The sequence below is a fragment of the Delftia sp. JD2 genome (genome assembly GCF_001682645.1).
Lineage (GTDB): Bacteria > Pseudomonadota > Gammaproteobacteria > Burkholderiales > Burkholderiaceae_C > Comamonas > Comamonas acidovorans.
The window spans coordinates 1-57671 of sequence record NZ_LFJT01000036.1 but is presented as its reverse complement, the minus strand read 5'-3'; the positions used below and the strand labels follow the sequence as shown (position 1 = coordinate 57671).

Annotated in this window: 48 protein-coding genes; 33 read left to right on the top strand and 15 right to left on the bottom strand. The window is 66.9% G+C overall.

The window, feature by feature from the left end; genetic code table 11:
• The first annotated feature begins 392 nt into the window (after positions 1-392).
• From ACM14_RS19155 to ACM14_RS19130, 7 genes are all read left to right on the top strand, one after another.
• A complete protein-coding gene (locus ACM14_RS19155; protein WP_016452844.1) occupies positions 393-1004 on the top strand; it encodes a VWA domain-containing protein in 612 nt (203 codons plus the stop codon).
• A gap of 853 nt (positions 1005-1857) precedes the next feature.
• Complete coding sequence (locus ACM14_RS19150; RefSeq protein WP_065347020.1) at positions 1858-2199, top strand: hypothetical protein; 342 nt, start codon at positions 1858-1860, stop codon at positions 2197-2199.
• A gap of 13 nt (positions 2200-2212) precedes the next feature.
• The gene (locus ACM14_RS19145; protein ID WP_065347019.1) at positions 2213-2422 is read left to right on the top strand and encodes a hypothetical protein; all 210 of its coding nucleotides are present in this window, start codon (positions 2213-2215) and stop codon (positions 2420-2422) included.
• Complete coding sequence (locus tag ACM14_RS32085) at positions 2419-2577, top strand: hypothetical protein (RefSeq protein ID WP_175403285.1); 159 nt, start codon at positions 2419-2421, stop codon at positions 2575-2577. Before ACM14_RS19145 ends, ACM14_RS32085 begins: the two co-directional genes overlap by 4 nt.
• Positions 2578-2662: 85 nt before the next feature.
• Entirely contained in the window at positions 2663-3424 is a 762-nt protein-coding gene (locus ACM14_RS19140; protein WP_065347018.1) for an ERF family protein, read from the top strand.
• Positions 3421-4542 carry a hypothetical protein gene (locus ACM14_RS19135; RefSeq protein ID WP_065347017.1) on the top strand — a complete coding sequence of 374 codons (1122 nt, stop codon included), beginning with the start codon at positions 3421-3423 and terminating at the stop codon, positions 4540-4542. Before ACM14_RS19140 ends, ACM14_RS19135 begins: the two co-directional genes overlap by 4 nt.
• Before the next feature lie 172 nt (positions 4543-4714).
• A complete protein-coding gene (locus tag ACM14_RS19130; RefSeq protein ID WP_065347016.1) occupies positions 4715-5014 on the top strand; it encodes an H-NS family nucleoid-associated regulatory protein in 300 nt (99 codons plus the stop codon).
• On the opposite strand, the gene ACM14_RS31670 is transcribed toward ACM14_RS19130, so the two are convergent.
• The 3 genes from ACM14_RS31670 to ACM14_RS19120 form a co-directional block, all read right to left on the bottom strand.
• The gene (locus ACM14_RS31670; RefSeq protein ID WP_139093455.1) at positions 5011-5259 is read right to left on the bottom strand and encodes a hypothetical protein; all 249 of its coding nucleotides are present in this window, start codon (positions 5257-5259) and stop codon (positions 5011-5013) included. The genes ACM14_RS19130 and ACM14_RS31670 overlap by 4 nt on opposite strands.
• A gap of 73 nt (positions 5260-5332) precedes the next feature.
• The gene (locus ACM14_RS19125; RefSeq protein WP_065347015.1) at positions 5333-6085 is read right to left on the bottom strand and encodes a hypothetical protein; all 753 of its coding nucleotides are present in this window, start codon (positions 6083-6085) and stop codon (positions 5333-5335) included.
• Between the two features lie 206 nt (positions 6086-6291).
• On the bottom strand, positions 6292-6576 hold the full coding sequence (locus ACM14_RS19120; protein WP_139093454.1) for a hypothetical protein: 285 nt from the start codon (positions 6574-6576) through the stop codon (positions 6292-6294).
• Positions 6577-7138: 562 nt separating this feature from the next.
• On the opposite strand from ACM14_RS19120, the gene ACM14_RS19110 reads away from it, so the two are divergent.
• Together ACM14_RS19110 and ACM14_RS32740 are read left to right on the top strand one after the other, a co-directional pair.
• Positions 7139-7363, top strand: coding sequence for a hypothetical protein (locus ACM14_RS19110; protein ID WP_065347012.1), 225 nt, complete (start codon positions 7139-7141; stop codon positions 7361-7363).
• On the top strand, positions 7360-7605 hold the full coding sequence (locus ACM14_RS32740) for a pyocin activator PrtN family protein (RefSeq protein ID WP_065347011.1): 246 nt from the start codon (positions 7360-7362) through the stop codon (positions 7603-7605). The genes ACM14_RS19110 and ACM14_RS32740 overlap by 4 nt, the downstream gene beginning before the upstream one ends.
• Before the next feature lie 19 nt (positions 7606-7624).
• Here the strand turns inward: ACM14_RS32740 and ACM14_RS19100 are convergent, their stop codons facing one another.
• On the bottom strand, positions 7625-8680 hold the full coding sequence (locus ACM14_RS19100) for a site-specific integrase (protein ID WP_065347010.1): 1056 nt from the start codon (positions 8678-8680) through the stop codon (positions 7625-7627).
• 123 nt (positions 8681-8803) lie between these two features.
• Here ACM14_RS19100 and dusA point away from each other — a divergent pair, with 123 nt between their 5' ends.
• The 3 genes from dusA (at position 8804) to rsxB (ending at position 12096) form a co-directional block, all read left to right on the top strand.
• Positions 8804-9814, top strand: coding sequence for a tRNA dihydrouridine(20/20a) synthase DusA (gene dusA, locus ACM14_RS19095; protein ID WP_084027406.1), 1011 nt, complete (start codon positions 8804-8806; stop codon positions 9812-9814).
• Between the two features lie 168 nt (positions 9815-9982).
• Complete coding sequence (locus ACM14_RS19090) at positions 9983-11356, top strand: polyhydroxyalkanoate depolymerase (protein ID WP_034393218.1); 1374 nt, start codon at positions 9983-9985, stop codon at positions 11354-11356.
• Between the two features lie 23 nt (positions 11357-11379).
• Positions 11380-12096, top strand: a complete 717-nt coding sequence (rsxB, locus tag ACM14_RS19085; RefSeq protein ID WP_065347008.1) for an electron transport complex subunit RsxB — start codon at positions 11380-11382, stop codon at positions 12094-12096.
• 108 nt (positions 12097-12204) lie between these two features.
• Here rsxB and ACM14_RS19080 read toward each other — a convergent pair whose 3' ends face one another.
• Positions 12205-13743, bottom strand: coding sequence for a methyl-accepting chemotaxis protein (locus tag ACM14_RS19080; RefSeq protein WP_065347007.1), 1539 nt, complete (start codon positions 13741-13743; stop codon positions 12205-12207).
• Positions 13744-13931: 188 nt separating this feature from the next.
• Here ACM14_RS19080 and dapC point away from each other — a divergent pair, with 188 nt between their 5' ends.
• The 15 genes from dapC to ACM14_RS19005 all read left to right on the top strand — a co-directional run bounded on the left by dapC (position 13932) and on the right by ACM14_RS19005 (position 32190).
• Entirely contained in the window at positions 13932-15137 is a 1206-nt protein-coding gene (gene dapC, locus ACM14_RS19075; protein WP_013802542.1) for a succinyldiaminopimelate transaminase, read from the top strand.
• Positions 15138-15188: 51 nt separating this feature from the next.
• Positions 15189-16013, top strand: coding sequence for a 2,3,4,5-tetrahydropyridine-2,6-dicarboxylate N-succinyltransferase (dapD, locus tag ACM14_RS19070; RefSeq protein WP_012205450.1), 825 nt, complete (start codon positions 15189-15191; stop codon positions 16011-16013).
• 180 nt (positions 16014-16193) lie between these two features.
• Positions 16194-17363 carry a PilT/PilU family type 4a pilus ATPase gene (locus ACM14_RS19065; RefSeq protein ID WP_012205449.1) on the top strand — a complete coding sequence of 390 codons (1170 nt, stop codon included), beginning with the start codon at positions 16194-16196 and terminating at the stop codon, positions 17361-17363.
• Positions 17364-17449: 86 nt separating this feature from the next.
• Positions 17450-18610: a succinyl-diaminopimelate desuccinylase gene (gene dapE, locus ACM14_RS19060; RefSeq protein ID WP_065347006.1), complete on the top strand. Its 1161-nt coding sequence runs from the start codon at positions 17450-17452 to the stop codon at positions 18608-18610.
• A 20-nt stretch (positions 18611-18630) separates the two neighbouring features.
• Positions 18631-19608, top strand: coding sequence for a 50S ribosomal protein L3 N(5)-glutamine methyltransferase (gene prmB / locus ACM14_RS19055; RefSeq protein ID WP_013802545.1), 978 nt, complete (start codon positions 18631-18633; stop codon positions 19606-19608).
• Between the two features lies 1 nt (position 19609).
• A complete protein-coding gene (locus ACM14_RS19050; protein WP_065347005.1) occupies positions 19610-20608 on the top strand; it encodes a LysR family transcriptional regulator in 999 nt (332 codons plus the stop codon).
• 176 nt (positions 20609-20784) lie between these two features.
• The gene (locus ACM14_RS19045) at positions 20785-22383 is read left to right on the top strand and encodes an AMP-binding protein (protein WP_065347004.1); all 1599 of its coding nucleotides are present in this window, start codon (positions 20785-20787) and stop codon (positions 22381-22383) included.
• 1 nt (position 22384) lies between these two features.
• Entirely contained in the window at positions 22385-23608 is a 1224-nt protein-coding gene (locus tag ACM14_RS19040) for an acyl-CoA dehydrogenase family protein (protein ID WP_065347003.1), read from the top strand.
• Between the two features lie 41 nt (positions 23609-23649).
• The gene (locus tag ACM14_RS19035; RefSeq protein ID WP_013802547.1) at positions 23650-24669 is read left to right on the top strand and encodes a tripartite tricarboxylate transporter substrate binding protein; all 1020 of its coding nucleotides are present in this window, start codon (positions 23650-23652) and stop codon (positions 24667-24669) included.
• A 94-nt stretch (positions 24670-24763) separates the two neighbouring features.
• A complete protein-coding gene (locus tag ACM14_RS19030; protein ID WP_043821772.1) occupies positions 24764-26827 on the top strand; it encodes an ABC-F family ATP-binding cassette domain-containing protein in 2064 nt (687 codons plus the stop codon).
• 258 nt (positions 26828-27085) lie between these two features.
• Complete coding sequence (locus ACM14_RS19025; protein WP_254662091.1) at positions 27086-28024, top strand: MurR/RpiR family transcriptional regulator; 939 nt, start codon at positions 27086-27088, stop codon at positions 28022-28024.
• Positions 28021-29058, top strand: a complete 1038-nt coding sequence (locus ACM14_RS19020) for an amino acid ABC transporter substrate-binding protein (RefSeq protein WP_065347001.1) — start codon at positions 28021-28023, stop codon at positions 29056-29058. The genes ACM14_RS19025 and ACM14_RS19020 overlap by 4 nt, the downstream gene beginning before the upstream one ends.
• A 20-nt stretch (positions 29059-29078) precedes the next feature.
• Positions 29079-30119 carry an amino acid ABC transporter permease gene (locus tag ACM14_RS19015; RefSeq protein WP_043821132.1) on the top strand — a complete coding sequence of 347 codons (1041 nt, stop codon included), beginning with the start codon at positions 29079-29081 and terminating at the stop codon, positions 30117-30119.
• 17 nt (positions 30120-30136) lie between these two features.
• A complete protein-coding gene (locus ACM14_RS19010; RefSeq protein WP_043821130.1) occupies positions 30137-31219 on the top strand; it encodes an amino acid ABC transporter permease in 1083 nt (360 codons plus the stop codon).
• The gene (locus tag ACM14_RS19005) at positions 31216-32190 is read left to right on the top strand and encodes an isoaspartyl peptidase/L-asparaginase family protein (protein WP_065347000.1); all 975 of its coding nucleotides are present in this window, start codon (positions 31216-31218) and stop codon (positions 32188-32190) included. Before ACM14_RS19010 ends, ACM14_RS19005 begins: the two co-directional genes overlap by 4 nt.
• A gap of 717 nt (positions 32191-32907) precedes the next feature.
• Here the strand turns inward: ACM14_RS19005 and phbB are convergent.
• From phbB to ACM14_RS18990, 3 genes are all read right to left on the bottom strand, one after another.
• Positions 32908-33645: an acetoacetyl-CoA reductase gene (gene phbB, locus ACM14_RS19000; RefSeq protein WP_012205436.1), complete on the bottom strand. Its 738-nt coding sequence runs from the start codon at positions 33643-33645 to the stop codon at positions 32908-32910.
• A 212-nt stretch (positions 33646-33857) separates the two neighbouring features.
• Positions 33858-35039 (bottom strand): acetyl-CoA C-acetyltransferase, encoded by a 1182-nt coding sequence (locus ACM14_RS18995; RefSeq protein ID WP_012205435.1) that lies wholly within the window; start codon positions 35037-35039, stop codon positions 33858-33860.
• A gap of 123 nt (positions 35040-35162) precedes the next feature.
• Positions 35163-37055, bottom strand: a complete 1893-nt coding sequence (locus ACM14_RS18990; RefSeq protein ID WP_034393177.1) for an alpha/beta hydrolase — start codon at positions 37053-37055, stop codon at positions 35163-35165.
• Positions 37056-37196: 141 nt separating this feature from the next.
• On the opposite strand from ACM14_RS18990, the gene ACM14_RS18985 reads away from it, so the two are divergent.
• A complete protein-coding gene (locus tag ACM14_RS18985; protein ID WP_065346999.1) occupies positions 37197-37532 on the top strand; it encodes a hypothetical protein in 336 nt (111 codons plus the stop codon).
• Here the strand turns inward: ACM14_RS18985 and pgeF are convergent.
• Both pgeF and maiA read right to left on the bottom strand, forming a co-directional pair.
• On the bottom strand, positions 37452-38297 hold the full coding sequence (gene pgeF / locus ACM14_RS18980) for a peptidoglycan editing factor PgeF (protein WP_065346998.1): 846 nt from the start codon (positions 38295-38297) through the stop codon (positions 37452-37454). The genes ACM14_RS18985 and pgeF overlap by 81 nt on opposite strands.
• Positions 38294-38959 (bottom strand): maleylacetoacetate isomerase, encoded by a 666-nt coding sequence (maiA, locus tag ACM14_RS18975; RefSeq protein WP_065346997.1) that lies wholly within the window; start codon positions 38957-38959, stop codon positions 38294-38296. Before maiA ends, pgeF begins: the two co-directional genes overlap by 4 nt.
• A 133-nt stretch (positions 38960-39092) precedes the next feature.
• On the opposite strand from maiA, the gene ACM14_RS18970 reads away from it, so the two are divergent.
• From ACM14_RS18970 to ACM14_RS18960, 3 genes are all read left to right on the top strand, one after another.
• Positions 39093-39788: a fumarylacetoacetate hydrolase family protein gene (locus tag ACM14_RS18970; protein WP_016445923.1), complete on the top strand. Its 696-nt coding sequence runs from the start codon at positions 39093-39095 to the stop codon at positions 39786-39788.
• A 147-nt stretch (positions 39789-39935) separates the two neighbouring features.
• Positions 39936-40499 (top strand): NUDIX hydrolase, encoded by a 564-nt coding sequence (locus ACM14_RS18965; RefSeq protein WP_065346996.1) that lies wholly within the window; start codon positions 39936-39938, stop codon positions 40497-40499.
• 263 nt (positions 40500-40762) lie between these two features.
• On the top strand, positions 40763-43609 hold the full coding sequence (locus ACM14_RS18960) for a chemotaxis protein CheW (protein ID WP_065346995.1): 2847 nt from the start codon (positions 40763-40765) through the stop codon (positions 43607-43609).
• Between the two features lie 52 nt (positions 43610-43661).
• Here ACM14_RS18960 and ACM14_RS18955 read toward each other — a convergent pair whose 3' ends face one another.
• The 5 genes from ACM14_RS18955 to ACM14_RS18935 form a co-directional block, all read right to left on the bottom strand.
• Positions 43662-44669, bottom strand: coding sequence for a patatin-like phospholipase family protein (locus tag ACM14_RS18955; RefSeq protein ID WP_065346994.1), 1008 nt, complete (start codon positions 44667-44669; stop codon positions 43662-43664).
• Positions 44669-46780 (bottom strand): NAD-dependent DNA ligase LigA, encoded by a 2112-nt coding sequence (gene ligA, locus ACM14_RS18950; protein WP_063326247.1) that lies wholly within the window; start codon positions 46778-46780, stop codon positions 44669-44671. Before ligA ends, ACM14_RS18955 begins: the two co-directional genes overlap by 1 nt.
• A 47-nt stretch (positions 46781-46827) precedes the next feature.
• A complete protein-coding gene (locus ACM14_RS18945; RefSeq protein WP_065346993.1) occupies positions 46828-48174 on the bottom strand; it encodes a cell division protein ZipA C-terminal FtsZ-binding domain-containing protein in 1347 nt (448 codons plus the stop codon).
• A gap of 57 nt (positions 48175-48231) precedes the next feature.
• A complete protein-coding gene (smc, locus tag ACM14_RS18940) occupies positions 48232-51759 on the bottom strand; it encodes a chromosome segregation protein SMC (protein WP_013802566.1) in 3528 nt (1175 codons plus the stop codon).
• Positions 51760-51892: 133 nt separating this feature from the next.
• Positions 51893-55171, bottom strand: a complete 3279-nt coding sequence (locus ACM14_RS18935; protein WP_065346992.1) for an EAL domain-containing protein — start codon at positions 55169-55171, stop codon at positions 51893-51895.
• Positions 55172-55711: 540 nt separating this feature from the next.
• Between ACM14_RS18935 and ACM14_RS18930 the strand changes: the two genes are divergently transcribed.
• Together ACM14_RS18930 and ACM14_RS18925 are read left to right on the top strand one after the other, a co-directional pair.
• Positions 55712-56692 carry a tripartite tricarboxylate transporter substrate binding protein gene (locus ACM14_RS18930; RefSeq protein ID WP_065346991.1) on the top strand — a complete coding sequence of 327 codons (981 nt, stop codon included), beginning with the start codon at positions 55712-55714 and terminating at the stop codon, positions 56690-56692.
• 49 nt (positions 56693-56741) lie between these two features.
• The coding region (locus ACM14_RS18925) for an aconitase family protein (protein WP_254662090.1) at positions 56742-57671 on the top strand (930 nt) is incomplete at its 3' end.

The window sequence follows — 57671 nt, the reverse complement described above, 5'->3', positions numbered from 1 at the left end:
TACTATTTGAACGTCAGCAGCAATCTCGCTGCCGATGGGCGCCACCAACATGCCGCCCTCGTTCATGCAGCAGGCACGGCTGGGTAAAGGCAGCGCACCGCGGGCGGCAGCGGGATAGAAAAGGTCGTCGTTCGCTCTACTGCTGCTGCGCCTGCCCGGATGGGGTTACGGGCGCGATCCGGGAAAGGCCGCGCGAAGTCCATACCCTGGGGCTGAATACGGGGTTGAGGCATGCACTGGGATGCCAAGAAAAGAAAAGCCCAGAACGATCTTTGGAGGAACAACCTCCACACCCGGCCCAGCCGGGGAAAAAACGCAGCGTCTTGCAATCAGGGCGCTGCGTTTTTTTATGGCGACTCGGGGCGCCCTCTCCCCGCTCTCAAGGAAAACATATGTCCGCACTTCTCGCTGCCCAACTGGCAAAGCTGTCCGAGTTCGATTTCATCGTCGTCGTGGATGCCAGTGGCTCCATGACCACCGACGACGTGAAGGGCCGCACTCGCTGGCAGGCTGTGCAGGAAACCGCCGAGCAGTTCACCCGCGACCTGGCCAAGCTGGACAGCGATGGCATCGGCCTCGTCGTGTTCAACGGCCAAGCCGTCGATTCGTTCGATGGCGTGGACGCCAGCAAGCTGGCCGAAGTGTTCGCTGCCCGTTCCCCCCGTAGCTCCACCCCGCTGGCCGAGGCCCTGACAGCCGCGCTCAAGCTGGCCGGCAAGTCGGACAAGAAGGACTTCGTGATCGTCTTCACCGATGGCGTGCCCGATGACCGTGCGGCTGCGGCCAAAGTGATCGTGGATGCCTCCAACAAGCTGCAGAGCGACGATGAACTGACCTTCCTGTTCGTCCAGGTGGGCCACGACCGAGCCGCGACCGACTACCTGCGCGAACTGGACGACAACCTCAAGGGCGCCAAGTTCGACATCGTGGATGCCAAGACCGTGGCCGAGGCCGAGTCCTTTGCCAGCACCGCCGATCTGGTGCTGGCTGCAATCGACGGCTGATCTATGGTAGATCTCATCTTGCTGACGTTTTGCGCTGGCATGTTCGCCGCCGGTTTCTGGACCGGCTCCAAGTACAAGCGGCCCTCTGAATTGCTCAAGGCCATGAAGACCTGGTTCAACTGACCCCCGTGCCCTGGCCAACGCCAGGGCCATCACGCTGGTGCCCTGCCTTAGAACGCCGCCGCGATGGCAAACGCTGACTCGGGCACACCGATTGCTCACGGTAATTGCGGCCAGCAGAAGTTGGCGCCCAAGGCTTGGGAAGCCGGAGCGGGTGTAAGCCCCGCGCGATTTCAGCCGGTTCAGGAGTTTTTTCGAGGTCTTTTCAACTCGCTGATGCCCGACAGGCCCGGCTTTTTATACGTGATGGTGGATTGTTCCTGCAAGCGAGACGCAAAACTGAAAACTCACGGAGGTGTGCGATGCAGCGTGTGACCCCGACAGAAAGCTACAACCCCGAGCCTGAGGCTCGCTATTACCGGAGCATGGCCGAAGCCTTTCCCTGCGGCCCTGAGGAAGCAGTCTCCCTATTCGCGCCGGAGAGGCGCGTTGTCCCTCTTTTCGCGTGCTCGGCGCTTCTCCTGCTGCTGTGTTGGGTCCTCCTAACCTGAAGCTGGTCTATGTACCAGCTGCTGCGCGTTTTTACTGTTACCTGCAACTTCTGCAGTTTTAATTACAACGCCTCCCCTAAGGCGATGGCCCTTTTCTGACCGCTTTTTCAAGCCGGGTCTGAGTTTTTCACCACTTCAATCCTCGGTTTCAGACATGCCCTGCCCCGGGGCACCGGCTCTCTTCCATTAAGGCCCGCAGCTACTGCTTGCGGGCCTTTCTTTTTTCTGGTCTGGGAAATCTTATGAATGCACGCCTCCCCTCTATCTGTTGGGCCTCAGTGGCCGATGCCGAGCGCGCGGCCCAGGAAGACAGCGCCGAGGCAGAAGACGCCGAGCTGGATGCATATGTCCGTGACTACTACGGCCCGCCATTCGTGGCCGAGTTTGTGCAGGAGGCCCTGCAGGCCGCGCAGTACGAGCTGGCCCAGCAAATCGCCGCCGCCAGTGAGCGCATGGGCCAGAGCCTGAACCCCGAACACCCGCAGCTGACCGTCATGGGCAACTCCATGGACGAGTGGCTGCGGGCCTATGCCCGCCAACGTGCCCGCGATGACATCGCGGACCTTCAACGAAACCGCCACTGATCGAGGAGCCATCATGTACCGACGTGACGAAATCCCGGACCCGCCGCCGCTGGCATGGCTGATTGCCGTGCTACTGGGCATCAGCCTGCTGTGCCTGCAGGCAACGCTGGACGATGAGCCTGGCAAGGCGCCGCCCGCCACCGTCAGCGCGCTGGCGTGCCCTGGCATGCACGCCGAATGGGTGAGCGAGAGCGTCGTGGAATGCCAGCGAGAAAAGCCATGAATCTGGCTGATCTGACCAACGCCGAGAAGGTGCCCCTGCTGCTCGAATTGCTTGAAGAGGCAGGGGAACAACTGGACCGTGCATGGCCCGCCGGCGGGCGCCGCTACCTGTCCGCCGTCCGCGAGATGCGCGGCGATCCGGAAGACCCGGAATGACCGCCCAATCCACCAAGCGCCACGCCGGCGCCGACCATCGCCCGCTGCTGCGGGCGTTTCATTTTCCACAACCCGCGAGGTTCCCATGAACGCTGTTTCCCAGAAAGAGGCCGCAGCCCTTGAACTGGTTCCGGCGGCAAACGCCGCGCCCGCCCCCGCTCCCGCCGCCCTTCCCACGTCCCTTGCGGCCAACTTCATGCTGACGCTGCAGGAGCGCGGCGCAGGCCTGGAGCAGATCGAGAAGATGATGGATCTGCTGGAGCGCAACGAGCGCCACGAAGCCGAGAAGGCCTACAACGAAGCCCTGGCCGCATTCAAGGCCAAGAACATCCGCATCGTGAAGCGCAAGGCCGTGGACTTCAGAACATCCAAGGGCAGAACAAGCTACAAGCATGCCGAGCTGGACGACGTTGTGCAGGCCGTGGGCCCCGATCTGTCCGCACTCGGATTCGCGTGGTCTTGGCAAACGCGCCAGGTCGGCCGCGACATCACCGTGGTGTGCAAACTGCGGCACCGCCTGGGCCATGCCGACACAGTTGAGCTGACGGCCCAGCCCGATGAAACAGGAGGCAAGAACGCCATTCAGGCGATCATTTCCACCACGACCTATCTGCAGCGGCACACGCTCAAGCAGATCACGGGCGTGGCCGAGGCCGGAGAGGATGACGACGGCCAGGGCGGCGCTGCTGCCCCACTCACAGAGCACGCCCAGGGCTGGGTGGACTACATCAAGAGTGTGCGGGGCACTGTCGAGTTCGAAGCAGGCTGCCGCAAGGGACGCGCTGCCCTCTCCCGTGATCGTGCCGGCCTCATGGCGTTCAACGAAGCCACGAGGAGTGCAGCATGAGGGAGTTCCTGTTCCGCTGCAGCAGCATCGGCAAGCTGATGACCGCGCCGGTGAGCATCGATCCCGCGCTCATCACGCCTGAGGTCGAAGCCATCCAAGCGAAGAAGAAGCGCACGGACGAAGAGAAGGCCGTGCTGGAACGGCTCAAGCTGGGCACGCTCAGCGAGACCGCCAAGACCTACATCCGGGAACTGGTGCGACAGGAGCTGTGGGGCGTGGACTTCGAGGTGTCCAGCAAATACACGGACAAGGGCCTGGCAGTCGAAGCCGAAGGCCTGGCCCTGCTGAACCGCGTGCGTGGGCTGACCTTGGCCAAGAACACGGAGCGGCGCAGCGACGGCCAGATCACGGGCGAAGCTGACACCGTGGACCTGGGGCCGCGCCGCTGCGGCCACGACCTGAAATGCTCGTGGAGCCTGCAGACCTTCCCCGCATTCGTGCGCGACTGCGAGGACTCCCTGTATGCATGGCAGATGCGCGGCTACATGCGCCTGTGGGATGTGGACCGCTGGGAGGTCAACTACGCCATGGTCAACACGCCCGAGGAACTGCTGGGCCAGTACGAGCCGCAACAACTGCACCTGGTCGAGCACATTCCCGAGCACATGCGCCTGACCACCTGGGCCATTGAGCGCGACCGCGCGCTGGAGGCTCAGATGGACGTGAAGCTGGAACTGGCCCGGGCTTACTACGCGCAGTGCATTGCGGAATTCACGGCCACGCACCCGGAGCCAGCGCCTGCCACCCGCGACGCGGCACCGCCGCAGCCTGAGCTGATCGGCTTCGACCTGGCCACGCAGTCTGATCTGCATGTCGAGGTCGAGATGGCGCCCATCCCTGCGCTGCAGCCGGCACCACCGGCCACAACCCAGCCTGCAGCGCTGGACCAGCTGCAGTTGCAGGAACTGGTGGCCAGCGGCCAGACGTTGAAGCTGGGCCAGATTAACGCGCGCTTGGGTATTTTCGAGATCAGCGCCACGACCGCCAACGCGGTGGGCGTTCAGACCGTCAAGGACCGGGGCGCCGTGCACATGCCTGCCACCAGCTTCGCGGCGTTCTGCGATGGCTTGATCGCCCACATCGCCGACGTGCGCGATAGCTTCCAAGCTCAGCCATGAGCCTTCGCAGCGTTTTCCTTGGCCTCGCGGGCATGAGCCTGCTGGCCGGCAGCACTGGCTTTGCCGGTGCATTCCTCCTGGCTGCCGCAATTGCGGCATGACCAGAACTTTTAATCCATGGCCCTACCAAAAGAAGGGCCCCACTTTTCGAAACCCTACTGGAGAAAAAACAATGAGCGACTACAAGACCCTGCTGCAGCAAAAGGCCGAGCTGGATGCACGCATCGCGGAAGTGATGAAGACGGAGAAGGCTGGAGCGGTGGCAGAGGTCCGCGCCCTGATTCAGCAGTACCAACTGACCGAGCAAGACGTGTTCCCCGCCTCCGGCTCCAAGGCGAAGGGCTCGGTGGGCGCGCCTAAGTTCCGTGACCCCGAGACTGGAGCTACCTGGACCGGCCGGGGCAAGCCGCCGAACTGGATCAAGGACAAAGATCGCGCGGAATTTCTTATCCCGGAAAAAGCAGGCGCCTAAAGGTCAAACTCGCTCAACCTACAGCGAATGCGATCTTGAGTAACGCTGTCCTCAGGATTATCGACTTCGATAACCAACAGGTGATAGGGAAATTCGATCCCGACAGGTGATGAAACTGGAGGAGCAACCGCAGGTGCCTCAAATATGGGCACTCCAGTTGTTTCTCCGGGTTTTGCAAGCACCACCATGCTCGCGTGCCAGACATGCATAGCCTGCAGTTCAGGTTCGCGTATCCGAAGGTCCATGACGAGATCTCCAACAAAAAGCTTGGCTGAATCACCACCGGCCCCCAGGCATCTAATCCTGGGGGCCGGCGAACTACGGAATCAGTACATCAAGCGAAGGATTACTTATGTTCCTTGCCAGTTGTTCCTTGTTGACCAGAGGCTGAACCGGAACCACCGCTCTTGTCGCTGCCGCGTTGAGCGTCGCGCTCTGTGCGCCACTTGTTGAACTCGTCAGAGAACTTTTTGTAGCGATCATTTCGCCAGTTGCGGTAATCCTCATCCAAGGCATCCACTTGTTCCTGACGCCACTGATGATAGTCAGGGTCGAACGGTTCACTTGTCCGGCTCTGACGTACATATTGCTGGTCAGAATTGCCGTAATTGTTTCCGCCCGCTCCACGATCCCAGCCTTGAGTATCTCGGCCAAAATCACTGCGTTCATGGCCGCCCCATCCGCCTTGCTGCGAATGGCGCGAGTAGCCTTGATCTTGTCGAGAACGACCATAGCCTTGGTCGCCGTATCCGCTGCCGCCACCGTATCCGAACTCCCGACGACCAGGCGCTGGACCGTATCCGCCGCCGTAGCCCCCTTGCTGCTCGCCTTGGTACCCCTGATAGGCGGACTGCTGCCCGCCAGGGTAGCCCCTTTCGGGGTATCCACCGCCTTGCTGACTACCTGAGTAGCCGCTGCGATTTCCTTCCCACTGGCCCTCATCGCGCCACTGGTCCTGCCCGCGTCCTGCGTAGGAGCGGCGGCTTTCGTCAAACTGATCGCGTCGGCCGTTTCCGTCGCCAGAGTCCTGCTGCTGTTGACGGTTCTGACCTTGTCGGCCGTGGTCTTCATGCTGTGCCATTGCTGGTTCCTTTCATGAGCTTTGACTTCAGGCTCGGAAATTCAAGCCTGCCAACTCTCTGAGCAATCAGCATTCCTAGCCAACATCCAAGAAACATAACCTCACATTTCTTTAACCACGAAACATTTGCCCTCGCATCCCTTTCTATTCGTGCTTTGAAACTCAGGACCACACAGCGCGCATGGGACAACTGTCCTTACACGTCAAGCAACGAAATCTGGGGAGCCAGTCCTGCTGCTAACTTCAACGAAGCGATACCGTGGATCTGCTCCCAATTCTTTTTATAGGAATCAAGGCAGCCGGCACGAAGACCAGCATCCCCGCCTGCCAGCTTGTCGAGTGCATCCCCAGAGATGGTGCCGCTGTAACGCCCATCTTCTACCCAGAAGTTAAACGATACCTGCCGGAGATCCATTTTGTATTCAGCATCAGGGTCGCACCGGTCCATCTCTGCTCCTTTTTTGTAGAGCCCTAATTTCACCATAAGCCTCCGACCACGGAGGCAATCCCGAAGCCGCCCGGCCCTGCCGCGAGCGGCTTTTTTTGGCCCAAATTTCAAGGAGCCGCATGCTCACCCCTCAATTTCTCCTGCCCCTCGCTGCCAAGCTGGTGATCGACCTGTTTGCCGGTGGCGGTGGCGCGCCGACCGGACAGCCTCTGATAAGCCCCTGACGAAAACCGCCCAGGTTCGCATGGTCGACAACTCAGTGAGCCCCGTGCCCATGCGGTTCATCGTGGCCGCCAACTATTCAGAGGCCTCTTCCAGCGCAACGCGACGCGCGGCCTGATGCCTGCTCCACCCCAAACCCGGCCCGCCCAGTGCGGGCCGCTTCATTTCTGCATCGACATGTCCAAGACCACACCTCAGAAGCCCTACGCCCCGCCGACCAGTTGCTACCAAGGCACGGAGCTGAAACCGCTTCCAGGCCTGCCGGCCTCGCGCTTCTATGCCTTCACGCTGCCCAGCCGCGTCGGCGGGCATCTGTACTACCCCGCACCCACGCGTCGCGTCGAACCTTTCCCTGCCTGAATTGGAGCCTTCAATGACGATGATCAACACCCCTCTGGTGCTGCTGGCACAGCAGTGCGGCGGCACCTTTCACACGCCCGGGCCGACGCGCGCCATTCGCGGCATGTGCCTCACCTTCCAGCAGTTGGAAGCGCTGGCCGAACGACTGCGCTCCACCGATGCCTCTATCAAGACACCCCTCCAAAGCAAGGCCCCTCAAGAGCCCATTGCTGGGCAAGGGAACGACCCGACACAATGAAGACATTTTTTGCACTCATGGCGGAATACGGGACCGCCCACATTCCCGTAGAGAAATGCGCCGGACTTTTCGGACTGTCGCCAAGAAAGGCATGCGAGGCGGCAGGCCGCCAACGGCTTCCTGTCCCGGCCTTTCGACTGGGATCGCAAAAAAGTCCATGGCTGGTGGACGCACAGAAGCTGGCCGATTACCTCGACCGACTCAAACAGCAGGCGGACGCCGATTGGCAGAGGCTGCAGTAAACGCAGCTCACAAACCCCATCAACGCTCTTGCACGTTTTCAGGGCGCAGATGGGTATATCGTTTCAACGTTGCCCAGCTTTCATGCAATGTGAACTGGGCAACCTCCTGAATGCTGTATCCCTTCTCAAACAGCCTGCTCGTCGCCTCATGGCGCAAGTCGTGGAAGTGCAGATCCTCGATACCAAGGACATGGCAGGCACGCGTGAATGCGGCTCCGACTGATCTGTTGTTGTAGGGAAAGACGAATTCCACGCCCTCTTCCCTCGACTGGCTTTTGATGATGTCGGCTGCCGCATTGAGCACCCGAAAGCATCGCCGGTTACCCTTCTTCATGCGGGGGTGCTTCACGTCATCCAGCCACGCTACCCCCTTCTCAAAATCCACATCGACCCAACGCAGACGGCATATCTCTTCCTGGCGTCGCGCCGTAAGCAGCGCGAACTGCATGATGTCGCTCATGGGAATAGATGCCCTGCCGTCGCGGCTGGAGAAGTGCTCCAGCAACTTGGCCTCTTCCTCGGGCAGCAGCCGGCGCGAGCGCTGGGCCGGCTTCGCGATCACCCGCGTCCGCAGCAACTCGGACTTGGCGCGGTCCAGCACCTGCAGCGGCGCATCGATGCCGCGCGCGGCGGAAGCATGCAGGAAGACCTGGCGCAGCCACACCATGTCATTGAGCACGGTGGCAGGGCCGGCCTCGTCTTCCGTGCGCCGCTTCTTGGCGTAGCCCATCAGATCCTGCACCGTGAGCTTGGTGGCCTGAAGGTCGGCCAGGCCAGAGGCCTGCACGCGCGCGATGTCGGCCTTTTTGCTACGGCCCCACTCAGTCACGTTTTCGGCCGCGCTGACATAATCCCGCAGTAGCTCCCCCACTGAAACTTTCTTGTGTAGAGCCTGGCCAGAAGCGCGCTCCTGCTCCAGCTCGTACTCCCGCCGGCGCAGCCATTCGCTGGCCAGTACCTTCCGGCTGAACGTCTGTGCTTCGCTGTAGATAATCTGGCCGCCTTCCTTGAGCCGGATCTGCGCGGTGTATGACTGCGAGCCGTCTGCTCGCTTGCGTGTGGTGATGGTTCCCATTGAGTGCTACAAGCCAATTTTGTAGCACTCAATGTAGCACTCAGAGCCGAAAAAACAGGAAAAACGGGGTTCAACGGTGCAAAATCAGGAGCAGCCACCGGAGCAAAAAACCCAATCAGATCAATGACAAACGTAGAAAATCAAGCACCTGCCAGCATGTGGCGCATGTCCGTTGCGCCCATGATGGACTGGACCGACAAACACTGCCGCTACCTGCACCGGCTTCTGAGCCGCCACACCTTGCTCTACACAGAGATGGTGACGACGGGCGCTCTGCTGCATGGGGATGTGCCGCGGCATCTGCGTTTCGAGGCCGAGGAGCATCCGGTGGCGCTGCAGCTCGGCGGCAGCGAGCCTTCCGATCTGGCGGAGGCTGCGCGGCTGGGGGCGCAGTGGGGGTATGACGAGATCAACCTCAATTGCGGCTGCCCCAGCGAGCGTGTGCAGCGCGGCGCGTTTGGCGCCTGCCTGATGAATGAGGCCCCGCTGGTGGCAGATTGCGTGAAGGCGATGGTCGATGTAGTGGATGTGCCCGTCACGGTGAAGCACCGCATTGGCATCGACAAGGACGAGAGCTACGAGTTCGTGCGCGATTTCGTGGGCACGGTGGCGGATGCGGGCTGCCGCGTGTTCATCGTGCATGCCCGCAATGCCTGGCTCAAGGGCCTGTCGCCCAAGGAAAACCGCGAGATCCCGCCGCTGCGCTACGAGATCGTGGCCCGGCTCAAGCAGGATTTTCCGGAACTGACCATTGCCATCAACGGCGGCATCAAGGCCGATGCCACGGTGCAGGAACTGCTGCAGCAGGTCGATGGCGTGATGGTGGGCCGCGAGGCCTATCACAACCCCTGGTGGCTGGCCTCGTGGGATGCGCTGTACTACGGCGATGCGAGCGTGGAGCACACGCGCGAGTCCATCGAGGAGCAGATGGTGGCGTATATGGAGCGCGAGGCGCGCACGCATGGCACGCACTGGTACTCCATCGCGCGGCATATGTTGGGGTTGCGCAACGGGCTGGCGGGGGCGCGCCGCTGGCGCCAGGTGTGGAGCAATCACCAACTCAAGCAATTGCCGCCTTCAGAGGTGATGCGGCTTGCGCGCACCAAACCGGCCGAGGCGGCGCTTGCCGCCTAGCGCGGGGGACTGCATTGCAGGATGGCCAGGGCTGAGGCGGCCGCTCGCCCAGGCCTATCGGTAAAAACTATCACTTACGCGACAGCATCAAAGGGGTTTTACTACCAATTTTCTTAGCTTGCTGCTGATATATTGCACTGCAACATATCCAAACAACCCCTTGTATCCATGCTCTATCAGCTCTACGAAATCCAGCGCGCCATGGTCGAGCCCTTTGCCGATTTCGCGCAAGCTGCAGCCAAGCTCTACAGCAACCCCCACTCGTTGCTGAGCCAAGGTCCGATGTCCCAGCGCATGGCCGCCGGGTTCGATCTGTTCTACCGCCTTGGCAAGGATTACGAGAAGCCCGAATTCAACCTGCACAGTGTGGATGTGGGCGGCGTTGACGTGACCATCCGCGAGCGCGTCGAAGTGGACAAGCCGTTTTGCGAGCTGCGCCGCTTCAAGCGCTTCTCCGACGACACCGATACGCTGCAGACCATGCTGAGCCAGCCCGTGGTGCTGATCGTGGCGCCGCTGTCGGGCCACTACGCCACGCTGCTGCGCGATACGGTGCAAAGCATGCTGGGCGGCCACAAGGTCTACATCACCGACTGGAAGAACGCCCGCCTGGTGCCCCTGGCCGATGGCGAGTTCCACCTCGACGACTACGTGAACTATGTGCAGGAGTTCATCCGCTACCTGCAGGGCAAGTACGGCCAGTGCCACGTGGTCAGCGTCTGCCAGCCCACGGTGCCGGTGCTGGCTGCCGTGTCGCTGATGGCCAGCCGTGGCGAGACGCCCCCGCTGTCCATGACCATGATGGGCGGCCCCATCGACGCGCGCCGCTCGCCGACCTCGGTGAACAACCTGGCGCAGAACCGCAGCTTCGAGTGGTTCGAGAACAACGTGATCTACCGCGTGCCCGAAGGCTATCCGGGCGTAGGCCGCCGCGTGTACCCGGGCTTCCTGCAGTACTCGGGCTTCGTGGCGATGAATCCGGACCGCCACGCCAATAGCCACTACGACTACTTCAAGGACCTGATCAAGGGTGACGACGCCAGCGCCGAGCACCATCGCAAGTTCTATGACGAGTACAACGCCGTGCTCGACATGGATGCCGACTACTACCTCGAGACCATCGCCACGGTGTTCCAGGACTACAAGCTGGTCCATGGCACCTGGGAAGTGCGTTCGCCCGAAGGCCAGGCCGAGCTGGTGCGCCCGCAGGACATCAAGGGCAGCGCCCTGCTGACCGTCGAAGGCGAGCTGGACGACATCTCCGGCTCGGGCCAGACGCGTGCAGCGCACGATCTGTGCACGGGCATCGCGGCCGATCAGCGCAAGCACCTTGAAGTGCCGGGCGCCGGCCACTACGGGATTTTCAGCGGCAGGCGCTGGAGAGAGATCGTCTACCCCCAGGTGCGTGAGTTCATCAGTGCCCACCAGCCCGAAAGCGCCACGGCCGCCAGCGCGGCAGGTCACACCAGCAGCCTGAGCGATGACGCGCCCTCGGCCACCGAGCAGCCGCGCAAGCGCGGTGCCAAGGTGCAGGCAGGCTGAGCACCGAGCAAGCCCGGCACGCCATGTCCGCCTTCGCAATCCTTGCCCGCGACGATCTGGCAGCACGCATAGACGCGGCGCTGCCGCAGACGCAGTGCACGCGTTGCGGCTACCCCGACTGCGCCAGCTATGCCCAGGCCGTGGCCTCGGGCGAGGCCGGCATCAACCAGTGCCCCCCCGGGGGCGCTGCGGGAGTGGAGAGGCTGGCTGCACTGACGGGCCGGCCCGCTGTCCCACTGAGCGCCGAGCACGGCACGGAAGCCCCGCGCACCGTGGCCGTGATCGACGAGGCCTGGTGCATCGGTTGCACCCTGTGCATCAAGGCCTGCCCCACGGATGCCATCCTGGGCGCCAACAAGTTCATGCATACGGTGATCGCCGCCCACTGCACGGGCTGCGAGCTGTGCATTCCCGTGTGTCCGGTCGATTGCATCGAACTGCACAACGCCAGCGGCCCCGCCACAGGCTGGTCTGCCTGGAGCCCCCAGCAGGCCGAACATGCGCGCCAGCGCTATGTGCTGCGCCGAGAGCGTGAACAGGAGCGCGAGCGCCTGGGTGCGGCCCGTGCGCAGATGCCTCTTGCATTGGGGGAGCAGGAAATGGCCGACGACGCCAGCCCCTCCACGCCCTGCCCGGCGCCCCCGCTGGCGACCGAAAGCAAGCAAGCCACCATCGCAGCCATCCTGGCCCGCGCACGCGCGCAGCGTGCGGGTGGCGCCTCAACGCCCAACGGGCATTGAGTGGATGTAGGCGGGCAGCGAGACCCGCCTAAGCCCGCCAGTACAGGCCTATGGATGCCCATCGATGGTCATAGACCGCCATAGGCACCCACGCAGGCCGTGGCAGGCCTACGCAGCCAGCGCCAGGCTCTTGTAGACCCCGCAACCCCAGTACAGCCCGCCATGCTTGCAGACGAAGGACATCTTGGTCTGTACCTGCTGCGTGGCAGGGTTTCTGAAGTCGTACTCCACCCAGCCTGGGCCGCGCTCGGCCTGGGCAATGATGTCGGCCAGCAGCTGCTCACCCCGCACGCCTGGCAGCTCCTGCACGCGCACGCCCACACGCGCGGGGTTGCCGCCAAAGGCGCGGTAGCTGCCGTCGGCGGCCAGGGCGAAAACGTACATATCGCGGTCATGGAAGGGCTGGCCGGGGTCGTTCACGGCGGCCAGCAGTGCATCGGTGGCCACACCGCGCCGCGCCAGGCCCAGGGCCGACTCGACCAGGGCCACGGCTTCCTCCGCCGTGCCCTGCTGCAGCCGAAAGCGCGACACCGCCCCTGACAGCATCTGGGCGCGCTGCTGCAGCGCGCGTGCCTGGTCCAGCGCGTGGCCCACCATCTGCGCGTTGTGCTGGGTGATCTCGTCGATCTGGTGCACGGCGCGGCTGATCTCGGCCAGGCCCGTGCTCTGGCTGCCGGTCGATTGCGAGAGCTCGCCCATGTGCTCGGCCACCTGGCGGATGCCTTCGGTCACGCGCTCCATGCCACGTCCGGCCGTGCGGATCAACTCGGTGCTGTGCTCCACCTGGGTCAAGGCATCGCCAATCAGGTGGCGAATCTCGCGCGCCGCCTCCGCCGAGCGGCCGGCCAGGGAGCGCACCTCGCTGGCCACCACGGCAAAGCCCCGGCCCTGCTCGCCAGCCCGTGCGGCCTCCACGGCGGCATTGAGCGCGAGGATATTGGTCTGGAAAGCAATGCCGTCGATCACGCCGATGATCTCCCGCATGCGCCCGGCGCTGTTCTCAATGGTCTCCACCGACTCCACGGCGCGGCCCATGGCCACCACGCCTTCATCGGCGGCGCCGCGCACGGCGCTGGCCTGGTGGTGGACCACGCCCACCACATCGGCGTTGTGCTGCACGGCGCTGCTCAACTGCTCCACGCTGACCACGGTCTGGGCCAGGTTGGTGGCCTGCAGCTCGGTGCGATCGGACAGCGCCTGGTGCTCGTTCACCAATTGCTGCCCGGCCTGCGCCACCAGGGCCGCGTTGCTGCGCACATCGGCCACCATGCCCGACAGAGAGGTGACCATGCCTCCCAGCAGCGCCTTGGGCGTCTGGACAGCGCCAGCGCCCTCCTGCGAGGCGGCCGCCTCCACGGTCACGCGCTGGCTCAGGTCGCCCTGGGCGATGCCCTGCATGGCCTGCTGCAGCAATTCCCGCTCGCCGGTCACCCGCGACCAGAGCCTGTGCATGCCGCCCAGCAGCAGCCCGGCCCACAGCAGCAAGGCACCCCAAACCCAGGGCCCCACGCCCGCCGAGCCGGCCACCAGGGCCAGCGGCGGCCCCGCCAATGCCCACACGGCGCATACAAGGAAGCCGGCCCCGGGGCCGGATGTATGCTTACGATGCCTGTTTCCCACTTTTTCCATGCCAGCGCCTGCCTGCATAGCTGATTGCCTCTCTAGTCATTGGTATCTGGAATTCACCGTTCACGAGGCCCCGCCACACGAGATGGCATGGCCCCAGTCGAGACCATGCCAGAATAGGTAACAGAATGCAAAAAATCCAGCGTGCAGACCCGCAGTCACCTGTGACAACGGCATGCCGAAAGCGCATCAATCCATAATGCGAGCCCATGAATCCCCTGCTCTCCCGACTCCAGCCCTACCCGTTTGAGCGTCTTCGCAAACTGTTCGCCGGGGTCCAGCCACCGGCGGGCGTGCGCCCCATCAGCCTTGGCATCGGAGAGCCCCGCCATGCCACGCCGGCGTTCATCGAGCAGGCACTGAGCGCCGACCTCGGCGGCCTGGCCAAATACCCCGCCACGGCCGGCGAGCCCGCGCTGCGCGAGGCCTGCGCCCAATGGGCTCGCCAGCGCTATGGCATTGCCCTGGACGCCGCCACCCAGGTGCTGCCCGTCAACGGCTCGCGCGAGGCACTGTTTGCCTTCACCCAGGTGGTGGTGGATGCCAGCCAGGACGGCGCGCGCGTGATCTGCCCCAACCCGTTCTATCAAATCTACGAAGGCGCCACCCTGCTGGCCGGCGCCCAGCCGTACTACGCGCCCAGCGACGCCGCACGCAACTTCGCGGTGGACTGGGACAGCGTGCCCGCCGACGTGTGGGAAAAGACCCAGCTGATCTTCGTGTGCTCGCCCGGCAACCCAACGGGCGCGGTGATGCCGCTGGCCGAGTGGGAAAAGCTGTTTGCCCTGTCCGACCGCTACGGCTTCGTGATCGCCAGCGACGAGTGCTACAGCGAGATCTATTTCGACGGCACCGCCCCCCTGGGCGGCCTGGAAGCCGCACAGCGCCTGGGCCGCACGGACTACAAAAACCTGCTGATGTTCACCAGCCTGTCCAAGCGCAGCAATGTGCCTGGCCTGCGCAGCGGTTTCGTGGCGGGCGATGCGGCCCTGATCAAGGCCTTTTTGCTGTACCGCACCTACCACGGCGGTGCCATGAGCCCCGTGGTGCAGACGGCCAGCATGGCGGCCTGGGCCGACGAGGCCCATGTCGAGGAAAACCGCCGCCTGTACCGCGAAAAGTTCAACCAGGTCACGCCCGTGCTGGCGCGCGTGATGGATGTGCGCCTGCCCGACGCAAGCTTCTACCTGTGGGCCGGCATTCCCGAATCGCTGGGCCTGGACGACGCCGACTTTGCACGCGAGCTGTATGCCGCCACCGGCGTGACCGTGCTGCCCGGCAGCTACCTGGCGCGCGAGGCCAATGGCCGCAACCCCGGCGCCGGGCGCGTGCGCATGGCCCTGGTGGCCGAGACCGCAGAATGCCTGGAAGCCGCCCAGCGCATTGCACAGTTCATAGAATCGCGCCAGCGCTGAGACAGCCCTGCGCTCCCCTTTCCTCACAAACCCTTTGATCACCAAAGCCATATGACGCAACAGCTGCAATCCATCATCGACACCGCCTGGGACAACCGTGCCAGCCTCTCCCCCGCTGCCGCCCCCAAGGAAGTGACCGAGGCCGTGGACCACGTGATCGAAGCCCTGAACAACGGCCAGCTGCGCGTGGCCACGCGCGAAGGCGTGGGCCAGTGGACCGTGCACCAGTGGATCAAGAAGGCCGTGCTGCTGTCCTTCCGCCTCAAGGACAACGTGCTGATGCAGTCCGGCGACCTGAACTTCTTCGACAAGGTCCCCACCAAGTTCGCCGGCATGACCGAGGCCGAGATCGCCGCCACCGGCGTGCGCGTGGTGCCCCCGGCCGTGGCCCGCCGCGGCAGCTTCGTGGCCAAGGGCGCCATCCTGATGCCTTCCTACGTGAACATCGGCGCCTATGTGGACGAAGGCACCATGGTCGACACCTGGGCCACCGTGGGCTCCTGCGCCCAGGTCGGCAAGAACGTGCACCTGTCCGGCGGCGTGGGCCTGGGCGGCGTGCTGGAGCCGCTGCAGGCCAACCCGACCATCATCGAGGACAACTGCTTCATCGGCGCGCGTTCCGAGATCGTCGAAGGCGTGATCGTGGAAGAGAACTCCGTGATCTCCATGGGCGTGTACATCGGCCAGTCCACCCCCATCTATGACCGTGCGACCGGCGAGACCAGCTATGGCCGCGTGCCTGCCGGCTCGGTGGTGGTGTCGGGCAACCTGCCCAAGGACAACGGCCGCTACAGCATGTACGCCGCCATCATCGTCAAGAAGGTCGATGCCAAGACACGCTCCACCACGAGCCTGAACGACCTGCTGCGCGATTGATCCGCATCCGCACCGCGCCAAAGGCGTGGTTGCGGCGCCAAAACATCCCCTGTTCAGGGGATGGAGCAAGGCATACTCTCGAGGGCGTCCCCGGCCACCAGGCAGCGGACGCCCGTTTCACGTCACAAGAGCGTGCAGACGATCCAAGAACAGCGGCAGTACACGAATTTGGGGGAAAACATGGGCACGATGGAGAGGATTTTGCGCCTGATGGGCGAGAAGCAGGCGTCCGACGTCTACCTGGCGGTCAACGCGCCGGCGCTGATCAAGATCAACGGCGAATGCGTGCCCATCAACAACCAGCTGCTGCCGCCCGACGCGCCGCGCAGCCTGCTGGCCGAGATCGTGCCGGCCGAGCGCCTGCAGGAGCTGGACGAAACGGGCGAGCTCAACATGGGCGTGCCGCTGCGCGGCGTGGGGCGTTTTCGCGTCAGCGCCATGCACCAGCGCGGCAGCTGCGCCGTGGTGATCCGCTTCATCGCCCAGCACATTCCGGCCATGGACACGCTGAACCTGCCGCCCGTGCTGGGCGAGCTGATCATGCAAAAGCGCGGCCTGCTGCTGGTCGTGGGCTCCACGGGCTCGGGCAAGAGCACGACGCTGGCCTCGATGATCGATGCGCGCAACGAAAAGCTCACGGGCCACATCCTCACCATCGAGGACCCCATCGAATACCAGTTCCGCAACAAGCGCTCCATCGTCAACCAGCGCGAAGTGGGCTCGGACACGGCATCGCTGCAGATCGCGCTCAAGAATGCGCTGCGCCAGGCCCCCGACGTGATCCTGATCGGCGAAATCCGCGACCGCGAGACCATGTCCTCGGCCATGGGCTTTGCGCAGTCGGGCCACCTGTGCCTGGCCACGCTGCACGCCAACAACAGCTACCACGCGCTCAACCGCATCCTGTCCTTCTTCCCCGAGGAAATCCGCCCCACCATGCTGGGCGAGCTGTCGGCTGCACTCAAGGGCGTGATCTCCCAGCGCCTGGTGCGCACCGTGGACGGCGGCCGCATGCCGGCCGTCGAGGTCATGCTCAACACCAAGCTGATCGCCGACCTCATCGAGCGCGGCAACTTCTCGGGCGTCAAGGAGGCCATGGAAAAATCCATGGCCGAAGGCTCGCAGACCTTTGAAGAGGCGCTGGCCCAGCTGGTCCGCTCCGGCCGCATCGACCGCGCCGAAGCCCTGGCCTTCGCCGATTCGCCCACCAACCTGATGTGGCGCCTGGAAAACGACGTGGTCAAGGCCAGCCATGCAGCGCCGTCCAGCCAGTTCGCCGAACTGGCCACGCCCGGCGAGGACGACATGCCCTCGTTCACGGAAATCATGCTGGAAGTCAAGCCGAACTGATCGGCCAGCCCCGCAGCGTTCACAATGTCGGAGCACGCTGGCGGCAGCCGGCCCTCCGACTTTTTTGTTTTTTGATTCCACCCACCATGTCCCGCACCCTGCAACTGACCGAGCAGCTGATCAGCCTGCCCTCCGTCACTCCCGAAGACGCCGGCTGCCTTGAACTCCTGGCCGATGCCCTGCAGCCCATGGGCTTTGCCTGCGAGCGCATCGACAGCGGCCCCGACAGCTTTCGCGTGCGCAACCTCTGGGCCCGGCGCTCCGGGACAGGCGCCGACCGGCCCGTGCTGGTCTTTGCCGGTCATACCGACGTGGTGCCCACCGGCCCGCTGGAGCAGTGGAGCAGCCCGCCCTTCGTGCCCACGCACCGCGACGGCAAGCTGTACGGCCGCGGCGCCAGCGACATGAAGACCTCCATCGCCGCCTTCGTCGTGGCACTGGAGGAATTCCTGGCCGAGACACCGGCGCCCTCCTTCGACATTGCCCTGCTGCTGACCAGCGACGAGGAAGGCCCCTCGGTGGACGGCACCAAGGTCGTGGTCGAGCTGCTGCGCGAGCGCGGCGAGCGCCTGGACTGGTGCATCGTCGGCGAGCCCACCTCGGTGGACCGCACGGGCGACATGATCAAGAACGGCCGCCGGGGCACCATGAGCGGGCGCCTCACGGTCAAGGGCATCCAGGGCCACATCGCCTACCCGCAGCTGGCGCGCAACCCCATCCACCAGGCCCTGCCGGCCCTGGCCGAACTGGCCGCCACGCGCTGGGACGAGGGCAATGCCTTCTTCCCGCCCACCAGCTGGCAGATCAGCAACATGCATGGCGGCACGGGCGCATCCAACGTCATTCCCGGCCATGTGACCATCGACTTCAACTTCCGCTTCTGCACCGAGTCCACGGCCGAATCGCTGCAGCAGCGCGTGCACGCCGTGCTGGACCGTCACGGGCTGGAGTACGAGCTGGCCTGGACCATTGGCGGCCAGCCCTTCCTGACCACGCCGGGCACGCTGGTGAACGCCGTGCAGGCGGCCATCCGCGCCGAGACCGGCCTGGAGACCGAGCTGTCCACCACGGGCGGCACCAGCGACGGCCGCTTCATCGCCCAGATCTGCAGCCAGGTCGTGGAAGTGGGCCCACCCAACGCCAGCATCCACAAGATCGACGAGCACATCGTGGTGGCCGACATCGAGCCCATCAAGAACATTTACCGCCGCACGCTCCAGGAGCTGCAGCGACAGCAGGCCGTCTGAACGCGACCAAGGAGCCGACGATGACATCCGCCCCCACCCCTGCCAATATTCCCGCCATCTCGGGCAGCACCATCGCCGACCTCGTGGCCTCCGGGGCCGCAGCGCTCACGGCGGCCGGCGTGGCCTTTGGCCACGGCACGGCCACGGCCGAAGACGAAGCGGCCTGGCTCACGCTGTGGAAGCTGGGCCTGCCGCTGGACAGCGAACTGGCGCCTGGCGCGCCCGAATCCCTGGCCGACCAGGCGGTCAGCGCCCAGCAGCAGGCCGAAGTGGCCGAGCTGTTCGCAGAGCGCATCCGAACGCGCAAGCCCGCCGCCTACCTCACGCGCGAGGCCTGGCTGCAGGGCGTGCCCTTCTACGTGGACGAGCGCGCCATCGTGCCGCGCAGCTTCATTGCCGAGCTGCTGGCCGACGGCAGCATCGACGGTTGGCTGTCCGACCGCACGCGCCGCGTGCTGGACCTGTGCACCGGCAACGGCAGCCTGGCCTGCCTGGCGGCCATGGCCTGGCCCGAGGTCGAGGTCACGGGCGCCGACATCTCGGCCGACGCGCTGGCCGTGGCGCGCATCAACGTGGACCGCCATGAACTCGCCGAGCGCGTGCAATTGCTGGAGAGCGACGGACTGGCCGCCCTGCCCGGCCCCTGGGACCTGGTGCTGTGCAACCCGCCCTATGTGAATGCCGACAGCATGTCGCGCCTGCCCGCCGAATACCAGGCCGAGCCCGAACTGGCGCTGGCCGGCGGCGCCGACGGCATGGACTTCATCCGCCGCCTGCTGCTGGACCTGCCGTCGCGTCTGGCCAAGGAAGGCGTGGTCGTGCTGGAAATCGGCAATGAAAAGGACTTCTTCGAAGCCGCCTTCCCCGACCTGCCCGTTTTCTGGCTGGACACCAGCTCGGGCGACGAGCAGGTGCTGCTGATCACCCAGGAGGCACTGCGCGCCTGGACCGAAGGCGACATCGAGGCCCTGCGCCCCACCTACCGCCCCCTGGGCTGAGATGGACCTGCGGGCGCTGCGCTACTTCATCGCGGTGCTGGAGGCGGGCAGCCTCTCGCGCGCCGCGCACTCGCTGTACGTGGCCCAGCCCGCGCTCACGGCGCAGATCAAGAAGCTGGAAGGCGAGCTGGGCGCCCAGTTGCTGGAGCGCAGCCACGCCGGCGTGACCCCCACGCCGGCCGGCGCCCAGCTGTACGAGGACGCACGCCGCCTGCTGTCCGACGCCGATGCCATGCGCGAGCGCATACAGCGCCTGCCGCAGGGCCCCGAAGGCTCGGTCACCATCGCCCTGCCCTTTTTGCTGACCAGCCTGCTGGCCGGCCCCGTGATCGCCAGCCTGCGCAACAGCCACCCGCGCATACGCATCTTTGTGCTCGACGACCTCAGCCTCATGGTGCAAAAGGCCATGCTGGACCGGCGCGCAGACCTGGCCATCCTCGTGGACACGGCCAGCCTGCACGACATGCAGGTGCAGCCCATGGCCGAGGAATCCATCTGCGTCTGCGGCCAGGATGTCGATGGCAGCGTGGCCCCGCTGCTGCGCCCCGCGCCGGACGGCGGCCTGCCGCACATGGACTTTGCCCACGCCTGCCAACTGCCGCTGGTGCTGCAGTCGCGGCGCTTTTCCATCCGCCAGACCGTGGAGGCCGCGGCCGACGCACGGGACCTGCGGCTGAACATCGTCCACGAACACGATTCAGCGCGCGTCATCCGCTCGCTCTACCACTGCGGCGCGGGCTTCACCTTCACGCCCGCCTGCTCGCTGAGCGATGCGCCCGCCTGGCTGCGCGAGGAAGCCAAGGCTGCGCCCACGGCCATCCAGCACGGCTGGATCGTGGCCCAGGTCACGGCGCCCGAACTGCTGCGCCGCTACTTCCTGGCCGTGCAGGCCAACCGCAGCAGCGACCCGGCGCTGCAGGTGGTCCAGCAGGCGCTGATGGCACAGGCCCGGCAACTCATAACGGCCGGCATCTGGCAGGCACGCTGGCAGCAGGCATGACGGCATGACCGCAGGGGTCTGGGCACGGGGTCATCAGCAAATACCGCAAGGGTTGATCTGGACATCAATTTTTCTGATGCGCCTGAATCACTAAACGGTATTTCCCCGCTCCAGGCCTCTTCTGGAACAGTGCATGGCACGCCGCGCAAAACGCGCGGCTTCAGCCAAGGAATGCCATGCACGAGACATCCCGGCCCACCGCAGGCCACACCCATTCCCACTCCCTTCCCATCCCCAATGTCGGCGAACTGGTCGCGCGCAGTTGCAAGGCCCACGGCGCGCAGCCGGCCGTGACCAGCGCCGCGCGCAGCATCAGCTATGCCGAGCTGGAACAGCGCTCCAACCGGCTGGCCAATGCGCTGGCGGCGCTGGGCCTGTCCCGTGGCGACCGCGTGGGCATCTACCTGCCCAACTGCGTGGAAATCGTGGAGATCGAGATCGCCTGCTACAAGGCCGGGCTCATCAAGGCGCCCTTCAACGCACGCCTTTCGCCGCGCGAAGTGGGCGATATCGCGGCCAACAGCGATGCCGCCGTCATCGTGACCACCGCAGCGCGCGCCGAGGCCTTCAAGCCGCACCTGCAGTCCGCCGACGTGCGCCTGCTGCTGCTGGACGGCCCCGCCGGCGAAAGCTACGAGGCCCTGCTCGCCCGCGCCAGCGACCGCTTCCAGCCCGTGGCCGTGCACGAGCACGAGGTGGCCGTGCTGCACTACACCTCAGGCTCATCGGGCGTGCTCAAGGCCGCCATGCAGACCTTCGGCAACCGCCTGGCCCAGCTGCGCAAATTCCTGATGCGCGGCGAGGGCATGCAGGCCGGCCACGTGCTGGGACTGGTCGGTCCGGTCACGCACGCCTCGGGCATGCAGATGGTGCCGGCGCTGTGCACGGGCGCCACCATCCACCTGTTCTCGGGCTTCGAGCCTGGCGCCTTCATGGCCGAGATGCAGGCGCGGCGCGTGACCCATACCTTCATGGTGCCCACCATGATCAACATGCTGCTGGCCGAGATCGGCGGCCGCTACCGCCCCCTGCCCGACCTGCTGCGCCTGGGCTACGGCGCAGCGCCCATGGCGCCGGCACGCATCCTGCAGGCCATGGACGTGTTCGGCCCCATCCTGTCCCAGGGCTACGGCGCGGGCGAGACCACCTCCGGCGTCTGCGGCCTGACGGTGCAGGACCACCTGCAGGCGCGTGCATCGCGCCCCGAGCGGCTGGCTTCCTGCGGACGGCCCTTCCTGGAATCCCTGGTCGAGGTGCTGGACGACGAGGGCCGCCCGGTGTCCGAGGGCGAGATCGGCGAAATCGTGGTCAGCGGCGCCGATGTCTTTGCAGGCTACTGGCGCGCGCCCGAGCTGACAGCCGAGGTGCTCAGGAACGGCCGCTACCACACGGGCGATCTGGCCCGCATGGACGAGCAGGGCTTTGTCTACATCGTGGACCGCAAGAAGGACATGGTCATCAGCGGCGGCTTCAACGTCTATCCGTCCGAGGTGGAGTCCGTGCTCTACGAACATGCCTCGGTGGCCGATGCCTGCGTGTTCGCCATTCCCGACGACAAATGGGGCGAGGCTGTGGCCGCCCACATCGTGCTCAAGCCCGGCCTGGCCGGCGACAGCGCCGCGCTGGACCGCTTTTGCGCGGAGCGCCTGGGCGGCTTCAAGCGCCCGCGCCACATCGAATTCGTGCAGCAGCTGCCCAAGAACCCCAACGGCAAGGTCATGCGCCGCGCCGTGCAGGCGCCCTACTGGGCCAACCACGCCCGCAAGGTGAACTGAGATGAACGCCAAAGACACTCTCCCCGCCGCCAACGCTGCCCTGCTGGAAATGCCTTTTGAAGGCTCCGAGCGCGCAGCCGGCCTGATCGACGCGCTCAACGCCTTCATCTACGGCGAACTGGCCGACCTCGCCCGCGCGCATGGCGTGGACCATGAAAACAGCGCCTCCACCGAGTTGCTGCGCCAGGTCTGGAAGCTGTCGCATGCGCGCGGCTTCTACGGCATGACCCTGCCCGAGGCCATGGGCGGCGCCGGCCTGTCCGTGCTCGACCAGGTGCTGGTCAAGGAGGCCATCTACGCCACGGGCTCGCCCTTCGCTCCCCATGTGCTGGGCGAACTCAGCGGCCCGCCGCGCATAGGCGCGCTGATCCGCAAGGCCACGCCGCGGCAGATGGAGCAGTTCATCCTGCCCGTGGCGCGCGCCGAGAAATCCATTTGCTTTGCGCTGACCGAGGCGGCGGCCGGCTCGGACGCGGGCGCGCTGGAGACGCGCGCCGTGCTCGAAGGCGACCACTACGTGCTCCACGGCCGCAAGCGCTTCATCTCGGGCTCGCCGTTCGCCGACTTGGCTGTGCTCATGGCCTCGACCGCGCCCGAGGGCAGCCCGCAGCGCGAGATCAGCGCCTTCTTCGTGGACCTGCATGCACCGGGCGTGCAGGTGGTCAGCGGCTACAAGACCATGGCCGGTCAATCGAGCACGGGCGACATCGTGCTCGACGGCTGCCGCGTGCCCGCTGCCCAGTTGATCGGCGAGCCGGGCCGGGGCCTGGCCCTGGCGCTGGGCCGCATCACCGTCAACCGCCTGCTGCACTGCCCGGCCATGCTGGGCCTGGCCCAGGTGGCGCTGCGCGATGCGCGCGACTATGCGCTGGGGCGCCAGCAATTCGGCCGCAGCATCGCCCAGTTCCAATCCATACAGCACATGCTGGCCGACATGGCCACCGAATGGATAGCGGCGCGCGCACTGATGGTGCAGACGGCCCGCGCCATCGACGCCGGCATCGATGCGCGCGCCCAGGCCTCGATGAGCAAGCTGTTCTGCTCGGAGACGGCGTTCCGCATCGCAGACCGCGCCGTGCAGATCCATGGCGGCGAAGGCATCGTCCAGGGCCGGCGCGTGGAATTCCTGTTCCGCATGCTGCGCATGTACCGCGTGCTCACGGGCACCAGCGAGATACAGCGCAACACCATCGCCAAGGAACTGCTGGAGCGGGCCGGCGCCTGAGGCTGGCCGGCATGAAAGCGAAAAGACAAGGAGACAACGCCATGCAAGACAATCCATCCCAAAGGCCGGACCGACGCCGATTCCTGCGCGCTGCGGGCGCCGCATCGCTTGCCGCAGGCCTGCCCTGGGCCACCACAGCCGCCACAGCCACCACACACGACAGCGCCTGGCCCACGCGCCCCATCAAATGGGTGGTGCCCTACCTGGCCGGCACCAGCCCCGACACGGCCGCGCGCATCGTGGCCGAGGCGCTGTCCGCCCAGCTGGGCCAGCCCGTGGTGATAGACAACCGCGCAGGCGCGGGCGGCAACATCGGCGCACGCCAGGTGGCCAAGGCTCCGGCAGACGGCTACACCCTGCTGTACTCGGGCTCGCCCATGGCCGCCGCCATGCGCATGTACAAAAGCCCGGGCTACGACGTGTTCAAGGACTTCCGCCATGTGCTGGGCATGTCGCGCTCGGACATCCTGGTCGTCGTGCATGCCGACTCGGGCATGCGCACATTGGACGACCTGGCCGCTCGCGCAAAGGCCAAACCCGGCGCGCTGGACTATGCCTCGGGCGGCGTGGGCACGCCATCGCACCTGGGCGTGGAGATGCTGGCCTCCAGCATGGGCCTGCAGGTCAACCATGTGCCCTACAAGGGCGCGTCCGAGCTGGTCAATGCCGTGCTGGGCCAGCAGGTGGCCTTCGGCGCCCCGCTGTTTTCCGTGGCCTATCCCCAGGTGCTGGCCGGCAAGCTGGTGCCGCTGGCCATTGCCGGGCCGCAGCGCAACGCCAAGCTGCCCCAGGTGCAGACCCTGGCCGAGCTGGGTGTGCCCAACGTCAACCTCACGTCCTGGGGCGGCGTGTCCGTGCCGGCCGCCACGCCCGAGCCCATCGTCCAGCGGCTGCGCACGGCGCTGGAGGAGGTGCTCAGGCAGCCCAGGGTCATCGCCTTGCTGGAGCAGGAAGGCGGCAAGGTCGCCATCACCAGCGCCGACGCCTATGCCAAGGGCTTCGAGCGCGAGATCCAGTTCACCCAGTCCATGATGCAGCGCGTGGGCATACAGCCGATCTAGGGCCTGGTACCAGGGCTTTGCACCGTGGCCGGGCACGGGCATGGCGGGCGGCAATCCTGCCCTGGCGCAATCGCTGGGATAATCCTGCCCATTCATGATCAGCCTTCGCAACATTACCCTGCGCCGCGGCACCCGCGTGCTGCTGGACAGCACCTCAGTCTCCATCAACCCCGGTGAAAAAGTCGGCCTTGTCGGACGCAATGGCGCCGGCAAGTCCAGCCTGTTCGCCCTGCTCAACGGCAGCCTGGCCGAGGACGGTGGAGAGTTCTCCATCCCTTCGCAATGGCGCCTGGGCCAGGTCGCGCAGAACATGCCCGAGACCTCGGAGACGGCCACCCAGTTCGTGCTGGACGGCGACACCCGCCTGAGCGAGCTCAACGCCCAGCTCGCGGCCGCCGAGGCCAGCGAGGACGGCATGGCAATCGCCCATGCCCACGTGGACCTGGCCGACGCCGGCGCGCACGACGCCGTGCCGCGCGCACAGGCCCTGATCCTGGGTCTGGGCTTCAAGGTCTCCGAGCTGGAGCACCCCGTCAACAGCTTCTCCGGCGGCTGGCGCATGCGCCTGCAGCTGGCGCGCGCGCTGATGTGCCCCTCCGATCTGCTGCTGCTGGACGAGCCCACCAACCACTTGGACCTGGACGCCCTGGTCTGGCTGGAAGCCTGGCTCAAGCGCTACCCCGGCACCCTGGTCGTGATCAGCCACGACCGCGAATTCCTGGACGCCATCACCAACACCACGCTGCACATCGAAAACGCGCAGGTCACGCGCTATGGCGGCAACTACAGCAAGTTCGAGGAACTGCGCGCCCAGCAGATCCTGCTGCAGCAGGCCTCGTTCGAGCGCCAGCAGGACAAGATCGCCCACCTGCAGAAGTTCATCGACCGCTTCAAGGCCAAGGCCTCCAAGGCCAAGCAGGCGCAAAGCCGCGTCAAGCAGATCGAGCGCATGGAAAAGGTCGCACCCATGCTGGCCAGCGCCGATTTCACCTTCGAGTTCAAGCCGCCGGCCAACCTGCCCAACCCCATGCTGGCGATCACGGACGCCGCATTCGGCTACCTGGACGACGAAGGCCAGGCAACCACCATCCTGCGCGGCGTCAACCGCTCGGTGCTGGCGGGCCAGCGCATCGGCATCCTGGGTGCCAACGGCCAGGGCAAGTCCACCCTGGTCAAGACCATTGCGCGCGAGATGAAGGCACTGGCCGGCACCGTGACCGAAGGCAAGGGCCTGAACATCGGCTACTTCGCCCAGCAGGAACTGGACGTGCTGCGCCCCGGCGAGAACCCGATGGAGCACATGATCCGCCTGGCACGGGACACCGGCGCCACCGGCCCGCAGGCCCGCGAGCAGGACCTGCGCAGCTACCTGGGCACGTTCAATTTCAGCGGCGACATGGTCAAGCAGGCCGTGGGCAGCATGAGCGGCGGCGAAAAGGCCCGCCTGGTGCTGGCCATGATCGTCTGGCAGCGCCCCAACCTGCTGCTGCTGGACGAGCCCACCAACCACCTGGACCTGGCCACGCGCGAGGCCCTGGCCATGGCCATCAACGACTTCGACGGCACCGTCATGCTGGTCAGCCACGACCGCGCGCTGCTGCGCTCGGTCTGCGAGGACTTCTGGCTGGTCGGCCGTGGCGTGGTCGGCCCCTTCGACGGCGACCTGGACGACTACCAGCGCTACCTGCTGGAAGAATCCCGCCGCCTGCGCGAAGAGGCCCGCAAGGCCGAACAGGCGGCTGCGGCCACCAGCAAGGCGGCAGCGCAGGTGGAGCCCGCAGCAGCTGCAGCACCTGCAGTGCAGGCCCCCGTTGCTGCGGCGCTGGCCCCGGCTCCCGCTGCCCCGCCCACGCCGCCGGCCGCCAGTGCCGGAGACCAGCGCGAGCAACGGCGCCTGGCGGCCCTGGCCCGCCAGCAGATGGCCGAAAAGACCCGCCCGTTCAAGAAGGAACTGGAACAGCTGGACAAGCGCCTGCCCCAGCTGCAGGCCGAGCGCACGCGGCTCGAGGGCCTGCTGAGCCAGCCCATCTCGCCCGCCGACATGGCCGAGACGGGCCGCAGCCTCAAGGCCTGCAACGACGAGATCGACAGCCTGGAAGAGCGCTGGCTGGAACTGAGCGAGCAGATCGAGCAGCTGTCGGCCGCGATTTCCGACTGATTCCAGTCGTTCTCGAAAATCAGGCGGTCCAATAGGACCGCCTGCCACAAGCGTCGTCCCGCGTGAAGACGGCGCTCCACTTCTGCCCAGCCGAAGTGCGCCCCTGAGGCCCTGCCCTCCCCCCCACTCCCCTCACGCCCCCGCACTCCCCCGCAGCCAGCGGAACGCATGGATCGTTCGGTTCAGGGTTTCTCCTGAATGAAAGATTTCATTCTTAAAAAATAATGAATGAAAGAGACCATTCACTTTCATTCATTCATGGAACTCCACCCCCACCCCGCCGTACAGGAACTGCTGCGCGCCAGCGTCGATGGCTCGCCGGCCGTCGCCCGGGTCGGCCGCTGGATGGCCGCGCATCCGGTGCTGGCCGTCACGTTGAGCGCCGAGGAAGTGGCCAATGCCTGCGGTGGCTCCCTGGCTGCCGTCAACCGCTTCGCCAAGCACGCCGGCTACGAAGGCTTTGCCGATTTGCGCCTGCACCTGGGCCGCCAGCTGCAACAGGCCCTGGAGCCCGTGAACAAGCTGCGCGCGGCGCATGGGCCCGAGGCCGCCACGGCTGGTGCCGTGGGCGAGCAGGCTTTCGGGCACACGCAGCGCAACCTGCAGGCGGCTGCGCAGGCCTGCGATCCCGGCCTGCTCGACCAACTGGCCCAGCGCATCTGCCGCGCACGCCGTGTGCTCTTCATGGGGTTCGGCAGCTCCCACCATGTGGCGGCCTTTGGCGCCGACGTGCTGCAACCCTATCTGCCGCAGGTGGTGGAAGTGACCTCCGCAGGCGGATCGGAACAGGCGGTACGCCGCATGACAGGGCTGACGGAGCAGGACGTGCTGATCGCCATTTCCCTGCCGCGCTACTCGCGCGAAGCCGTCGCGCTGACGGGGCACGCACGCCAGCGGGGCGCCCTGACCATCGCCATCACCGACGAGGCCACGAGTCCGCTAGCCCGCGAGGCCGACTACACGCTGCTGGCGCCCGCCTCGCATCCCCTGCTGCCTTCATCGCCAATGGCGGCCATGGCCATGGTCGAGGCACTGGCCACCCAGGTCATCCGCGCCACGCCCCAGGCCGTGCGCAGTCTGGTCGAACTGTCCGAGTCGGTGCTTCCCTACCTGACTCCGGACGCCGATACCGCTTCGCCGGCGGCAGGCAAGCCGCAACCCCAGGCCCCTCATCCCGCTGGAAAGGATTCACCATGAACGCCCCTGCCCGTCTGCGCTTTGCGCTTGCATCGATGGCCGCCCTCTTCACACTCGCTGCCGCGCCGGCCCACGCTGGCAAGACGCTGGACGGCATCAAGCAGCGCGGCGCCGTGGCCTGCGGCGTGCACACGGGGCGCGCAGGCTTTGCGCTCGCCGACGGCAGCGGCAACTGGTCCGGGCTGGACGTGGATCTGTGCCGTGCCGTGGCTGCAGCCACCCTGGGTGACGCCAGCAAGGTCAAGTTCATTCCCACCAGCGGCCAGACACGCATCACGGCGCTGCAGTCCGGCGAGATCGATCTGCTGGCACGCAACACCACCTGGACCTTCACACGCGACAACGGCCTGGGCCTGATGTGGGCGGGCATCAATTTCCACGACGGCCAGGGCTTCATGGCCAGGAAGAAGCCCGGCCTGAACAGCGTCAAGCAGCTCTCTGGCGCCACCATCTGCGTGATCAGCGGATCCACCACGGAAAAGACCCTGTCGGAGTACTTTCGCGCCCACAAGCTCAACTACAAGGCGGTGGTATTCGACAACCCCGAAGCCGCCCTGCAGGCCTTCAGCAGCGGACGCTGCCAGGCCTATACAGGCGACCTCGGCGCCCTGGCCGTGCTGCGCGGCAAGGAGCTGGCCAACCCCGACGACTACGTGATCCTGCCCGAAGTCATCTCCAAGGAGCCGGCCGGCCCGGCCGTGCGCCGCGGTGACGACGAATGGTTCGCCGTCGTGCGCTGGATACTCAACGCAATGATCGAGGCCGAGGAACTGGGCATCACCCAGGCCAATGCCGACGAGCTCAAGACCCGCTCCGACAGCATCCAGGTCAAGCGTTTCCTGGGCCAGAGCGACGACCTGGGCAAGCAGCTGGGGCTGGACAAGGAATGGGCGCTGCGCATTGTCAAGGCCGTGGGCAACTATGGCGAGAGCTATGAGCGCAACCTGGGCGCCAGGTCGGGCCTGAACGTGCCGCGCGGCAAGAACGCGCTGTTCACCAAGGGCGGCCTGATGATGTCGCCGCCGATGAACTGACGCGCCGAGGGCACCCTGCCATGAACGCCGTGAATGCTGTGAAAGCCGTGAATGCCATCGACGCCGGGGCACGGCAGCCACCGGCCCCCACCCGGCCACGCTGGGGCCGGCTGGCCTTGCAGCTCGCCATCGGCTGGCTGCTGATATTGCTGCTGGGCTGGCTGGCGCACAACGCCAGCCGCAACATGGCCGCGCGCGGCATTGCCGGGGGCTTCGGCTTTCTGGAGCAGACGGCCGGCTTTTCCATCTCCGAAGGGCTGCTGCCCTACGAGCCCGGCGACAGCTACCTGCGTGCGGTCGCAGCCGGCGTGGCCAACACGGTTCGCGCCGCCGTGCCCGCGCTCGTGCTGGCCACCGTGCTGGGCCTGCTGCTGGGCGTGGCCGCCGTGGCAAGGCATCCGCTGCTGCGCGGCGCCGTGCGCCTCTATGTCGATGTGGCGCGCAACATCCCGTTGCTGGTGCAGGTGCTGCTGTGGTATTTCGCGCTGACTTCGCTGCTGCCCGATGTGGACCACCCTCTGGCCATCGGCCCCCTGGGCTTTCTGAGCAAGGCGGGGCTGGCCCTGCCCGGCCCGGTGTACGACAGCGCGGCGGGCTGGCACTGGAGCTCGCCGCAGCCGGGCATGTTCGGCATCGACGGAGGACTGGCGCTGACGCCGGAATTCCTGGCCCTGGTAGGAGCCCTCGGCCTGTATGCCGCCGCCTATTGCGCGGAAATCGTGCGCGCCGGTCTGCAGGCCGTGCCGCGCGGGCAATGGAATGCCGCCTCGGCCCTGGGCATGCGCCGCGGCCAGCAGTTGCGCCTGGTCGTGCTGCCGCAGGCCCTGCGGGTGATCATTCCCCCCTATACCAACCTGGCGCTCAGCACCATCAAGAACTCCTCGCTGGCCGTGGCCATCGGCTACCCCGACGTGGTGATGGTCGCCAACACCGCCATGAGCCAGACCGGCCAGGCCATCGAGTGCGTGACCATCATCGCGGTGGTCTACCTGGCCATCAACCTGCTGACCTCGCTGGCATTGAATGCCTTCAACCAGCGCAGTGCCTTCATCACACGCTAGCCGGGAAAGACCTGCCCATGAGTGCCGTACTCCGCGCACCGGCCCTGCCGGTGGCCCCGCCCCGGGTTCCGCTGGCGCAGCGCCTGCGCGCCAGCCTGTTTCCGGATGCGCTCTCCGGGCTCATCACCGCCACGCTGCTGCTGGCCGCGCTGTGGGCGGGCTGGAAGCTGCTGGCCTGGGGCCTGCTCGACGCCGAAACCGCAGCCAACCCCGACACATGCCGCGCTGCGGCCGGCGCCTGCTGGGGCGTGGTGCGCGACAAGTACCGTCTGGTGTTCCTGGGGCGCTACCCCATGGCCGAACAGTGGCGCCCCGTCACCGCCAGCCTGCTGCTGCTGGGCAGCGTGGGGGTGGCGGCACTGCCGCGCTTCTTCGGCCGCGCCGGCATGGCAATGTTGCTGGCCGGGTTGACCGGCTTTGGCGTGCTGATGGCGGGCGGTGTGGCTGGCCTGGCACCCGTGCCCAGCGATCTGTGGGGCGGCCTGCCGCTGACCCTGTTCCTTGCCGTGATCGCCTGCCTGGCCGGCGTTCCGCTGGGCATTCTGCTGGCGCTGGGCCGGCGCTCCAGCCTGCCCTTGATCCGCATCCTGTGCACGGGCTTCATCGAGGCCGTGCGCGGCGTGCCCCTGATCACGCTGCTGTTCTTCGGGGCCTTCGTGCTGCCCATGCTGGTGCCCGCGCAGTGGCGGGTGGACCCCATGGTCCGCATCGCCGTCTGCCTGGCGGCCTTCAGCGCCGCCTATCTTGCCGAGGTGTTTCGCGGCGGGCTGCAGGCCGTGCCTCAGGGCCAGGTCATGGCGGCCCAGGCTATGGGCTTCACCAGGGTGCAGGTGTTGCGCCACGTGGTCCTGCCGCAGGCGCTGCGCGTGACCATCGCGCCCACGGTGAGCAACTTCATCGGCGCGGTGAAGGACACCTCCCTGGTGGCGATCGTGAACATCTACGACATCACCGGCTCCCTGAAGATGGCCATGAGCGACCCCCACTGGATTGCGTACTTCGTGGAGATGTACATGGTGGTCTGCGCCGTCTACCTGCTCATCGGCCTGGGCATCGCCCGCTATGGCCGCTTCCTGGAATCGCGCTACGCACTCCAATGAACATGTCGCAGAACTCCCGAAAATTTTCCATTGCCGTGCACGGCGGTGCAGGCACCGTCATCCAGGGCCAGGCCGACGAGGCCCCCTACCACACCGCGCTGGCCCAGGCGCTGGAGGCGGGCGCCGCCCTGCTGCGGCGCGGCGCCAGCGCGCTGGACGCCGTCCAGGCCGCGTGCCAGTCCCTGGAAGACTGCCCGCTGTTCAATGCCGGGCGCGGCTCCGTGTACACGCGCGACGCGCGCCACGAGATGGATGCCGGCCTGATGGACGGCAGCAACCTGCGGGCCGGCGCAGTCGCCTCCGTCAGCCAGGTGCGCAATCCGATTGCGCTGGCACGGCATGTTCTTGACGACGGCCAGTGCGTGCTCCTGGTCGGCGAAGGGGCGCAGCGGTTTGCCGATGAACGTGGGCTGGCGCGGATGGATGCAGGCTACTTCGACTCTGCCGAGCGCCTGGCACAGCTGCGCCGGGTGCAGGCGCAATCCGGCCAGACCGCGCTGCTGGACCACGACGCCAGCGGACTGGCGGCGCACCCTGCTCCGCTGAACGAGAACGGCAAGATGGGCACGGTCGGCGCCGTGGCGCGCGATGTGCATGGCAACCTGGCCGCCGCGGCATCCACCGGCGGGCTGACCAACAAGCGCCCCGGGCGCGTGGGCGACACGCCCGTGGTGGGCGCAGGTTTCTACGCCGACAACACCACCTGCGCCGTGGCGGCCACCGGAACCGGCGAGCATTTCCTGCGCGCAGCCATCGCGCACGACATCCATGCGCGCATGCGCTACCTGGGGCAAAGCCTGGAACTCGCAGCCGACGCCGCAGTGCGGGGCACACTGACACACATCGGTGGCCAGGGCGGCGTGGTAACCGTGGACAGCCACGGACGCGTGCACTGCCCCTTCAACAGCGCCGGCATGTACCGCGGCTACATCGTGGACGACGCGCCTGCCGTGACCCTGATTTTTGCCTGATGGACGTTTTCGCCCCGGGTTGACCTGTGCCCACGCACTGCGGGCAACGAGGCGTAACAGCATCGGCATTGGCCCGCCGTGCCCGTAAGCCTCTGTCAGGAAACGGGTTTTTCCTCAACGCGCCAGAAATCTGTCTTCAAACTGACAGATCACCACCTCCAGGCTTGCAATTGCTTGCGTCCTGGGGCAATCCCTGAGTCAACCTGCAGCCACTTGCCCGCGTTGAACACGCAACAAAGGAGTGATTGCACATGACCGACATCTTTTTCCACACCGCCCTGCAGACCCGCTTTGCAGCCGCTGCGCTGGCCCAAGCTGTCTGGCCATGGGATGACCGTGACCGCAAGCGCGGCCCCCGCAACGCCTGAAAACCGGGTCACAAAAAAGTTTCGACTTCCTTCGAAAATTTTTTAAAAACCTGTCAACCAGCTGAATCTGGCCCGCGTTAAGAGAGCAATACAGGAGAAAGTTTCCATGCAAACGACTGCCATCATGTCCATCTGGCCCGAAGACGAACGCGATCGCAAGCGCTGAGGCGCTGGCTGGCGCACACGGTGCCCCAGTCTCTGACACCACCGGTCTGACGGCCTTCCGTGCAGACCCCCTCTTCCACAGAACCCGCTTCAGCGGGTTTTGTCATTTCTGGGACATTTGCCGCGGGACTGCCCAACAAAAAAGGAGCCCGAAGGCTCCTTTGCAGCGCGAACCCTTGCAGGTTCAATGCATGTGCAGGCCACCGTTGACCGAAAAATCGGCGCCGGTGGAATAGCCGCCTTCCTCCGAAGCCAGCCAGGCGATGATCGATGCGATCTCGCTGGGCTCGCCCAGGCGTTTGACGGGGATGGTGCCCACGATCTTCTCCAGCACGTCGGGACGGATGGCCTTGACCATGTCGGTGCCGATGTAGCCGGGGCTCACGGTGTTCACGGTCACGCCCTTGGTGGCCATCTCCTGCGCCAGCGCCATGGTGAAGCCGTGCATGCCCGCCTTGGCCGCCGAGTAATTGGTCTGCCCGGCCTGGCCCTTGGCGCCATTGACCGAGCTGATGTTGATGATGCGGCCCCAGCCCTTTTCCACCATGTCGCCCACGACCTGCTTGGTCACGTTGAACATGGAGTTGAGGTTGGTCTCGATGACGGCCTGCCAGTCTTCCGGCGTCATCTTGATGAACATGCGGTCACGCGTGATGCCGGCATTGTTGACCAGCACATCGATGCTGCCGTGCTCGGCCTTGGTCTTGCTGAAGGCCTCGACGGTGGAAGCCCAGTCGCCCACATTGCCGACCGATGCATGGAAGTTGTATCCCAGCGCCTTTTGCTCGTCCAGCCACTTCTGGAAGTCGCGCGACGGACCGCAACCTGCGATGACCTTGAAGCCTTCCTTGTGCAGACGCTGGCAGATAGCCGTTCCGATGCCTCCCATTCCCCCTGTGACATACGCTACTTTTTGAGCCATTCTTCTCTCCTGTCAATCAATGGTTGCTTCAGATCAATCTATCCACGACAACCGGGGCATTGACTCCGGTTATCACCAAGGGTGCCTGAACCTCTGGGTCCGGCACCCCCGTATGGCTAGTATGCAGCGCGTGCGCTGCGCCTCTCTTCGGGCAGGCCCTAGGCAGGCCTAGGATCTACCCTGAAAGCTTGCTAACGTTTTCCCTGAGCCTTTCAGACGCGCTCCACCGCCATGGCCACGCCCATGCCGCCGCCGATGCACAGGCCGGCCAGGCCCTTCTTGGCGCCGCTGCGCTGCATCTCGTGCAGCAGGGTGACCAGGATGCGGGCGCCCGATGCGCCGATGGGGTGGCCGATGGCAATGGCGCCGCCGTTGACGTTGACCTTGGCCGGGTCGATGCCCAGCTCCTGGTTCACCGCACAGGCCTGGGCCGCGAAGGCTTCGTTCAGCTCGAACAGGTCCACGTCCTGCGCGGTCCAGCCCGCACGCTCCAGCGCCTTGCGCGAGGCGAACACCGGGCCCAGGCCCATGGTGGCGGGGTCCAGGCCGCTGGTGGCGTAGGAGACGATGCGTGCCAGCGGCTTCAGGCCCAGGGCCTTGGCCTTGGAGGCGCTCATCACCACCACGGCGGCCGCGCCGTCGTTCAGGCCCGAGGCGTTGCCGGCCGTCACCGAGCCGGCCTTGTCGAAGGCCGGGCGCAGGCCTGCCAGGGCGTCGGCATTGGTCTTGCGGTTGATGTACTCATCGGCCGCGAACACCACGGGATCGCCCTTGCGCTGGGGAATGCTGACGGGAACGATTTCGTCCACGAACTTGCCTGCGTCCTGTGCGGCCGTGGCCTTTTGCTGGCTGGCCAGGGCCAGGGCATCCTGCTGCTCGCGGCTGACGCTCTTTTCCTTGGCCACGTTCTCGGCCGTGATGCCCATGTGGTACTGGTTGTAGACGTCCCACAGGCCGTCCACGATCATGGTGTCGGCCATCTTCCAGTCGCCCATGCGCTGGCCGTCGCGCGAGCCTGGCAGCACGTGGGGCGACAGGCTCATGTTCTCCTGGCCGCCGGCCACGACGATCTCGCTGTCGCCCGTGGCCACGGCCTGGGCTGCCAGCATCACGGCCTTCAGGCCCGAGCCGCAGACGGCGTTGATGGTGAGGGCCGGGGTTTCCTTGGCAACGCCGGCCTTCATCATGGCCTGGCGTGCGGGGTTCTGGCCTGCGCCAGCGGCCAGCACCTGGCCCATGATGACTTCACCGACCTGGTCGGTGCCGACCTTGGCGCGGTTCAGTGCCTCGCGGATCACGATGGAGCCCAGTTCGGTGGCGGGGATCTTTGCAAGGGTGCCGCCAAACTTGCCAACGGCAGTACGGACAGCGGAAACGATGACGATGTCTTCCATGATGACGGACCTTTCTTTGGACTCTTGAAGGGATGCCCGGGCGCACATTGCCGCACTCGCGGCAGCGGCACCCTGCATTCAAGCCGCAGCGTTATTGCACTGCAGCATCGAAACGATTGTGCCTCAGGCCTTGACCAGTACGTAGCGGCCCGGGGCCGGCTCGATGGCCGTGTATTCCCTGCCTTTGCCGTACTGCTTGGGCGCTGCGACCAGCTTGCCGCCGTGCTCGGCCAGCCAGGGGCTCCAGTCGGCCCACCAGCTGCCCGGGTACTCGTCGGCACCGGCCTGCCATTCCTTGAGCGTGGGCGGCAACTGGCCGTCCTCGCGCAGCCAGTAGCTGCGCTTTTTCTTGGCAGGCGGATTGATCACGCCTGCGATGTGGCCCGATGCGCCCATCACAAAACGCTTGTCGCCGCCCAGCACCTGGGTGGACGCATAGGAGCCGCCCACGGGCACGATGTGGTCCTCGCGCGAGCCATAGATATAGGCCGGCAGGCGCAGCTGGTGCATGTCGATGCGCTCGCCGCAGACGGTCAGCGCGCCGGGCTGGGCCAGCTTGTTTTCCAGGTAGAGGTTGCGCAGGTACCAGGCGTAGTAGGGGCCGGGCAGGTTGGTGGAGTCGCTGTTCCAGTACAGCAGGTCGAACGGCGGGGGCGTCTCGCCCTTGAGGTAGTTGCCCACCACGTAGTTCCAGACCAGGTCGTTGGGCCGCAGAAAGCTGAAGGTGGACGCCAGGTCCTGGCCCTTCATGAGACCGCCTTCGCCCATCTGCATCTCACGGAAGCGCACCACGGATTCGTCGATGAAGACATCGAGGATGCCGGTGTCGCTGAAGTCGATGAAGGTGGTCAGCAGCGTGACGCTGGCCACGGGAAACGGCACGCCAGCTGGCGCCGTGGCGCGGGCTGTGGATGTGCGGGCGGCGCTGCGGCTGCCAGCCGCGCGCTTGGCCGCAGGCGCCTTGGCCGCCGGAGCGGCAACTGCGCCATGCTCGCGGTCGTGGCGTGCCTGCAGCACCGCCAGCGCGGTGGACAGCATGGTGCCGCCCACGCAAAAGCCCAGCACATTGATCTGCTCGGCTCCCGCGATCTCGCGCGCCACGCGGATGCCGGTGAGCACGCCGTCCTCGATGTAGTTGTCCCAGGTCTTGCGCGCCAGGCTTTCGTCGGGGTTGCGCCAGCTCATCACGAAGGTGCGATGGCCCTGGCTGACGGCGTAGCGGATCAGCGAGTTGTCGGGCTGCAGGTCCAGGATGTAGAACTTGTTGATGCAGGGCGGCACCATGAGGAAGGGCCGTTCGTGCACCTTGTCCGTCAGCGGCTTGTATTCGATGAGCTGGAACAGCTCGTTCTCGAAAACCACGGCGCCTTCGGTGGTGGCGACGTTCTTGCCCACGGTGAACAGGCTCTCGTCGGTCATGGACACATGGCCCTGGCGCATGTCGGCCAGCAGGTTGGCCACGCCCTGGGCCAGGCTCTCGCCCTGGGTTTCGATGGCTTTCTTCTGGGCCTCGGCATTGAGTGCCAGGAAGTTGCTGGGCGCCATGGCCGCCAGCCATTGCTCGATGGCGAAGCGCACGCGGTTGCGCGTCTTGTCATCGGCCTGCACGGCATCGGCCAGGCCCATGAGCATGCGGCTGTTGAGCAGATAGGTGGCGGCCGTGGCCGCCGTCAGCGGATTGCCGGCCCACGATTCGGTATTGAAACGCTTGTCCTTGGCCAGCAGCGCCTGGGCGCCGCCCTGTTCGGCCATGGCCTTGGCACCATCCAGGTACTGGCGCTGCAGCTCCAGCAGCTTTTCGGGGTCCAGCGACAGCGCGTTCTCGGGCAGGGCGCCGGGTTCGGGGACGGCCGCTTTCCAGGCCTGGGCCATGTCCGGCATGCCTGGCATGCCCTGGGTTCCCGGAAGGCCTGGTTGCCCCAGCTGCTGCAGTGTCTGCAGCGTGCGGCTCCATTGCTCGTTCCAGAATTGCTGGACGGATTGGCCTGACAGGCCAGCGAGTGGGTCAAAATTCATGCTGCATCCTTGTTCGTGGATGCCATGCAATAGCCTGGGGCTTGCGGGGCATCCGTTTTGATTGTGACCCAGGCGAGCCCCGCCTTGCCCGGCACAGACCTCCACGAAAACCCGTGCCCCGCCCGTTTTTTTGGTTCGACCATGTATCTCGTTGTTATCGCCTGGCTGTATGTCACTCTGATGATGGCAGTGGCCGAGGCCGCCAGCCCCACGGGCAGCATACTCGGCGCCGTGATCACGTTCGCACTCTATGGACTGCTGCCGCTGTCCATCGTGATCTACATCATGGGCACGCCCGCGCGCAAGCGAAAACGCCATGCACGCGAATTAGCCGAGCGCGAGGCCTGGCTGGCGCAGCAGCAGGCCTCGCAGAGCGGCCTCGGCACGCAGGCGCGCTCAGTCCTTCCAGATGCAGGCGGCGAACCGCCCGCTGCTGCCCAGGCGGGCAGCGTCGCGCCGGTGCGAAAAGAACCGTGAGCCGTTGAGCACCGTGCACCATGCGTCGCCGCCGTCATTGCCGTAGATGGCGGTGATGCCCAGCGCCGCCAGGCGCTGGCGCGCAAGCCCGGCCAGGTTGGCCAGGTACTTGGGTGCGCCCCCGCCCTCTTGCGGCACGGCGGTGAAATGCGCCCCGGCCGCCGCGTCATGCGCGATGAAGGCCGCGCGCACCTCGGCTCCCACTTCGAAGGAGCGCTGACCGATGCAGGGTCCGAGCCAGGCCAGGGTCTGCTGCGCCGCTTGCCCGGGCGGTGTCTGGATCTGGCCTGCAAAGCGCTCGAACAGCGTCTCCAGCACCCCGCCCGCCAGCCCGCGCCAGCCCGCATGGGCCGCGCCTACCACGACACCGCTGCGATGGGCCAGCAGCACGGGCAGGCAGTCGGCCACCATGATGGTGCAGACCACGCCCGAGGCGCGGGTCACGCAGGCATCGAAGGCCTGGCCCTGCGCGCTGCCTGCATCCAGGGCCGCGACATCCACGCCATGCACCTGCTGCAGGAACACCGCGCAGGCGCCCGGCGTATGGTCACGCACGATCTCCTGCAGCCGCTGGCGGTTGGTGCGGACGGCCTGCGGGTCATCGCCCACATGGTCGCCCAGGTTCAGGCTGCCCCAGGGCGCCGTGCTGACGCCGCCTTCGCGCGAGGTGCACAGCGCGTGCACGCCGGGCGGCGCGGGCCACTCGGGCACCAGCCAGGATGCGGGGATGGTGCCGGGGATGGAGTCAGGCCGGGCCGCGCTCATTCCGCGTCGGGGCAGGCCGAGGGATGGGCCCTTTGGAAGGCAGGCAGCGCCTCGCAGCGATCGACGATGGCCGCCAGGCGTGGCAGGCCGTCCAGGCTCACGTTGAAGCGGCGGCCGTTGAAGATCTGCGGCACCAGGCAGCAGTCGGCCAGCGTGGGCGTGTCGCCCCAGCAAAACAGCGAAGGCGCCAGGCCTGCGGCCTCGCGCTCGGCGGCCAGCAGGTCCAGCTGGCGTTCGAAGGCTTCCAGGCCGGAGCGCACCCAATGCACGTACCAGCCGCTCTTGGCCTCGTCGGAGACACCCAGGTTGCGCACCAGGTACTTGAGCACGCGCAGGTTGTTGAGCGGATGGATCTCGCAGGCCACCATCTGGGCCAGCGCGCGCACATGGGCACGGCCCAGGGCGTCGCGCGGCAGCAGCGGTATTTCGGCATGGGTCTCATCGAGATATTCGATGATGGCCATGGACTGGGTCAGCCAGTGGCCATCCTCGGTTTCCAGCGCCGGCACCAGCGCATCGCCGACATGCTGGGCATAGGCCGGCGCCCTGTGGTCGCCGCGCAGCAGGTGCACGGGTACGGATTCATAGTCCAGGCCCTTGATCTGCAGCGCAATGCGCACGCGGTAGGAGGCCGACGAGCGGAAGTAGGTGTGGAGCTTCATAGACCGCAAAGCATACCGTGCGACCCGGGGTCTGTTCAGGCTCATCCGGCCATCGCGTTGCCCCGCTGCGGGGCCACAGGCATGGCACACTTGCGGCGGCGCCCACGAGACAAGGCGCCAGAGGAACACCGACATGAGCTACGTTTTCAACCCGCCCGCCGTGGCCAGCGTACCCGTCCTGGGCCGCCCCGAGCGTTTTCCCGTGCACCGCATCTACTGCGTGGGCCGCAACTACGAAGAGCACGCCAAGGAGATGGGCTTCACCGGCCGCGAGCCGCCCTTCTTCTTCCTCAAGCCTGCCGACGCCATCGTGCCCGTCGAGGCCGGCACCACGGGCACCATGCCCTACCCCACGCTGACCTCCAACCTGCACCACGAGATCGAGCTCGTCGTGGCCATCGGCAAGGCGGGCAAGAACATCCTGGCCGCCGACGCGCTGGACTACATCTGGGGCTACGCCGTGGGCCTGGACATGACGCGCCGCGACCTGCAGAACGACATGAAGAAGCAGGGCCGCCCCTGGTGCATCGGCAAGGCCTTCGAACATGCCGCGCCCATCGGTCCCATCACCCCGGCAGCCGAGGCCGGCGACATCGCCAAGGCCGCGATCTCGCTGCAGGTCAATGGCGCCGACCGCCAGCGCAGCGACATCGGCAAGCTGATCTGGAACATTGCCGAGACCATCGAGCACCTGTCGGCCGCTTGGGAACTGCAGCCCGGCGACCTGATCATGACGGGCACGCCCGAAGGCGTGGCCGCCGTGGTGCGCGGTGACCTGCTGGAAGGCCGCATCGATGGCCTGAGCCCCTTGAGCGTCAAGATCGCCTGAGATCCCTGTGCCTGGCGACAGGCCGGCAAGGCAGCGGGGAGCGCGCTCCCCGGCCTGCCGGCCTTCGTTTTTCTGAACCCACAGTCCGCCGCACGGAAAGCCTTCCTGCCTTCCGTCTGGCGGCGCTTTCACTTCCATGGTGTCGGCATGATTTTTCGCAGCCCCATCAAGTTCTGCCGAGCCTGCGGCACGGCCGTGGTCTACCGCATTCCCGACGATGGCGACACGCGCGAACGCGCCGTGTGCCCGCACTGCCACACCATCCACTACGAGAATCCACTGAACGTGGTCGGCACCATCCCCGTCACCGACGACGGCCGCGTGCTGCTGTGCAAGCGCAACATCGAGCCGCGCCGGGGCCTGTGGACCCTGCCTGCCGGCTTCATGGAACTGGCCGAGACCACGGCGCGCGGCGCCCAGCGCGAGACCGATGAGGAAGCCGGTGCCGACATCGAGATGGGGCCGCTGTTTTCCATCGTTGACGTGCCCAAGGTCAGCCAGGTCCACCTGTTCTACCGCGCCCGCCTGCGCAGCGAGCAGTTCTATCCAGGCCCCGAGACCATGGAGGCCCGCCTCTTTTCCGAGGCCGAGATTCCCTGGGAGGAACTGGCCTTTCGCACCGTGCGCGTGACGCTGGAGCGCTACTTCGAGGACCGTGCGGCGGGCCTGCTTGACGCGCACCGCGTGCACTCCATCGACCTGAGCCTGTAGGCGCATGCACCGCCGTCCGGCACTACCGTGCTGCACGGCAGTGCCGGACGCACCCCGGTGACGCCAGGCCATGCCCCGGCGTGGCGCCGATGGGGCTGCGGGTGGGGCCGTGGATGGGGTGTGGAGGGGGGGCTGTCATCCCTGTGTCACCTTGCAGACACATTTAGTCACAAGCTGGCCTCCTTCTTGCTCGTTGCATCAGGCTTTTCCCTGATCGGGGAAAGCGGGTTTCACCCAGCCTGAACCTGACTGCGGAGCGCTCCATGGCCACATCCCTGCCAACCGACCTGATTCTTCCCCATCTGCGGGAACTCAACCGCAACGCCGCCGACCTGCGCGAAATACGGCTCATGTGGCGGCTCATCGAAGCCTCGGCCCGCATGCAGGCCTCGCAGCAGGGGCAGGCCCTGGTGTCCATGCTCACCGACACGCGCCAGGGACTGGAGCAACTGGAGCAAGGCCTGCTGCAGTCGCAGCTGGCGCAGTCCGCGCAGGAGGCCATGGCCCAGCTGGGCATGCAGTCCGCCCATGCCATCGACCTGCTGGTGCGAAGCCTGTACGAGCGCACGGCCGATGTCGGCTTTCTCGCCGCCGATACCGTGCTGTGCGAGGCCATGGCCCGGCTTGACGATGGCGATGGCGATGGCAATGACTGCGGCCTGCCCGACATGGCGGCCGGCGGTCTGCGCGCATGGCAGGCACCGTTGCAGGCGCACCTGCAGAGCTACCGAGCCAAGTACACGGTGTATGACGACATCCTGCTGCTGGACACGCAGGGCCAGGTCTGTGCACGTGCCCAGGCGCAGGCAGGCGGCAAGCCGCCACCGCCCTGCGCCGAGGCCTGGTTCCAGCAGTCCCTGCAGCAGGCCGGCCATGTCAGCCATTTCGGCGCCAGTTGCGTGCTGCCGGGCGCTGACCGCCTGATCTACGCGCAGCGCCTGCTGCACCCACGCACCATGGCGGTGCTCGGTGTGCTGTGCCTGAGCTTCGACTTCGCCGCCGAGATGCAGGCCATCTTTGCCTCGGGCGGGCCGCGCGCCCAGGTGGGGCTGCTGCTGGACGAGGGCGGACTGGTCATCGCCAGCAGCGACGCCCACTGGATAGCCCCCGGCAGCCGCGTGCCCATGCACCATGGTGATGCCGTGCAGCCGCTGATCCATGCAGGCCGCACCTACCTGGTGCGCACGGCGCGCGCCCTGCCCTACCAGGGCTATGCGGGGCCGCAGGGCTGGCAGACCCAGGTGATGGCACCGCTGGACCTGGCCTTCGCCGCGCAGCAAAGACCGCAGGTCCTGCAGGCGCTGGAGCCGGCCATTGCCGAGGGGCTGATGGCCCAGGCGCGCGGCTTTTGCCCGCCGCTGCACGCCATGGCCCGCGCGGCCGACGACATACGCCGCGTGGTCTGGAATGGCCAGGTGCTGGCTGCCAGCCAGGCGCCGGAGTCCCCCGTGCAGGGCACGGCCCACCCGGACCCGCTGCAGGCCGTGCTGGAGCAGATGGGCGAGACCGGCGACCTGACCCATGCCGTGTTCACACGTGCCATTCACGGCCTGCACGAGACCGCGCTGTCCACTCGGCTGCAGGAGCACAGCACGCTGAACCGGCTGCTGATGGACCTGCTGGAGCGCAATCTCTATGAACGTGCCAACGACTGCCGCTGGTGGGCCCTGACGCCCGGCCTGCAAAAGGTGCTGGAGGACAACAGCGGCTGCCTGGCCCTGTCGGTACAGGCCCACGACAGCGCGCAGCGGCTGCTGGAGCAGCTCAATGCGCTGTACACCGTCTATGCGCGCATTGCGCTGTACGACGCCCAGGGCCTGGTGCTGGCCTGCAGCCATGAGGACGAGGCCGGCCTGCCCCTGGCTCCCGGCACGCGCGTGCAAACATCGGCCCTGCAGGCCACTGTGCTGCTGCGCGATGCCCAGGCCTACCACGTGCAGGAGATGGACGACGGAGGCCTGCCCGTCCATGTCTACCATGCCGCGCTGCGCGCGCCATCGCCTGGGAGTGGACAGGCGCACGGACATGCACACGGCGGCGATCAGGGCCCCGTCATCGGCGGCATCGCCCTGCTGTTCCACACGCGGCGCGAGCTGCAGGCCATGCTGCAGGCCGCAGCGCCAGAGCAGGCGGCAACGGCAGAGCAGGCCGCAGCCACCGATCCCGAAGACAGCGGCCTGCCGCGCCTGCCGATGGAAGCGTTCTACGTGGCGCGTGACGGGCGCATCGTCGCTGCCAGCCATGGCGGGCGCCCGCTGGGCAGTTGCATCGCAGGCGTGGCCGGCCTGGCATCGCTGGCCGATGGCGAGGTGCGCAGCAGCATCGAGGAGATCGAAGGCCACTACTGCATCGTCGGCATGGCCGCCGGGCGCGGCTACCGCGAATTCCGGCTGGACCAGGGCGCGGCACGCGATGCAAAAGAAAGCGCAACGGACGACACACTGGCCGGCCTCGTCAGCCTGAGCCTGCAGCGGCTGGGCCCCGTGCATGCCGATGCGCGCAACCGCGCGCTGCGCCTGGCGTCGGCCACCCGGCTGGATGGCGCCCGGCCCGCTACGCACGGGCACGGGCGCGCCGTGCATGGCAGTGGCGACGCGCCTGTGGAACTGGCCAGCTTCTACGTGGGCGCCAGCCTGCTGGCCCTGCGCGCGGGCGATGTCTGCGAGGCCCTGCCCGCCAGCGCCATCTCGCCCGTGGCGGCAGGACGGCTGCCGTTTTGCGTGGGCGCGCTGGCACGGCGCAGCCAGGGCAGCGTCAGCGGCTATGTCTGGGTGTTCGACCTGGCCGCGCTGCTGCAGGGCCAGCCCGGCGTGGTCACCGAGCAGTCACAGGTCATCGTGGTCCAGTATGGCGGCCTGCGCGTGGGCCTGCTGGTCAGCGCGCTGCAGGGCGTGCACCGGCTGCCAGCCAGCGCGCTGGTGGATTCGCCCATGCTGAACGCGGCCGACACCGCGACGGCCCTGGTGCGCAAGCTGGTGCATGCCGATTCGGGCCTTCCGCTGATCCAGTGCCTGGACCCCGCCGCGCTGATGCGCAGGCTGCAGCCTTCGCGCGTTGCCGCGGCCAATGCCGACCGCAATGCAGTCAGCGTGGAAAGGGAGGCGGCGTAGCCCGGGCGTGTCGGGCCTATGGGCATGTCGGGTGTGCCGCGCCTGTAACGCCTCAAAGGCCCCAGTGGCGCAGGCCCGGCAACGCGGCCTGCGCTGCCTCGTAGCCTTCGTCGATGGCCTCGCGCGCGCGGTGGAAGTCCAGCAGGCCCAGGTGGGACAGGCGCGGCGCTATCACCAGCTCGGGCGGGTCGCCGGCCATGCGGCTGCGCGTGATGCGCATCTGCATGATGTTGACGCTGGTCATCACCACGTCCAGCAGCGAGGGCGGACGGGGCGAGGGCTCGGTCTCGCGGCCGGCCTCGTCGCGGTGGTGGCCGGGCATCCACCCCATCACGCCGCGCTGCAGCCTGCGCACCCAGGCCGTGCCGGCCACGGCACTGGCCTGGCCGGCCAGGTCTTCGGGCGCCACGCCCTGCTCCACGGCGGGCGGGGCTTCCTCCAGCGGCGGCGCGGCAGCCATGGCGGCGGAGGGAGCCAGCGGCCGCATGTGGCGCCGCATGATGTCGGCATTGAGATCGACCGCGATCACGATGTCCGCGCCCATGGCGCGCGCCAGCGAGGCGGGCACGGGGTTGACGATGCCGCCATCGACCAGCAGCCGCCCCTCGCGCTGCACGGGCGTGAACAGGCCGGGCAGCGCGATGGAGGCACGCACGGCATCGGCGATAGAGCCCTTGCGCAGCCAGACCTCCGCGCCCGAATGCAGGTCGGTGGCCACGGCGCCGAAGGGAATCTTCAGGTCCTCGATGGCCGAGTCCACGAAGTGCTCGCGCCAGAACGCGATCAGCTTCTCGCCCTTGAGCATGCCGCCCGTGATGTTGAAGTCCATGAAACCGAACACCTTGCGCATGCCCAGTCCCAGCACCCATTCCTCGAAGCGCTGCATCTCGCCAGCCGCATAGGAGGCACCGACCAGGGCGCCGATGGACGAGCCGCAGATGATGTCGGGCCTCAGGCCCGCATCCTCCAGCGCGCGCAGCACGCCGAAATGCGCCCAGCCACGCGCCGACCCGCTGCCCAGCGCCAGGCCGACCACGGGTTTGCGCGGACTCAGCGCCATCAGCGGTCCCCGCCTGCCAGCAGCGCCAGCATGCCGGCCTCGTCCAGCACGGTCACGCCCAGTTCCTCGGCCTTGGCCAGCTTGCTGCCGGCCTCGGCACCGGCCACCACATAGCTGGTCTTCTTGCTGACCGAGCCGGAGACCTTGGCGCCCGCGGCCTCCAGCATCTCCTTGGCCTGGTCGCGGCCCAGCGTGGGCAGCGTTCCCGTGAGCACCACGGTCATGCCGGCCAGCGGCTGGGCGGTCTGCTCGCGCGCCGCGCCCTCTTCCCAGTGCACGCCGCAGGCACGCAGTTGCTCGACCACCTCGCGGTTGTGGGGCTGGGCGAAGAAGGTGTGGATGCTCTCGGCCACGATGGGCCCCACGTCGCGCACCTGCAGCAGTTGCTCGACGCTGGCGTCCATGATGGCGTCCAGCTGGCCGAAGTGGCGGGCCAGGTCCTTGGCCGTGGACTCGCCCACCTGGCGGATGCCCAGGCCGAAGAGGAACCGCGCCAGCGTGGTCTTCTTGGATTTTTCCAGCGCGTCCAGCACGTTCTGGGCCGACTTCTCGGCCATGCGGTCCAGCGATGCCAGGGCCACCAGGCCCAGGCGGTAGAGGTCGGGCAGTGTGCGCACCACGTGGCCGTCCACCAACTGGTCCACCAGCTTGTCGCCCAGACCCTCGATGTCCATGGCGCGCCGCGCGGCAAAGTGCAGGATGGCCTCCTTGCGCTGCGCCGGGCAGAACAGGCCGCCCGTGCAGCGGTGGTTGGCCTCGCCCTTGGGCCGCGCCACGGCGCTGCCGCAGATGGGGCATGCAGCGGGCATGCGGAAGTTGGGCACATAGGCCGGCCGGTCGCCGGGCACGCGGCCCACGACCTCGGGGATCACGTCACCGGCGCGGCGCACGACCACGGTGTCGCCCGTGCGCACGCGCTTCTTGCGGATCTCGAACAGGTTGTGCAGCGTGGCATTCGTGACGATGACGCCGCCCACTGCCACGGGGGCCAGGCGCGCCACGGGCGTCAGCTTGCCCGTGCGGCCGACCTGTATGTCGATGCCTTCCATGCGCGTGGGCATTTCCTCGGCCGGGTACTTGTGGGCCACGGCCCAGCGCGGCTCGCGCGAGACAAAGCCCAGCTGGCGCTGCTGGGCCAGGCTGTTGACCTTGTAGACCACGCCGTCGATCTCGTAGGGCAGCGTGGCGCGCTCGGCGCCCATGCGCTGGTGGAAGGCCACCAGCTCTGCCGCGCCCTTGGCGATGCAGACCTGGGGCGCCACCGGAAAGCCCCAGTCGCGCAGCGTCTGCAGCATGGCGTAGTGGGTAACGAAGTCGGGGCCGCCCTGGGCAGCCGGCGTGATCTCGCCCAGGCCATAGGCGAAGAAGGACAGTGGGCGCTGCGCCGCAATGCCCGAGTCCAGCTGGCGCACCGAGCCTGCGGCCGCATTGCGCGGATTGGCAAAGCTCTTGCCGCCGGCGGCCTGCTGGCGCTCGTTGAGCTTGACGAAGTCGGCGCGGCCCATGTAGACCTCGCCGCGCACCTCGACCACGGGCGGCACGCCCTTGCCTTCGGGCAGGGACAGCGGAATCTTGCGGATGGTGCGGATGTTGTGGGTCACGTCCTCGCCCACCTCGCCGTCGCCGCGCGTGGTGGCCTGCACCAGGCGGCCGTTCTCGTAGCGCAGGTTCATGGCCAGGCCGTCGAACTTGGGCTCGGCCACGTACTCCACGGGCGGCGCGCCTTCGGCCAGTTCCAGCTCCTTGCGGATGCGTGCGTCGAAGGCCTCGGCACCCGTGGCCTCGTTGTCGGTCTCGGTGCGGATGCTGAGCATGGGCACGGCATGGCGCACGGGCATCAGGCCGTCGAGCACGGCGCCGATCACGCGCTGCGTGGGCGAGTCCGGCGTGACCAGTTCGGGGTAGGCACCTTCCAGCGCCTGCAGTTGCTGGAAGACGCGGTCGTACTCGCCGTCGGGCACGGTGGGCGTGTCCAGCACGTAGTACTCATGCGCCCATTGGTTGAGCTGGGCGCGCAGAGCCTGCACCTTGGCCAGCACCTTGTCGGGGGCGGCCCCGGACTCCGGCGCTGCGGGGGCTGCGCCGGAGAAAAGATCCAGATTGTCATTCATGGGGTTGAGGCCAGGAGCCTGTTGTGCACCAGGGGCACCGCGCCGCGTCAGCTGAACAGTCGCCGCGCCAGCATGGAGCCCGCCGACAGCTCGCGGCTGTCGAGCTTGTCATAGAGATGTTCCAGGTCGTGCTGGATGGGGTCCAGCGCCATGGCCGGCAGCAGGTAGCCGTTCTGGTCGCAGAGCACGCCGTCCATGGTCTGGCACAGGCGCTCGGCCACCTGGCGCAACTGCACGAAGGCCTGCTCGCCGCGCGGCACCTGGGGCACGTCCAGGCTCAGCAGGAACTCGCGCACCACCGAGGTGTCCAGGTCGTCGGCCATGGCCGCCTGCGGGTCGTAGTTGAGCACCAGCACCGGAGGCATGCCGGGCGTGGGCGAAGGCAGAGCCATGCGCCCGGGCATGGAGCCCGGCAGAAAGCCCTGGCGCGATGCGTTTTGCTGCACGTAGCCCGCGCTCCAGGAGGCCTGGCGTGCGCGCAGCATGAAGGTGAGCTGGGCGTCGTGCTCGCTGGCGAACTGGTCGAGCTCGCGCGCACGCGCCACTTCCTGCAGCATGTCGGGCACGTCGGGCGTGGCGCCCAGCGCGTCGGCAAAGCGCTGCACCTTGGCAACGAACTCGGAGAACTCGATCTCGTTGAGCGCACCCGTGCGGTTGGCCAGCTGCACGCCGGCCTGAAAACCCAGGTAGCGCTGGCCGGGCTGCAGCGGTTCCCACTGGTGGGTGGACTGGTTCATGCCTTCGATCGCAAAGGGCTTGTTGCCCGCGCGCCGCGTGGCGGGCTGGGCCTGCAGCGCCAGTTCGCCGGGTACGGCCTGGCCGACCTGCACGGGGGCAATGGCGTCGATCAGCGCATCCAGGCCCGGGCGGCTGGCGGCCGCGCTGGTCAGGGCCGCGTCGTTGAGGGAAGGCTCGATGGACTGCGGTGCCGACGGGGACGCCGCAGGCGCGGACACAGATTCAGATGCGGGTGCCGAAGCGCTGGCGTCTTCGCCCGCCTGCAGGGCATGGGCGGCCTGCGCGGACTGCACTGCCTGAGCGGCCTTGGCCGCCAGCGCAGCCTGGGCCGCGGCCTGGCGCTGCTGCTCTTCGAGCTGGACCAGATGGGCCAGCTCGGCGTCGGTTTCGGCAAAGCGGTCTGCGGAGGCAGGGCTCTGGCCCGGCGCGGCGGTGCCGAAGTCGCCCAGCACGGGCTCGCGCAGGCTATGCGTCAGGTCCGGGCCGTGGCCCACGGTGTCCATGCCGGGCTCATGGCGCGAGGGATCGCGCTGCGCTTCATCGACGGGGTCGGCGCGCTTGGGTGCATTGCGGCGCGCGGACCAGCTGTTGTAGGCAAGGATCAGGGCCAGCACCACAAAGCCCAGGACGGCCAGACTGATTTGCAGGTTACTCATGGAATGAAGGAATGAAACGTCGTTCCAGCAAAGGGGTTTGAAAGGTTGCGGACATGCTCAGGATAGCTCAGCCATGGACAGCGCGGACTCCATGTCCACGGCCACGATGCGGGACACGCCCTGCTCCTGCATGGTCACGCCGATGAGCTGCTGGGCCATTTCCATGGCGATCTTGTTGTGGCTGATGAACAGGAACTGCGTGCTCTTGCTCATGCTGGCCACCAGCTTGGCATAGCGCTCGGTGTTGGCATCGTCCAGCGGCGCATCCACCTCGTCCAGCAGACAGAACGGGGCCGGGTTGAGCTGGAAGATGGCGAACACCAGCGCAATCGCCGTCAGCGCCTTCTCGCCACCGGACAGCAGGTGAATCGTCTGGTTCTTCTTGCCGGGCGGCTGCGCGATCACCTGCACGCCCGAGTCCAGGATTTCATCGCCCGTGATGACCAGCTTGGCCTGCCCGCCGCCGAACAGCTCGGGGAACATGCGCCCGAAATGCCCGTTCACGGTCTCGAAGGTGCCCGACAGCAGCTCGCGCGTCTCGGCGTCGATCTTGCGGATGGCATCTTCCAGCGTGTTCATGGCCTGGGTCAGGTCCTCGGTCTGCGCGTCGAGGAAGGTCTTGCGCTCGCGCGCCAGCTTCAGCTCGTCCAGCGCCGCCAGGTTGACCGCGCCCAGGGCCGCGATCTCGCGGTGCAGGCGGTCGATCTCGCCCTGCAGGCCGTGCATGCGCACATTGGCCTCGGCAATGGACTGGGAGACGGCGGCCAGGTCGGCGCCCGCCTCTTCCAGCAAGGTGGAGTACTGCTCCAGGCCCAGGCGCGCGGCCTGCTCCTTGAGCTGGAATTCGGTGATGCGCTGGCGCAGCGGGTCCAGCGCCTTTTCCAGTTGCTGGCGGCGTTCGTCGCTGGCGCGCAGCTTGTTGGTCAGGTCGTCATATTCGCTGCGGCGCGCGGCCACGGCCTGCTCGCGCTGCATCTTCAAATCCAGCGCATCCTGCAGGCCGCCCTGGGCCGCGGCATCGGTCAGGCGCGTGAGCTCGTCCTGCGCGCGCTGCTGCTCGTCGGCCAGGGAGCGGGCCTGCTGGCTGGCGGTCTCTATGGTGCGGCTGAGTTCGCCCCGGCGCGCCTCCAGGCTGCGCCGCGAGAAAGTGGCCTCCTGGGCCTGGCGTTCCAGCGTGCGCAGCTGCTCGCGCGATTCGTTCAGGCGCCGCTCGGACTCCAGCACCTTGTCGCCGAGCTGGGCATGGCGCTCCTGGCTGTCGGCCAGTTGCATGTCCAGTTCCTCGAAGCGGGCCTCGGCCGCCACGCGGCGCTCCTCGATGTCGGACAGCTGGGCCTCGACCTCGGCCAGGTCGGCGCTGATCTGGGCATTGCGCGCACGGGCCTGCTCGGCCAGCTGCGACAGGCGCAGGGTCTCGACCTGCAGCTCATGGGCACGGCTTTGCGATTCGCTGGCCTCGCGCCGGGCGCTGACCAGGCGCTGCGAGGCCTCGGCATAGGCGCTTTCGGCGCGCACCAGGGCCGTGCGCGATTCGTCGGAGATCAGCGCCTGGGCGCGCACTTCCTTTTCAAGGTGCTCGATTTCCTGGGCGCGTGCCAGCAGGCCGGATTGCTCCGAGTCCTGCGCATAAAAGCTCACGCTGTGGCTGCTGACGGCATGGCCCGTGGGCACGTAGACGGTTTCACCGGGCCGCAGTTCGCTGCGGCGCGATAGGGCCTCTTCCAGCGTGGGCGCCGTGTAGCAGTCCTGCAGCCAGTCGCCGAGCACGGCGCGCAGGCCGGCATCGTTCACGCGCAGCAGGTCCGACAGGTGCTGCCAGCGGCCGGCGGCCGGCGCGGGCGCGCCTTGCGGCGGGCTGAAGAAGGCCAGGCGCGCGGGCGGCGCATCGTGTCCGCCTGAGCCCAGAAAGCCACGCACCATGTCGAGCCGGCCCACTTCGAGTGCGCCCAGGCGCTCGCGCAGCGCGGCCTCCAGCGCGTTTTCCCAGCCGGGCTCGATGGCAATGCGGCTCCACAGGCCCTGCATACCGTCCAGGCCGTGCTTGGCCAGCCAGGGCTGGAGCTTGCCGTCTGTCTTGACCTTTTCCTGCAGGGCCTTGAGCGCTTCCAGCCGCGCCGACAGGTCCGCGTGGCGCGCGGCCTCGGCGTTGACGGCCTGCTGGCGCGTGCGGCGGTCCTCGTCGAGCTGGGGCACGGAGTCCTGCAGCTCGTTGAGCACGGCATCGGCCATTTCAGCCAGTTCGCGCGCCTCTTCCAGCTGGGACTGCAGATTGTTCAGGCGGGCCTCGTCGGGCGTCTCCAGCGCGTTGCGGTCGGCGCGCAGGCGCTCGAAGCGGGTCTCGAACTGGCGGCGCTGCTCGTCCAGGCTACGCTGCTCGGCGGCCAGCACCTGGATCTGCTGCTGCACCTGGACCACGCTGGCGCGCTGGTCGGTGTCGGCCTTCTGGGCATTGCGCAGGGCGTCCTCCAGGTCGGGCAGGCGCATGCTTTGCTCCTCGACCTGGGCGGCCAGCATCTCGGCCTGTTCCTCGGCGTCCATGCCGGCGCCTTCGAGGTTCTCGATCTCGGCTTCGGCTTCCTCGCGGCGGCTGTTCCACAGCAGCACCTGCTCGGACAGCTGCTGCAGCCGCTGCTGCACGCGCTGGCGGCCTTCGAGCACGTAGCGGATCTCGGCCTCCAGCTTGCCGACTTCGGCAGTGGATTCGTAGAGCTTGGCCTGGGCCTGGTTGACCTGGTCGCTGGCGTCGTAGTGCGCCTGGCGCAGGGTTTCGAGTCCGCTTTCGTTGTTGCGGATGTCGGCCATGCGCTCTTCGAGCTCGTTGACGGCCTGCAGACCCTCCACGCGCACGCGGTCCTGCTCGGCCTCGGCCTCGGCGCGCTTGAGGAACCACAGCTGCTGCTGCTTGAGCGTGACCTGGGACTGCAGCGCGTTGTACTGGGCCGCCACCTCGGCCTGCTTTTCCAGCCGGTCGAGGTTGTTGTTGAGCTCGCGCAGGATGTCTTCCACGCGCGTGAGGTTCTCGGTGGTGGCCGAGAGCCGGTTCTCGGTCTCGCGCCGGCGCTCCTTGTACTTGGACACGCCTGCGGCCTCTTCGAGGAACAGGCGCAGTTCCTCGGGGCGCGACTCGATGATGCGGCTGATCGTGCCCTGGCCGATGATGGCGTAGGCGCGCGGGCCCAGGCCCGTGCCCAGGAACACGTCCTGCACATCGCGGCGGCGCACGGCCTGGTTGTTGATGAAGTAGCTGCTGTTGCCCTCGCGCGTGAGCACGCGCTTGACGGCGATCTCGCCGAACTGGCCCCACTGGCCGCCCGCGCGGTGGTCACTGTTGTCGAACACCAGCTCCACGCTGGAGCGGCTGGCCGGCTTGCGGTGCGTGGTGCCATTGAAGATCACGTCCTGCATGGACTCGCCGCGCAGCTCGCTGGCCTTGCTCTCGCCCAGCACCCAGCGCACCGCATCCATGATGTTGGACTTGCCGCAGCCGTTGGGGCCCACCACGCCCACCAGTTGCCCCGGCAGCATGAAGTTGGTGGGCTCGGCGAAGGACTTGAAGCCGGACAGCTTGATGGAATTCAGGCGCACGATGCAGGCAGATGGCGGTCCGCGGCGAACGGACGAATGAGGACGTGGGGGAACAACAGGGAAGCTCGGAATGATACCGCGCGCCACCCCTGCTCAAGAATGGAAAGCGGCCCGCGCGGGGCCGTGTCGAATGTCAAGAATGGTTTGAGGGGGCGTCCGGCACCCCGCTGCCATCCGTGCACTCCACCACCTGGGGCCGGTCCTGCGCCTGCTGCGGCAGGTTCGCCGGGCTCAGGGCCGGAGGGCGCGACACGATGGCCTGGCGCACCAGTGCCTCGAAGCTGCGCACGGGCACGGGCGGGCTGAGCAGGTAGCCCTGCCAGGCATGGCAGTGCTGGTCTTCGAGGAACTGGCGCTGCGCCTCGGTCTCCACGCCCTCGGCGATGACCTGCAGGCCCAGGCTGGTACCCAGGGCGACGATGGTGCGCGCAATGGCCGCGTCGTTGGGGTCGCTGAGCACGTCGCGCACGAAGCTGCGGTCGATCTTGAGCTGGTCGAGCGGCAGGCGCTTGAGATAGGCCAGCGAGGAGTAGCCGGTGCCGAAGTCGTCCAGCGAGAACCCCACGCCGTGTGCCTTGAGCGTGGCCATCTTGGCCGCCGTGTCGTCCACGTCGGCCAGCAGCAGGCTTTCGGTCAGCTCCAGCTTGAGCAGGCGCGGATTGGCACCGTGCTCCTTGAGCGCCTGCAGCACCTGCTCCACGAAGCGCGCCTGGTGGAACTGGCGCGGGCTGACGTTGACGGCCAGCATCAGGCAGGCCATGTCCGGCTCCGCCGCCCATTGCGCCAGTTGCCGGCAGGCCTCGCCCAGCACCCATTCGCCCAGTTGCTGGATCAGGCCCGTTTCCTCGGCCAGCGAGACGAAGAGCGACGGCGGCACCAGCCCTTCGCGCGGATGGTTCCAGCGCAGCAGGCCCTCGGCGCCGACGATGCGCCCGTTCGCCACCTGCGGCTGGTAGTACAGGACGAATTGCGAGCGCACCAGGCCCTCGCGCATTTCCTGCTCCATGGCCGTGCGCGATCTGAGCACGGCCTGCAGTTGCGGATCGAAGAACTGCAGCGTGTTGCGCCCCATGCCCTTGGCCTGGTACATGGCCATCTCGGCACGGCGCAGCACCTCGTCGGCACTGAGTTCCTGCTCGCCGAACAGGCTGGCGCCTATGCTCAGCGTGATGTGGCAGGACTGGCCACTCAGTTGCAGCGGTTGCAGCAGCAGCGAACGCATGCGCTGGACCTCGCCTTCGAGCTTGGAGGCGGCGTGCATGGAATCCTTGCCCAGGTCCTCCAGCAGCACGACGAAGTCATCGCCGCTGTGGCGGGCCAGCGTGGCCTCGCGGCCCAGGGACTGGGCCAGCCGCTCGGCAATCATGCGCAGCAGCACGTCGCCCAGTTCCAGCCCCAGGCTGTCGTTGAAGGCCTTGAAGTTGTCCACGTCCAGCAGCATGACGGCGCCACAGCGCCCGCGACGGCGGCTGGAAGCCAGCGCCTGCTGCAGCCGGTCCACCAGCAGGCGGCGGTTGGGCAGGCCGGTGAGCGCATCGTAGAAGGCCAGGCGGCGAATTTCCTCTTCGGCGGTCTTGCGCTGGCTCTGGTCCTGCAGGATCAGCAGGCAGCCTTCGTCCAGCAGCATGCCGCCGATGGATACGGAGCGCGCGCAGCCGTCGCTGCCTATGAGCTGGTACTCCTCGGAGTTGAGGGTGCCGCAGCTGTCGGACTCGCTGCCATGGGGGCTTTGGGCAACGCGCGCCCGCGCCTGCGCAGCCTCGAAGCGGCGCTGCATGCGCTGGCGGCGTGCTTCATCCGGGCACATGTTGCGCCACCAGCCGTCGCCATCCATGCCGGCCGTGGCGCCGTGGCCTGCCAGGCGCATGAATTCCTCGTTCCAGTAGGCGAAGCGGCCATCCTCCTGCAGCATGGCCAGGCCCAGGGGCAGGCGCTGGATGACCATGCGCAGGTGGCGCGATCCGTCGCGCTGCATTTGCTGCAAGTGGCGGCGCGCGCTGATGTCCTGCACCAGGGCCATCAGCCGCAGCGATGGGCCGTGGCCCAGCGCGGAGATGTGCAGTTCCACCCAGACCAGGCTGCCGTCGCTGCGCCGCAGCTGCCGCTCGATCTGCAGGGCGCGGCGCTGGCCCGCAGCCAGTTCCTGCAGCAGCAGCCTGTCGCCCTCCACCGTTTCGGCGGCCACCAGGGCCAGCAGGGGGCGCTGGCACAGCTGCTGTGCCTCGTGGCCGGTGATGTCGCAATACCTGCGGTTCACATGCAGGACATTGCCGTTGGCCGCGTCAATCTGCACCACGCCCACGGCGGCCTGCTCGAACAGTGCCTGAAAGCGGGCATCGCTCTCGCGCATGCTGCGGGAAGAGGCACGCAGCTGCGCCCAGCTGGACGGATGGCGCCGCCACCAGGCTGCCGCCAGCGAGGCCAGCAGGACTGACACCAGCATGCCCAGCGCAAACAGCACCAGGGGCTGGGCACGCTCGGTCCAGGACAGGGCCGTGCTCACGGGAATGAAGTTCAGCCGCCACAGCCGGTCCTGGGCCTGCAGCGTCTGCTCCAGCACCACCTGGCCGGTATCGCCCAGGCCTACCGCTTCCTGCCCGCGCTCGGGCCAGGCAGCACCCAGATACAGCGGCAGCGGCGATACGCCGGCCGGCGGCAGGGGCGAGACCGGGCCTGCGTCATGCATGGCCAGCGCTAGCCGACCCAGGAAACCGCGCTCATGCAGGTCCTGCACCAGGTCGTGCACACGAATGCTGACGTCGGCCGTTCCCAGGAACAGCGGATGCGCTGCCGTGCCATCCGGGGACTGGTGGTCCGCCAGCGCAAAGACGGGCGCGCGCACCAGCACGGCGGTGGCATGCTCGCCGGGCTGCTTCATGGCAAACGGCGCCGAGACCACGGCGGCCGCGCTGTCCCGGCTGCGCAGCATGCTGGCCATGAGACTGGGGCGGTCGTGCATGTCCAGGCCGGCGATGGATTCATTGCCTTCCACCGGCCAGAGATAGTCGATGAAGAAATAGTGGGGATCGGGCCTGAACGAGGCCGACGGATCCTGGCTGGCCGGATCGCGCTCCGTTGCGGCCCGCGTAAAGGTCAGCGCCTGCATGCCGGGCTGTATCTGTATGCGCAGCGCCTGCGCAATGCGCGCGAAGGCCTGCTGCCCCATCTCGGGAGAGGCGGCCAGCTGGTTGGCCACATGCTGGACCATGACGGCATAGGCATCCAGGCGCATCTCCAGCGCCTGGCGGGCAGACTGGGCCTGTTGCGTATGGCGCTGCAGGTCGATGCGCTCCAGCGCCCGCTGCTGCTGCAGGGCGAGCGCGGCGCTCAGGCACATGCCCACCGCCATGACGGTGGCGGCTGGCCAGGCGGTCCGGATGGCTACAAGCGTGCGCTGGGCAAAAGCTGACATGGAGCGGCTAAGGCTGAATAGGCAGTCACGGGGGAATCGGTCCAGGAGCACGGAACCACTCGTTGCCAGCCCCATGGCCAGCCACCCGAAAAGGCCGGGCAGGCCATGTGGAGCAGAGAGCGAGGATAAATGGATTTCGGCACCCGGCAGGCAAATCATATGTAAGACAAATCCTACAAACGCCTTTACTCTATCGTCGGAATGCGCGCTTGCTGAAGACCTCCACGGGCAAACCCTAGACTGCAGGCAGCAAGGTGCTTGCACCCGGCCCCCTGTGCCGAGCCTGCCGGACCTGCCGGGCCTTGCCGGGCACCAGGGATGGAGGGCGAGGCATTGCACAAGCCCTCATCCATGAAATCAGAGGCGGCAGTTTTGAAACATCAATGAAACGGATGGCGTGGCAGCAGGTGGCGCTGCAGCCCTTCAGCCTCTGGCAGCAGGCTGCGGGGCTTGCACGGGTTTCCCCTTGAGTCGGATGGCATGCCGCTTGCAACAAGCCTGGTGCACTGCCAACCATAACTCTGCAGGAGACACCAACCCATGAGCATCAACCGCCGCCGCTTTTGCGCCGCCCTGCCCGCCCCGCTGGCCGGCCTTGCGCTGCCGCACCAGGGCCTGGCCCAGGAGTCCTTTCCCAGCAAGTCGCTGAAGATCGTCTGCCCCTTCGCACCCGGCGGCGGTTCGGACTTCATTGCGCGCGTGGCCTCCAACGTGCTCAACGACAGGCTGGGCCAGCCCGTGGTGGTGGAGAACCGGCCGGGCGCCGGTGGCACGCTGGGCACCGAGTACGCGCTGCGCTCGGCGGCCGATGGCTACACGCTGCTGCTGGTGGCGGGCAGCTATACGGTCAACCCTTCGCTGTACAAGCTGCGCTTCGACCCCGTGGCCGACATGACGCCCGTGATCCAGCTGTCCAAAGGCGCCTACGTGGTCTGCGTGAGCCCCCGCGTGCCCGCCAGAAACCTGCAGGAACTGCTGACCTATGCGCGTGAGAACCCGGGCAAGCTGACCTTTGCCTCGGCCGGCAATGGCAGCCATCTTCACATCGTCACCGAGTACCTGTTCGGCATGGCCAAGGTCAAGGCCACGCATGTGCCCTATCGCGGCACGGGCCCGGCCGTGACCGATCTGCTGTCGGGCAACGTGGACATGCTGGTGGCCGGCACCGAGGCGCTGATGCAGCACGTCAAGAGCGGCAAGCTGCACGCCCTGGCCGTGACCACGGCCCAGCGCCTGCCCGCCTATCCCGAGATTCCGTCGGTGGCCGAAAGCGGCCTGCCGGACTATGACGTGGTGGCCTGGCACGGCCTGCTCGCGCCCAAGGGCCTGCCGCCCGCCGTGCTGTCGCGCATCAATGCGGCGTTGGACACCGGCCTCAAGGCGCCGGCACTGCTGGCCCAGCTGGAGCCCACGGGCGTGTCCCCGGCAGGCGGCACACCGGCCCAGTTCGGCGCCCTGATCCAGTCCGAGATTCCCCGCTACGCCAAGGTGGTGAAAGACAACGAAATCCGCGCACAGTAATCGGCGCACAGCAATCGGCTCACGCAGGCCCGAGAATCCATCCGCCCCCATGACGTCCCGCTACAAGAAACCCCTGCCCGGCACCACGCTGCACTACATCGACGCCCGCACCGCCGTCGATGCCCTCTCGCCCGGCGCCTGGGCACGCCTGCCCTACACCGCCCGCGTCCACGCCGAGAACCTCGTGCGCCGCGCCGATCCCGCGCAGTTGGACGGCTACCTGCTGCAGCTCATCGAGCGCCGCCGCGACATCGACTTTCCCTGGTATCCCGTGCGCGTGGTCTGCCACGACATCCTGGGCCAGACCGCCCTGGTGGACCTGGCCGGCCTGCGCGACGCCATTGCGGCCCAGGGCGGCGACCCCGCCCAGGTCAACCCCGTCGTTCCCGTGCAGCTCATCGTGGACCATTCGCTGGCCGTGGAGTGCGGCGGCTTCGATCCCGATGCCTTTGCGAAGAACCGCGCCATCGAGGACCGCCGCAACGAGGACCGTTTCCACTTCATCGAGTGGACGAAGAAGGCCTTCGCCAACGTGGATGTGATCCCTGCGGGGAACGGGATCATGCACCAGATCAATCTGGAAAAAATGTCCCCCGTGATCACCGTGCAGGATGGCCTGGCTTTCCCCGATACCTGCGTGGGCACGGACAGTCACACGCCTCATGTGGACGCCCTGGGCGTGATCGCCGTGGGCGTGGGCGGGCTGGAGGCCGAGAACGTCATGCTGGGCCGCGCCTGCTGGATGCGCCTGCCCGAGATCGTGGGCGTGCGCCTCACGGGCCGGCGCCAGGCGGGCATCACCGCCACCGACATCGTGCTGGCCCTGACCGAATTCCTGCGCCAGCAAAAGGTGGTGGGCGCCTATGTGGAATTCTTTGGCGAGGGGGCCGACAGCCTGAGCATCGGCGACCGCGCCACCATCTCCAACATGTGCCCCGAATACGGCGCCACGGCGGCCATGTTCTCCATTGATGACCAG

Excerpts from the sequence above, each read along its gene's own strand:
- ACM14_RS19155 (WP_016452844.1), top strand. The coding sequence starts at position 393 with ATGTCCGCACTTCTCGCTGCCCAACTGGCAAAGCTGTCCGAGTTCGAT.
- ACM14_RS19150 (WP_065347020.1), top strand. The coding sequence starts at position 1,858 with ATGAATGCACGCCTCCCCTCTATCTGTTGGGCCTCAGTGGCCGATGCC.
- ACM14_RS19145 (WP_065347019.1), top strand. The coding sequence starts at position 2,213 with ATGTACCGACGTGACGAAATCCCGGACCCGCCGCCGCTGGCATGGCTG.
- ACM14_RS32085 (WP_175403285.1), top strand. The coding sequence starts at position 2,419 with ATGAATCTGGCTGATCTGACCAACGCCGAGAAGGTGCCCCTGCTGCTC.
- ACM14_RS19140 (WP_065347018.1), top strand. The coding sequence starts at position 2,663 with ATGAACGCTGTTTCCCAGAAAGAGGCCGCAGCCCTTGAACTGGTTCCG.
- ACM14_RS19135 (WP_065347017.1), top strand. The coding sequence starts at position 3,421 with ATGAGGGAGTTCCTGTTCCGCTGCAGCAGCATCGGCAAGCTGATGACC.
- ACM14_RS19130 (WP_065347016.1), top strand. The coding sequence starts at position 4,715 with ATGAGCGACTACAAGACCCTGCTGCAGCAAAAGGCCGAGCTGGATGCA.
- ACM14_RS31670 (WP_139093455.1), bottom strand. The coding sequence starts at position 5,259 with ATGGACCTTCGGATACGCGAACCTGAACTGCAGGCTATGCATGTCTGG.
- ACM14_RS19125 (WP_065347015.1), bottom strand. The coding sequence starts at position 6,085 with ATGAAGACCACGGCCGACAAGGTCAGAACCGTCAACAGCAGCAGGACT.
- ACM14_RS19110 (WP_065347012.1), top strand. The coding sequence starts at position 7,139 with ATGACGATGATCAACACCCCTCTGGTGCTGCTGGCACAGCAGTGCGGC.
- ACM14_RS32740 (WP_065347011.1), top strand. The coding sequence starts at position 7,360 with ATGAAGACATTTTTTGCACTCATGGCGGAATACGGGACCGCCCACATT.
- ACM14_RS19100 (WP_065347010.1), bottom strand. The coding sequence starts at position 8,680 with ATGGGAACCATCACCACACGCAAGCGAGCAGACGGCTCGCAGTCATAC.
- dusA (WP_084027406.1), top strand. The coding sequence starts at position 8,804 with ATGACAAACGTAGAAAATCAAGCACCTGCCAGCATGTGGCGCATGTCC.
- ACM14_RS19090 (WP_034393218.1), top strand. The coding sequence starts at position 9,983 with ATGCTCTATCAGCTCTACGAAATCCAGCGCGCCATGGTCGAGCCCTTT.
- rsxB (WP_065347008.1), top strand. The coding sequence starts at position 11,380 with ATGTCCGCCTTCGCAATCCTTGCCCGCGACGATCTGGCAGCACGCATA.
- ACM14_RS19080 (WP_065347007.1), bottom strand. The coding sequence starts at position 13,743 with ATGCAGGCAGGCGCTGGCATGGAAAAAGTGGGAAACAGGCATCGTAAG.
- dapC (WP_013802542.1), top strand. The coding sequence starts at position 13,932 with ATGAATCCCCTGCTCTCCCGACTCCAGCCCTACCCGTTTGAGCGTCTT.
- dapD (WP_012205450.1), top strand. The coding sequence starts at position 15,189 with ATGACGCAACAGCTGCAATCCATCATCGACACCGCCTGGGACAACCGT.
- ACM14_RS19065 (WP_012205449.1), top strand. The coding sequence starts at position 16,194 with ATGGGCACGATGGAGAGGATTTTGCGCCTGATGGGCGAGAAGCAGGCG.
- dapE (WP_065347006.1), top strand. The coding sequence starts at position 17,450 with ATGTCCCGCACCCTGCAACTGACCGAGCAGCTGATCAGCCTGCCCTCC.
- prmB (WP_013802545.1), top strand. The coding sequence starts at position 18,631 with ATGACATCCGCCCCCACCCCTGCCAATATTCCCGCCATCTCGGGCAGC.
- ACM14_RS19050 (WP_065347005.1), top strand. The coding sequence starts at position 19,610 with ATGGACCTGCGGGCGCTGCGCTACTTCATCGCGGTGCTGGAGGCGGGC.
- ACM14_RS19045 (WP_065347004.1), top strand. The coding sequence starts at position 20,785 with ATGCACGAGACATCCCGGCCCACCGCAGGCCACACCCATTCCCACTCC.
- ACM14_RS19040 (WP_065347003.1), top strand. The coding sequence starts at position 22,385 with ATGAACGCCAAAGACACTCTCCCCGCCGCCAACGCTGCCCTGCTGGAA.
- ACM14_RS19035 (WP_013802547.1), top strand. The coding sequence starts at position 23,650 with ATGCAAGACAATCCATCCCAAAGGCCGGACCGACGCCGATTCCTGCGC.
- ACM14_RS19030 (WP_043821772.1), top strand. The coding sequence starts at position 24,764 with ATGATCAGCCTTCGCAACATTACCCTGCGCCGCGGCACCCGCGTGCTG.
- ACM14_RS19025 (WP_254662091.1), top strand. The coding sequence starts at position 27,086 with ATGGAACTCCACCCCCACCCCGCCGTACAGGAACTGCTGCGCGCCAGC.
- ACM14_RS19020 (WP_065347001.1), top strand. The coding sequence starts at position 28,021 with ATGAACGCCCCTGCCCGTCTGCGCTTTGCGCTTGCATCGATGGCCGCC.
- ACM14_RS19015 (WP_043821132.1), top strand. The coding sequence starts at position 29,079 with ATGAACGCCGTGAATGCTGTGAAAGCCGTGAATGCCATCGACGCCGGG.
- ACM14_RS19010 (WP_043821130.1), top strand. The coding sequence starts at position 30,137 with ATGAGTGCCGTACTCCGCGCACCGGCCCTGCCGGTGGCCCCGCCCCGG.
- ACM14_RS19005 (WP_065347000.1), top strand. The coding sequence starts at position 31,216 with ATGAACATGTCGCAGAACTCCCGAAAATTTTCCATTGCCGTGCACGGC.
- phbB (WP_012205436.1), bottom strand. The coding sequence starts at position 33,645 with ATGGCTCAAAAAGTAGCGTATGTCACAGGGGGAATGGGAGGCATCGGA.
- ACM14_RS18995 (WP_012205435.1), bottom strand. The coding sequence starts at position 35,039 with ATGGAAGACATCGTCATCGTTTCCGCTGTCCGTACTGCCGTTGGCAAG.
- ACM14_RS18990 (WP_034393177.1), bottom strand. The coding sequence starts at position 37,055 with ATGAATTTTGACCCACTCGCTGGCCTGTCAGGCCAATCCGTCCAGCAA.
- ACM14_RS18985 (WP_065346999.1), top strand. The coding sequence starts at position 37,197 with ATGTATCTCGTTGTTATCGCCTGGCTGTATGTCACTCTGATGATGGCA.
- pgeF (WP_065346998.1), bottom strand. The coding sequence starts at position 38,297 with ATGAGCGCGGCCCGGCCTGACTCCATCCCCGGCACCATCCCCGCATCC.
- maiA (WP_065346997.1), bottom strand. The coding sequence starts at position 38,959 with ATGAAGCTCCACACCTACTTCCGCTCGTCGGCCTCCTACCGCGTGCGC.
- ACM14_RS18970 (WP_016445923.1), top strand. The coding sequence starts at position 39,093 with ATGAGCTACGTTTTCAACCCGCCCGCCGTGGCCAGCGTACCCGTCCTG.
- ACM14_RS18965 (WP_065346996.1), top strand. The coding sequence starts at position 39,936 with ATGATTTTTCGCAGCCCCATCAAGTTCTGCCGAGCCTGCGGCACGGCC.
- ACM14_RS18960 (WP_065346995.1), top strand. The coding sequence starts at position 40,763 with ATGGCCACATCCCTGCCAACCGACCTGATTCTTCCCCATCTGCGGGAA.
- ACM14_RS18955 (WP_065346994.1), bottom strand. The coding sequence starts at position 44,669 with ATGGCGCTGAGTCCGCGCAAACCCGTGGTCGGCCTGGCGCTGGGCAGC.
- ligA (WP_063326247.1), bottom strand. The coding sequence starts at position 46,780 with ATGAATGACAATCTGGATCTTTTCTCCGGCGCAGCCCCCGCAGCGCCG.
- ACM14_RS18945 (WP_065346993.1), bottom strand. The coding sequence starts at position 48,174 with ATGAGTAACCTGCAAATCAGTCTGGCCGTCCTGGGCTTTGTGGTGCTG.
- ACM14_RS18935 (WP_065346992.1), bottom strand. The coding sequence starts at position 55,171 with ATGTCAGCTTTTGCCCAGCGCACGCTTGTAGCCATCCGGACCGCCTGG.
- ACM14_RS18930 (WP_065346991.1), top strand. The coding sequence starts at position 55,712 with ATGAGCATCAACCGCCGCCGCTTTTGCGCCGCCCTGCCCGCCCCGCTG.